Origin of the sequence: Paraburkholderia nodosa DSM 21604, assembly GCF_000519185.1 — a bacterium.
In the GTDB taxonomy this organism is placed as follows: domain Bacteria; phylum Pseudomonadota; class Gammaproteobacteria; order Burkholderiales; family Burkholderiaceae; genus Paraburkholderia; species Paraburkholderia nodosa.
In genome coordinates this window covers 114,175-171,442 of the sequence record NZ_JAFA01000006.1, presented here as the reverse complement: position 1 = coordinate 171,442, position 57,268 = coordinate 114,175, and the positions used below count along the sequence as shown (strand labels likewise).

Here is a 57,268-nt window from a genome sequence, read left to right as displayed (position 1 = left end):
CGCGCGCGTGACGCGCGCCTCCAGCGCCTGAGCATCAGTTTCGCCGCGCGCGCCCGCCGCGTCGACCATGCCGCGCACGATGGCGATCACGTCGAGCGCGGCGGTCTGCAGGTCGTCGATGGCAGGCGCGTCGGCGAGTCCGAACGCGCCAACGAGCGCCGCGTGGAGGCGCTCGCCCACGCGCGCGTCGCGCTCGTCGAGCGGCAGGCGCCGCTCCTCGAAATCGAGCAGTCGCGCCAGCTCCGGGCGTCGCATCTGATGTGCGACCGCCGCGCGAATCAGCCTGAACAACGCCGCCTCGCAGCTCGACGCCGCAGCGGCGGCCTCGACCTCGGCAAGCAGCGGCGCGCTCTCGCGCTCGATCAAGGCGGCGGTCAGCGCGTCGCGGTTCGGGAAATATTGATAGAGCGAGCCGACGCTCACGCCCGCGCGCGCCGCGATGGCGTTGGTGGTGTAGCCAGCGAGGCCCGCGCTTTCGAGGATGCGGGCAGCGGCTTCGAGTATCGCGTCAACCGTGGCGGCGGAACGGCGCTGCACGGGCCGCTTGCGCGCGTCTAGCGGCGCGGGGCGGCTGCGGGGCGTCTGGGTCATGGCGGGCATTGCGCAGCAGGCATCGAATGTGAGCAATGGCTCGTATTTTATCCGCCCCCGGCGCGCCCGCCGGAAATCGCCTTGAAGTGTTGCATTGAAGCGGCGCGCGTAACGCAACGTGCAGCCCTTACATCTCCACCCGTTGCGTTACGCCGGTCACACGCCGCTGACCTCCCCCCGTCTTCTGGCACGGAACAGAAACACCGCGCCTCAAATCTGCCGGCGCATTTCCGCCGCCGGCAGCTTCATCATCTGCCGATACTTCGTGACCGTGCGGCGCGCCACCTGCACGCCCTGCTTTTCGAGTTCCTGCGTGAGGATGACATCGGAAAGCGGGTCGCGCGGATCTTCGGCGTCGATCATTTCCTTGATGAGCGCACGCACCGCAGCCGCCGAGCACGTGCCGCCCGTGCGCGTCTCCAGCTCGCGCGGGAAGAAGCGCTTGAACTCGAAGATGCCGCGCGGCGTGGCCATGTACTTGTTGCCCGTGGCGCGCGAGACGGTCGACTCGTGCAGGCCCAGTTCGTCGGCGACGTCGCGCAGCAGCATGGGCCGCAGGGCGATTTCGCCGTACTGGAAAAACGCCTTCTGACGCGCGACGATGCACTCGCCCACGCGCAGGATCGTCTCGCAGCGCTTGTGCGCGTTGCGGATCAGCCAGCGCGCTTCCTGCAGCTGCTGGGCGAGCGGCGAGCGGCTCGTCTGATCCGAGCGCGCGAACATCTCCGCATAGAGTTTATGAATGCGCGCCCGCGGCTCGATAGCCGGGTTCACGCTCACCACCCATTTGCCGCGCACCTGCCGCACGATCACGTCCGGAATGACATAGCCGCCGTCCGCACGGCCATAGTGGTTGCCCGGCTTCGGATCGAGGCGGCGCACGAGCGCACTCGCGGCCTGCAGCGAGGCGGCGTCGCAGCCGAGCTGGCGCTGCAGCTCCCCGTGCTCGCGGCGCGCGAGGCGTTCGAGATGATGCGAGACGATCTGCATGGCCAGTTCGCGATGCGGGGTGTCGTCAGGCATCGCATTGAGCTGAAGCGCGAGGCATTCGGAGAGCGAACGCGCACCGATGCCAGGGCGATCGAGCGTCTGCACCACGCGCAGCGCCACACGCAGACGGTCCTCGTCGAGCGTGTCGCCCGCACCGTCTACGTCGGCGAGATCGGCGAGGTCCTGGCGCAGGTAGCCGTCGTCGTCGAGCGCCTCGATCACGATCTGCGTCGCAATCCGGTCAAGGTCGTCGAGCGGCGCGAGACGCAGCGCGTCATGCAACTGCTCGCGCAGCGTGAGCGGCACGCGCACCCAGTCGGAGGCCTCGGAATCGCCGTCCTCGCCGCCGCGATAGCTCGATGTGCGCAACGCGCCAGGCGTTGGCATCTCGGCGGTGTAGCCCGAACCTTCGTCGCTATAGCTGGCCTCGGCGTACGAGGTCTCGGCGTAGGGGGACGTTTCCTGCGCCATGCCGGCATCGAGGCCAGACTCGCCCGCGCCTTCCGTCGCCATGGCGGCGGCTTCGGCGGCGGGCGCCGCCGCGGAGCCGATGCCCGCCGCGCCGTCGGCCGCTTCGGCGGCCTCGCCGGTCTCCGAGGCCGGCGCAACATATTCGAGGAACGGATTGGTGTCGAGCGCCTCGCGCAGCTCCTGCTGGAATTCGAGCGACGACAGTTGCAGCAGCCTCACCGCCTGCTGAAGACGCGGCGTGAGCGCCAGATGCTGGCGCGCGTGTAACGCGATGGAAGGCATGGCAATCCCGTTTTGTTGAATTGAGTGGTAGCCCCCTCATGCAACAGCCATGCCAGTTTTTACAACGTCCTGTTTTGAAACGGGATCGGCGCTTGCAACATAGGCTATGCGAGTCTCTTTTCCGACCCCGCCGTGGAGATTTTTACAAAGGTGCGGAAAAATTGTTGCGCGGGCCGGTTGGGAAAACCGTGGCTGCGCGAAGCGGCCGCGATCCCGCATAGTGGGCGGTTACCGCCGCTTCCAGCAGGCTTTCAACGGCGCGCGAAGCGAGCACGGACGCGGCGAGGCACACACCTTGCGGAAGGAAGCGGCGACCACAACCAGAAAGGGAGTAGCCATGAAGCGCATGCTGATCCTCAAGACCGCGGCTGGTGCCGCCTGCATGACATTCGCACTGATGGCCGGTGCGCAGACCACGACGAACAGCTCCGCGCCCGCGGGCAGTTCGGAATCCATGGGCCAGCACGTTGACGACGCAACCATCACGACCAAGGTCAAGGCCGAACTGCTCGGCGCGAAGAACGTGAAGTCCGGGCACATCCACGTGAAGACGCGCAATGGCGTGGTCTCGCTCACCGGCTCCGTGCCGAGCGCCGAGGACCGCGACAACGCGAAGCAGGTCGTGGAAGGCGTTTCGGGCGTGAGCTCGGTGAAGAACCATCTGAAGGTCTCGGCGGCGAGCTGATCGATCCGCCGGGCCACCGGATCGAGCCAGTTTCGAGCCGGACCGCGCCGGCGGCTTCCACCGCCGGCGCTTCTCCTGCCAGCCTCATCCCTGCCTCATTCCTCTTCCTGCCGCGCCTGCCTGAGCTGCGCGCGCCGCTGCTCGCCCTGACGCGCGAGCATCCAGCCCGGATACTCCGCGGGCAACCCGCTCGCCTCGCCCAGTACGCCTAGCTCTTCGATACTGAGCTTCACTTTCGTCGCCGCGATGTTGTCGTCGAGCTGATCCACGCGTTTCGCGCCGATGATCACCGATGTCACCGCCTTCTGATGCAACAGCCACGCGAGCGCGATCTGCGCGACCGACACGCCTTTGGCCTGCGCGATCGGCCGCATCGCGTCCACGCAGTCCCATGCGCGCTCGCGGTTCACGGGCGGAAAATCGAAAGTCGTGCGGCGGCTGCCCGCCTCGCCTTGCTGGTCGCGCCCGTACTTGCCGCTCAGGAGCCCGCCCGCGAGCGGACTCCAGACCATCAGTCCGAGCCCCTCGCTTTCCAGCATCGGCACGAGTTCGCGTTCGAGATCGCGCCCTGCGATCGTGTAGTAGGCCTGCAGCGACTCGAAGCGTGCGAGCCCTTCGCGCTGCGCAATGCCGAGCGCCTTCACGATCTGCCAGGCCGCCCAGTTCGAAACGCCGGCGTAGCGCACGTGGCCCTGCTGCACGAGCGTATCGAGCGCGCGCACCGTTTCCTCGATCGGGGTGACGGGGTCGAAGGCGTGCATCTGATAGAGGTCGATGTGGTCGAGCTGCAGGCGCTTCAAGCTCGCCTTCACGCCGTCCATGATGTGATAGCGCGTGGCGCCGCGCTCGTTCGGCGACGAGCCCATTTCGCCGAACACCTTGGTCGCGATCACCACCTGCTCGCGCGGGATCTTGAGGTTCTTGAGCGCCTGCCCGGTGATCTGCTCGGAAACGCCTTGCGAGTAGACGTCGGCGGTATCGATGAAATTGACGCCTGCGTCCAGCGCGCGGCCAACGAGCCGTTCGGCGTCGGACTGCTGGAGATCGCCGATCTGGTTCCAGATGCCGGCGCCGCCGCCGAAGGTCATCGTGCCGAGGCAGAGTTCCGAAACGAACAGGCCGGTGCGGCCCAGAGGGTTGTAACGCATGGTGTGACTCCGTCGTGGTTCGAGGGAAAGTCCAACGCGGCGAGGATACTGCGTTCGCGCCGGGCCTGCCGAACGGCCGCCACGGCTTGAAACGCGGCAAGGCGGCCGTACATCGATGCTTACGCACTGCAACACCCGCAGCCCGCCCGCCCCGCGCCAGGCAGACGCGCACGAAAGCTGCGAGACTGGCAGGCGTGCAATGCCGCCTTCTCCGCTGCTTTTTCCGCCGCACACCGCCCGCATGACTACGCCTTCGCCCGTATCCGATCCGCACGCCCCGGAAGCCGCCGCCAATCAGGACGGCGAGCAAAGCGACGTGCTCGCGCGCTTCCATCCGGCCGTGGCCAGCTGGTTCCGGCGCAGCTTCGACGCACCCACTGCCGCGCAACGCGCCGCATGGCCGCTCATCGCGAGCCGGCGCGCGACCCTGGTGGCCGCCCCGACCGGCTCGGGCAAGACGCTCACCGCGTTTCTCGCCGCGCTCGACGAACTGGTGCGCGAAGGCCTCGCGAGGGGCGGCGCGTTGCCCGACACGACGCTCGTCGTCTACGTGTCGCCGCTCAAGGCGCTCTCCAACGACATCCGGCTCAATCTCGAACGGCCGCTCGAAGGCATCGGCGAGGAACTCGCGCGGCTTGGCTTGCCGCCGGTCGAAATCCGTACCGCGGTGCGCACCGGCGACACGCCGCAGCCCGAGCGCGCCGCGCTGCGAAAACGCGCACCGCACATTCTCGTCACGACGCCCGAATCGCTCTACGTGCTGCTCGGCTCCGAATCGGGCCGCCGCATGCTGGCGAGCGCACGCAGCGTGATCGTCGACGAGATTCACGCGCTCGCGGGCAACAAGCGCGGCGGCCATCTCGCGCTGAGCCTCGAGCGGCTCGACGCATTGTGCGGCTCGCGCCTGCTGCGCATCGGGCTGTCGGCCACGCAAAAACCGATCGAACGCGTCGCGCGCTTTCTGGTGGGCATGGGCGACGCCGTGCAGGATCCGAACGCCAGGCCGCCCGCGTGCGAGATCGTCGATGTGGGCCATGCGCGCACGCGCGACCTTGCGATAGAAATGCCGCCCGTGCCGCTCGAAGCCGTGATGGCGAACGACGTGTGGGAGCGCGTGTACGACCGCATGGCCGAACTCGTCGCCATGCACCGCACGACGCTCGTGTTCGTCAACACGCGCCGCATGGCCGAGCGCGTGGCGCGCCACCTCACCGACCGTCTGGGCACCGAAGCCGTGGCCGCGCACCATGGCAGCCTCGCGCGCGAGCATCGTTTTCTCGCCGAGCAGCGGCTCAAGAGCGGCGATCTGCGCGTGCTCGTGGCGACGGCGTCGCTCGAACTGGGCATCGATATCGGCGACGTCGATCTCGTGTGCCAGATCGGCTCGCCGCGCTCGATTGCGGCCTTCCTGCAGCGCGTCGGGCGCTCGGGCCACCAGGTCGGCGGCGTGCCAAAGGGACGGCTCTTCCCCACGTCGCGGGACGACCTGATCGAATGTGCGGCGCTGCTCGATAGCGTGCGGCGCGGCGAACTCGATCGCCTCGCACTGCCGCAAGCGCCGCTCGATGTGCTCGCACAGCAGATCGTTGCGGAAGTGGCCTGCGAGGCCTGGGAAGAAGACGCGCTCTACGCGCTCGTGCGGCGCGCCACGCCATGGGCGGCGCTCGAGCGCGCGCAGTTCGATGCTGTGCTGCGCATGCTCGCCGAGGGCTACACGAGCCGCCACGGGCCGCGCGCCGCCTACCTTCATCGCGACGTGGTGAGCCATACGCTGCGCGCGCGGCGCGGCGCGCGGCTCGTCGCGCTCACGTCGGGCGGCACGATTCCCGACAACGCCGACTACTCGGTGCTGCTCGAACCGCAGGGCGTGCAGATCGGCACCGTCAACGAGGACTTCGCTGTCGAAAGCCTCGCGGGCGATGTGTTCCAGCTCGGCAACGCCTCGTACCGGATCCTGCGCATCGAGGCGGGACGCGTGCGCGTGGAAGACGCCCAGGGGCAGCCGCCCAATATTCCGTTCTGGCTGGGCGAGGCGCCGGGCCGCAGCGACGAGCTTTCGTTCGCGATTTCGCGGCTGCGCAAGCAGGTGGAAGCCGCGCTGATCGACGCGAGCGCGAATGCTGGCGCAACGGATGACGCCACATCGCCCGCCGTGGTCGATCGGGCCACGGCGGCGCTCGCCGCTTCGCTCGAGATCGACGATGCCGCCGCGCGCCAGATCGTCGAATATCTCGCGCGCGCCCGCGCCGCGCTCACGGTGCTGCCCACCCAGGACACGCTCGTCATGGAGCGTTTTTTCGACGAGGCGGGCGGCACGCAGCTCGTGATCCACACGCCGTTCGGCAGCCGCCTGAACCGTGCGTGGGGTCTCGCGCTGCGCAAGCGTTTTTGCCGCCAGTTCAACTTCGAGTTGCAGGCCGCCGCGACCGAGGACGCCATCATCCTCTCGCTCACCGGTGCGCACAGCTTCGCGCTGGACGAGGTGTGGCGCTATCTCCATTCGAATTCCGCAGAGCATCTGCTCGTGCAGGCGCTGCTCGACGCACCGCTGTTCGGCGTGCGCTGGCGCTGGAATGCGACCACGTCGCTCGCGCTGCCGCGTCAGACCAGCGGACGCAAAACGCCGCCGCAGATCCAGCGCATGCGCAGCGAAGACCTGCTCGCAGCCGTGTTTCCCGACCAGGTGGCGTGCGTCGAAAACATCGCGGGCGAGCGAGAAGTGCCGCGCCATCCGCTCGTCGATCAGACGCTCGACGACTGCCTGCACGATGCTATGGATACCGAAGCATGGATTGCGCTGCTGCGGCGCATCGAGGCGGGCGACCTGAAGCTCGTGGTGCGCGAGTTGCCCGCGCCCTCGCCGCTCGCGGCCGAAATCCTCACCGCGCGCCCGTATGCGTTCCTCGACGATGCCCCGATCGAAGAACGCCGCACCCAGGCCGTGCTGTCGCGGCGCTGGAGCGACCCCGAATCCACCGACGATCTCGGCGCGCTGGACCCCGAAGCGATTGCGAGCGTGCGCGAAGAAGCCTGGCCGCAAGTGCGCGACGCCGACGAAATGCACGACGCGCTCACGAGCCTCGGCGCACTGGCCGAAAGCGAGGCGCAGCAGGCGCCGCAGTGGCTCGCATGGCTCGCCGGTCTGGCGGCGGCGGGCCGCGCAACGCGGCTGCCGGTCGCCGACCACGACGCGCTGTGGGTGGGCATCGAGCGGCTTGCGTGCGTCCAGGCCATCTACCCCCAGGCGCGATGCGAGCCGCCGCTCACGCCGCCGGCTGAATACGCGGAGACGTGGACCGAGGACGCGGCGCTCGTCGAGATCGTGCGCGCGCGCCTGTCGGGCTTCGGACCGCTCACGGTCGCGCAGGTGGCGCGGCCGCTCGCGCTGGAGGCGAGCGTGGCGGCGCTCGCGCTCACGCGCCTCGAAACCGAAGGCACCGTGATGCGCGGACGCTTTACGCCGCAAGCGATGAACGGCGGCCAGGAGGAATGGTGCGAACGCCATCTGCTCGCGCGCATCCACCGCTACACGGTGCGCAAGCTGCGGCGCGAAATCGAGCCGGTCGAGCGTCACGACTTCATGCGCTTCCTGTTCGAATGGCAACGCGTGGCGCCCGGCACGGGCGGCTCGGGCCGCGACGCGCTGGCCGCCGTGCTCGACCAGCTCGAAGGCTGGGAAGCCTCGGCGCTCGCGTGGGAGGACGACATCCTGCCGGCGCGCATCGACGATTACACGCCCATGCTGCTCGACGAGCTGTGCCGCTCGGGGCGCCTCGCCTGGGCACGGCTGCCCGCGCGCGCGGCGGCCGCTTCGACGGTACGCAGCACGCCGGTCGTGCTGCTCGCGCGCCGCGAACTGGCGCGCTGGATGGCGCTCGTCGAAACGACCGCCACGGCCTGCCTTTCAGCGCGCGCGCAGCGCGTCTACGAGGCGCTGCTGCGGCACGGCGCGATGTTCTTCGACGAAGTGGCCGCCGACGCGCACTTGCTCGGCGTCGAGCTGGAGAATGCGCTTGGCGAACTGGTCGCGGCGGGCCTCGTCAACGCAGACAGCTTTGCCGGGCTGCGTGCGCTCGTGAAGCCAGCGGCGCAGCGTAGCGCGCATCACGGCAGACGCCGCCCGCGCGGCTTCGGGCCGCTCGCGGGCGGCATGGCCGACGCGGGACGCTGGGCGACGCTGCGACGCGTTGAGCTGGCCAATGCGTTGGCCGATGCGTCGATCACTCCGCTTGCGGATCTGGACTCTGAAGCGGCGCTCGTCGCGACGGAATCGGCTGTATCAAATTCAGGCGCGGCAGCGGGCTCGCGCTCGCAGGCGCTTGCGCGTGCCAGGCAAACGACCGCCAGCGCCGCACGCCGCCCACCCGCCGACCCGAATCTGCTGGAGCACGTCGCCAACGTGCTGCTGCGCCGTTACGGCGTGGTCAGTTGGCATCTGCTCGGACGCGAGGCCGCGTGGCTGCCGCCCTCGCGCGATCTGCTGCGCGTGCTGCATCGCATGGAGGCGCGCGGTGAGGTGCGAGGCGGACGTTTCGTCACCGGGATTTCGGGCGAACAGTTCGCGCTGCCCGAAGCGGTGGCGCTGCTGCGCGACGTGCGGCGGCGCGCTGCGGCACAAGGCGAAGGCGGCGCGCTCGTTTGCGTGAGCGCCGCCGATCCGCTCAATCTCGTCGGCACGCTGCTGCCCGGCGAGAAAGTGCCCGCGCTCGCCGGCAACCGCATCGTGTTCCGCGACGGCGTGCCGGCCGCCACCCTGATTGCCGGCCGCTTCGGTTTTCTCGGCGAGTTCAACGAGAGCACGCGCGCCGAACTCCGCGCGCGGCTCGCCAAACCCTGGTGAGGCGCGCTGGGCGCGCGCGGGCGGGACTGGCTGTTAGTTGCGTTCTGCTGCGTGCGCGGAAGGCCTCGTCACGCTACGCGTGCCGTCGAAATGCCGGCGCACGCGCAGACCGTTCGCCACGACGAGCAGGCTCGCGCCCACGTCGGCGAACACGGCCATCCAGAGCGTGGCCTCGCCCGCCATCGCGAGTACGAGAAACACGGCCTTGATGCCGAGCGCAAGCGCGATGTTCTGCTTGAGCACACCCGCGGTCTTGCGCGAGAGGCCGATGAACGCGGCGACCTTGCGAGGATCGTCGTCCATGATCGCAACGTCGGCGGTTTCGAGCGCGGTCGCGGTGCCCGCCGCGCCCATCGCGAAGCCGATGTCGGCGCGCGCGAGCGCGGGCGCGTCGTTCACGCCGTCGCCGACCATTGCCGCCATGCCGTACTGCTTCGAGAGCGCGGCGATCGCGTCCTGCTTGTCCTGCGGCAACAGATTGCCGCGCGCGTCGTCGATGCCGAGTTGATCGGCGATCGCACGCGCGGTCGACGCGTTGTCGCCGGTCAGCATGACGGGCGTCACGCCGAGCGCGCGCAAGGCCCGCACGGCCGGTGCGCTTTCCGTACGCAGCGCGTCGGCCACGGCGAACACGGCGACGGCCTCCTGCGGCGCGCACAGCACGATCGCGGTCTTGCCGGCCCGTTCCAGCGCTGCCAGTTGCGCTTCGAGTTCGGACGAGCACAAACCGAGCTCCTCCACGAGACGATGATTGCCGAGGCTCCAGAGCGTGCCGTCGATACTGCCTTGCACGCCGCGACCGTTCAGCACCGCGAACTGATCGACCGCGAGCAGGCGCGCATCCGGCTGACGCGCCCGCCAGCCTTCAACCACCGCACGGGCGACGGGGTGCGTGCTTGCATCGTCCAGGCTCGCGGCGATGCGCAGTGCTTCTTGCGTCGAAAGCGGCGCTTCGCTGGACTCCCCTACGGTGGCGAGCGCCCGAACCGGCGCCGCGAGCGCATCGGTCAGGACAGGCTCGCCGCGCGTGAGCGTGCCGGTCTTGTCGAGCGCGACGGCCTTGAGCAGCCGGCCGCGTTCGAGCCACACGCCGCCCTTCACGAGCATGCCGTGGCGCGCGGCGGCGGCGAGGCCGCTCACGACCGTCACCGGCGTCGAGACGACCAGCGCGCACGGGCAGGCGATCACGAGCAGCACGAGCGCCTTGTAGAGCCACGCACTCCACGCGCCACCCAACACGAGCGGCCCGGCTAGCGCCAACACCACAGCGAGCACGACCACGGCCGGCGTGTAGTAGCGCGCGAACTGGTCGACGAAGCGCTGCGTGGGCGCGCGTTGCGCCTGCGCCTCCTGCACCGCCGCGGCGATGCGCGCGAGCGTGCTGTCCTTCGCGGCCGCGGTGACAAGCGCCTCGACCACGCCATCGACTACGATGCTGCCCGCGTAAAGCGCCGCGCCGGTCTCCTTGTCGACAGGCAGGCTTTCGCCCGTGATCGGCGCCTGATCGAGTGCGGCCCGGCCGGCGATCACGCGCGCGTCGAGCGGCACGCGCTGGCCGGTACGCACGCGAATCCGGCTGCCGACGGCCACTTCGCCCACCGCGCACTCGCGCCATTCGCCTTGCCCGGGTGCGCCGTCGCCGCCTTGCCAGACTTCGGCGGTTTCAGGCGCGAGCGCGGTGAGCGCGCGGATGGCCTGACGGGCGCGTTCGAGCGAAAGCGCCTCGATTTCCTCCGCGAGCGCGAACAGGAAGACCACCATTGCCGCTTCGGGCCACTTGCCGATCGCAACGGCGCCGATCAACGCAAGCGACATCAGGAAATAGATGTTGATCGTGAAATTGCGCAGTGCGATCCAGCCCTTGCGCAGCGTGGGCAAACCCGCGCACGCAATCGAGATGACTGCGCAGGCGAGCACCAGCAGGCTGGTTTCCCGGCCGGTGCTCCAGGCGAGCACCTCGGCGCCCGCGGCTGCCACGCCGCTCACCGCCAGCAGCAGTTTCTGGCCCAGCGCGAGACCGACAGACGCAGGCGGGACGGCTTGCGCGGACGCGCTGTCGTCTAGCGCACGCGGCGCCATGTCGAGTGCGCGCAGCGCGGCGACGACAGGCTGCGTATCGTCGAGCCGGTGATGCACGGTCAACTCGCGCGCGAGCAGGTCGAAGTCGAGGCGCACGACGCCCGGCATGGGCTCGAGCCGGTTGCGGATCAGGCGCTCCTCAGTCGGGCAATCCATGTTTTCGATGCGCCAGCGCGCGCGGAGCGTGCCTTCGGGCGCCGGGGCCGAGTTGCGCTGACTTTGCGGCGGCGTGCTGTGCGCCGCGCCGCCGTGACAGCAACTGTGAGCGTGCTCGTGGCTTTTCGACCCGGCTTGTCCATGGTCGTGATCGTGATCATGCTCGTGACCGTGGTCATGCTCGTGACCGTGGTCATGCTCGTGACCGAGGGCAGGATCATGGTCGTGTCCTTGTTCCAGGCCACGATCGTGCTCATGCTCGTGACCGCCGCACGCGCCACCCACGCCGCCAGACCCGTGAGCGCCGCCCATCTTCCGTTCCTCATCACGCGCGCGCAGGCGCTGCGCAATGCCGAGCCGCGACACGTAGCTCTGGTTCATAGCCGGTTTCTCCCAAAAGTGACACAATCATTGAACAGCCTGTAGCCACTACAGGGTCAAGTCATTTAGGAGAGCCGCGACTATGCGAATCGGTGAACTGGCGCGCTGCGCGCACTGCGATGTCGAAACGGTGCGCTTTTACGAGCGCGAAGGCCTGCTGGACGAGCCCGCGCGCGAAACCAACGGTTACCGCAGCTACACGGCCGTGCACGCCGCGCAGCTCAACTTCATCCGCCATTGCCGGTCGCTGGGTATCGGGCTCACCGACATCCGCATGCTGCGCCGCTTCCAGGCCGACCCGAGCCAGCCCTGCGACGAAGTGAACGATCTGATCGACAGCCAGATCGAGCGCATTCATCAGCAGATCGAAGCGATGCGCGTACTCGAGCAGCAATTACGCACGCTGCGCGAGAGCTGCCATGCCCATCAGAGCAGCAGCGCGGAGTGCGGGATCATGAAGAGCCTTGAACAGCCCATCGACGACGAAAGCTGCTCATGCCATGGCGACGGGCACGCCGCACAGGACGCGCCGCCCGCAGACGGCGCGCCCGTCCCTCACCGCCACTAGCCACTCAAGGACAACTCAAGGCGCGGCGGCGATCACTTCGGCCACCGTGGCCGTGAGCTTCTTCGCATAGGGAACATGCAGGAACTCGTTCGGGCCGTGCGCGTTGGACTTCGGGCCGAGCACGCCGCACACCATGAACTGCGACTTGGGAAACCCTGCCTGCAGCACGTTCATGAGCGGGATTGTGCCGCCCTGGCCGAGATAAGCGCAGTCCGCGCCGAAATGCGTGCGCGAGGCGGCGTTGAGCGCTTCGGTGAGCCACGGCGCGAGTTCCGGCGCGCTCCACCCGTTGGCCGCGCCGGCGTCCGGCTTGAAGGTGACCTTCGCGTTATACGGCGGATCGAGTTCGAGCAGCGCCTTCAGTTCGGCTACGGCCTTCGAACCCTCGACTAGCGGCGGCAAGCGCAACGAGAGCTTGAACGCCGTGCGCGGCCGCAGCACGTTACCGGCGTCGGCGAGTGCGGGCAGGCCCGCCGCGCCCGTGACCGAAAGCGAGGGCCGCCATGTGGAATCGAGCAGCGCCTGCTGCGGATCCGTGGTGGTGGGCAGCACGCGCCGGCCGTCCTGGCCACATGCCCAAGGCATGCTCTTCCAGACGTTTTCGCCAAGGATCTTCGCCGTGGCCTCGGCTTCGCTCAGGCGCTGCGAGGGAATCGCGCAATGGAAACCCTTGGGCAGCAGCGTGCCGCTCGCGGCGTCTTCGAGACGCTCGAAGAGCTGCCGCATCACGCGGAAGCTGGACGGCGCAATGCCTCCATAAGAGCCCGAGTGAATGCCCTCCTCGAGCACTTCGACTTCGAGGTCGCCCGCCACGAGCCCGCGCAGCGACGTGGTCAGCCACAGCTGGTCGTAATTGCCCGCACCCGAGTCGAGGCAAACGACGAGACCGACGTTGCCGAGCCGCTCGCGCAGCGCATCGACATAAGGCAGCAGGTCGTAGCTGCCCGACTCCTCGCAGGTTTCGATGAGACCCACGCAGCGCGGACGCTCGATGCCTTGCGCGTCGAGCGCGGCGAGCGCCGTGACGCTCGCGTAGATCGCGTAGCCGTCGTCAGCGCCGCCGCGACCGTAGAGGCGGCCGTCTTCGAGCTTCGGCGTCCAGGGGCCGAGGTCGTTGCGCCAGCCCGCGAATTCCGGCTGCTTGTCGAGGTGGCCGTAGAGCACGACCGTCTCACTGCTACCCGAGCGCGTGGCGGGCACCTCGAAGAAAATCACCGGCGTGCGATTGGGCAGGCGCACGATCTCCAGCTTCAGGCCACGCACCGGCTGCTGCTCCGCCCACTTCGCGGCGTCCTGCACGACGCGCTCGAGATAGCCGTGCTGCGCCCACTGCGGGTCGAATGCCGGACTCTTGGCGGGCACCGCGATGTAGTCGGTCAACGCAGGCACGATCTCGTCATGCCATTTACGTTCGACGAAGGCGCGCAATTCGTCATGGTCGAGTTGGCGGGTGGCCTCGGACGGGTCGGAGATCATGGTGTGGGTTCCCAGCGATGAAAAACCCGATGATAGACCCGAACCCCCGCCCGCCGACACCCCTCACGCCCGTTGCTGGCCGTTCGGCCAGGGCGTGGCGTGCGCTCTGGGCCAATCCGCGCGACAATGATGGATCGGGCATATCCGCCCTTTTTTCTGGAGAATGGAAATATGGTGAGCCGTTCCGTCTTCGAGATCGTCGTTCTCGCAGCGGTGGTCGCGCTCTACTTTCTCCCAGCGCTGATCGCCGACAGGCGCCAGCGTCACGACCTGCTGGTCATCGCGCTCTTCAATGCCGTGCTCGGCTGGACGCTGCTCGGCTGGCTGCTGGCGTTCTTCTGGGCGCTGCAACCGAATCCGCCGAAGGATCTCGGCGGCCAGACCCGGGTCCGCAACCGCCGGCTGGGTATGCTGCTCTTCTCGCGACGGCTCGACGATCGGGTCCAGGCGCGCGAAACCCGCGCCGCGGAGAGCAAGCGCTCCCCGCATTGAGGCCGTCGCAGCTTATCCGTTTGGCCAACGTTGCAGGCCATGGCGCGCACGCGCGGCCCTCGCATGAAATAATCGCCGGGAATCAAGCTGCGTTGGCCGCGCCGTTTTGATCGCGCAGTATGAGGCGCATGCGTACAGGTCTGCGCCCACCGCCCAGGTCACCCTCACACCTAAACAGCAACCCTTCAACACGGAGCCTCGTCATGCCACACGCCGCCCCGCTGCTCGCCTTTGCCGCCGTTGCACTCGGCATGGCGCTCACGCCCGGACCCAACATGATCTATCTGATCTCGCGCTCGATCTGCCAGGGCCGCAAGGCGGGTCTGATTTCCCTGGGCGGGGTCGCGCTCGGCTTCGTGTTCTACATGCTGTGCGCCGCCTTCGGCATTACCGCGTTGCTCATGGCCGTACCGTTCGCCTACGACGCGCTGCGCCTGGGCGGCGCGCTCTACCTGTTCTGGCTCGCATGGCAAGCGCTGAAGCCCGGCGGCCGCTCGCCGTTCCAGGTGCGCGAGTTGCCCGCCGACCGCCCGCGCAAGCTCTTTCTGATGGGGTTCGTCACGAACCTGCTGAATCCGAAAATCGCCATTCTGTATTTGTCGCTGCTGCCGCAGTTCATCGACCCGCATCACGGCAGCGTGCTCGCGCAGTCCGTCGTGCTCGGCAGCGTGCAGATCGCGCTTTCGATCAGCGTGAATGCCGCCGTTGCGATGACGGCGGGCACGATCGCCACGTTTCTCGGCGACCGGCCGGGCTGGCTCAAGCTTCAGCGCTGGCTCATGGGTACGGTACTGGCCGGACTCGCCGTGCGTATCGCCGCCGAAGGCCAGCGATAAAGCAGACGGCCGGGCGCATCTGGCCCGGCCGCTAGTTCGTTCGATCTTCGTCCTTGTCTGGCACGCCTGCGACGCGTGTGCGCGTGCGCAGGTCTGTCCGGCTCTACTTCAGAACCCGCGGATGGCCCTTCCGCCAGCCGGGCTACGCATCTTGACGAATGCCGCGGGAATCGAGCGCGGTTCGATCTGCACCATGTCCTGAGCGAACATGTCCTGGCGCAGTTCGCCGTGCTCGTCGAACCACTGGCAGATCAGCCAGTGACCGCTGGCAAAGCCAACCGGGCCGGCATACATGACGGTCATGCGCGGACCGCCCGATTTCAGGGTGACAACGTCGCCAATTCCGGCCATGGCAGCGAGCGGCTTTTCGGCTACGTCGATGGTCGTATCAAGCATGATGTTCCCCGTTAAAAAAGTCGCACAGAGAAAAAAACCGGGCGGGTTAGCACCCCCGGCTCCCTACCGCCCTTTCGATAATGAGAATGGGGCGGTCATTAATAAGTTTGGCAAGACTAACAACTCGAATTAATGCGTGCAAGTGGTTTCCATTAAACCTGCTGAAAACCCTGTTATTCGACGCACGGCGAAAGCACCGTTTAATCCCGTCCCGCACAATTTACGCGGAAAGCCGTACATGGCTGGCAAAAGCTACCGGGCAAGGTTTCTCCACGAAACAGTCATATTATTTCGAATCCGCGACCAGAAAATACCGCAATGCAGCGTCAATAAACATGGCACACGGCGACTGCATTAACGATTTGATCCGGAAACCGTAAGCCCAGCCAGAGCGAGTGGAAACGTTTTCCGCACCAATAAACCGTCCGTTCGATTAATTCGCTCGCGCCGTACGTGAACTTTTCGTCTGCGGGCAAATCCTCATGTTTTACCGGATGGCCTCAAAATTTATGCAGTTGAAATACGGCTGTCACTTAATTGGAATTGCAGTGCGGTGCAAAAAAAACCCCATCCGGCAAGACCGGATGGGGCGGCGCGTGTGCAGGGCGCGGTCAGGCCGCGCTTATTCGGCAAACGGCAAGGTCGTCTGGCCTTCGGCACGCATGCCGAAGACGTTGAGCGTCATTGCGACGAGCGCGTAGTAGCCAAGCAACCCGACCAGGTTGATCGTGGTTTCGTGGCCAAAGCGCTCGACGGCACGCGCGTAGGTCGCATCGGAAACACGCTTCGTGTCGTACAGTTCGGCCGTGAATGCGTAGATCAGCGCGTCGTCAGGCTCGTCAAACTGGGGCGTGGCGCCCGTGCGGATCTGCTCGGCCAGCGCCTCGGGCACGCCCGCCTTCAGCGCGATGGGATAGTGGATGTACCACTCGGCCTGCGCCTGCCAGCGCGCGGCCGTGACGAGGATCGCCAGTTCGGAGAGGCGCAGCGACAGGCCCGTCTGGTAGCGGCAAAACGCGCCAAGGCGCTGCGCATGCTGCGCCAGTTCCGGGCTGTGGATCCAGCCGAGGAACGGGCCGTTGAGGTTGCCGCGCGGACCGGAAAGGATCTCGTCCAGCACCGCCTTCTGTTCCGGCGAAGCCTGGGCGGCGTCGAATGCGGGAAGCCGCGAGGTCGGGTTTTGCGTCATCGATGGACTCCGTTGGAGGTCATGGCCGGTCGCGTGCGACCGCTTGCGGTCGCCGCGATTTCGGCCGCCGCTAGCGGCGGACAGTTAGTTGCACTTCAATCCGTACGGCGAAGCTTACGCCGGGCGCGCCACGCCCGTTGCGTCGAGCGCCCCGTCGACCGCGGCGGCAAGCCGCTCGACGATCGTGTCGATGTTCTGCTCCGTGCAAATGAAAGGCGGCGCGAGCAACACATGATCGCCGTTGCGCCCGTCCACAGTGCCGCCCATCGGATAGACCATCAGGCCGCGCGCGAACGCCTCGCGCTTGATCGCCGCGTGCAGCTTGAGCGCCGGGTCGAAGGTCGCCTTCGTGGCGCAGTCCTTCACCAGTTCGACGCCCACGAACAGGCCGCGGCCGCGCACGTCGCCCACGTACGGATGGTCCGCATACCGCTCGCGCAGACGCGCGCGCAGTTGTTCGCCGCGGGCGAGCACGTTGTCGAGCAGCTTCTCTTCGGCGATCACGCGCTGCACTTCGAGCGCCGCCGCGCAGGCCGTGGCGTGGCCGATATAAGTGTGGCCGTGCTGGAAGTAGCCGCTGCCGCCCACGATCGTCTCGTAGATGCGCTGGCTCACGAGCGTCGCGCCGATCGGCTGGTAGCCCGCGCCGAGGCCCTTCGCGATCGTCAGCAGGTCCGGCGCAACGCCGTCCTCCTCGCAGGCGAACAGATACCCGGTACGGCCCATGCCCGACATGATCTCGTCGAGGATCAGCAGCACGCCGTAGCGGTCGCACACCGCGCGGATCTTGCGGAAGTACTCGCGCACGGGCGGCACGGCGCCGGCCGTTGCGCCCACCACGGTCTCGGCGACGAAAGCCGCGACCGTCTGCGGGCCGAGTTCGAGAATCTTCTGCTCGAGTTCGTCGGCAAGGCGCTGCGCGTAGGCCTCGTCGGTTTCGCCCTCGTGGCGCTCGCGGTACGCGTAGCACGGGCTCACATGATGCGATTCGATCAGGATCGGCAGGAACGGCTCGCGGCGCCACGCGTTGCCGCCGATCGCGAGCGCGCCGAGCGTGTTGCCGTGATAGCTCTGGCGGCGCGCGATGAAGTGGCGGCGCGCAAGTTCGCCCTTCTCCACGAAGTACTGGCGCGTGAGCTTGAGCGCGGCTTCGATCGCCTCCGAACCGCCCGACACGAAGTACACATGGTCGAGCCCCTTGGGCGCAGCGGCGATGAGGTGATCGGCCAGTTGCTCCGAGGCCTCGGTCGTGAAGAACGAGGTATGCGCGTACGGCAGTTGTTGCGCCTGACGCTTGATCGCGTCGATCACGCGCTGGTTGCTGTGGCCGATGCATGAGACAGCGGCGCCGCCGCTTGCGTCGATATAGCGCTTGCCGGTGGAATCGATGATTTCGATGCCTTCGCCTGCCACCGCGACGGGCAAGGTTTGCTTCGGCATCCGGTGAAACACCTTGGTCATATGTGTCCTCGATGAAGTCCGTGAATGATTAGCGGGTCGCGCCGTTTGCATGGCGCGCGTTCGAATCGATAAAGCGGCCGAGCACGCGCTCGCCGCCCTGCCAGACGTCGAACGCCACGCCGCGCGGCTCGACGCGCATGCAGGCGGTGGCGAGTGTGTTCTCGTCGTCGGGGTCGTGCGGGTCGTCGCGGAAGATCGGCAGGCCGGCGCCCGCGCGATCCTGCAGCACCTGCACGAAGGCCGCGCCGTCGAGCTGCGCGCCAAGCGCGGGCAACAGTTCGGCGAGACGGGTCTGGCGATCGCGCGACGAATCGGTGACGATCTGCGCCTCACGCTCGCAGCCCGTGTGGATGAGGTGATTCGCGTGGCCCGAGGGCGCGCTCACTTCGCGCGCCGAAGCGCGCTGCGCGGTCGCTTCGACGCTAACCACACGCACCTCGCCCGCCTCGTCGGTCCCGCCGATCGTGTGGTGGAAGCCGCTCGCGCGCGGCGTGTCGCGCAGCAGCGCGAGGGCTTCTCCCAGCGTCGCGCAATCGAGCACGGCGCGCGCCAGAATCATGCGCGGCACACCCACGCGCGGCTCGCGGATGCGCACGTTGTTGATCGCTTGCGCAACTCCCGCGCGCGTGGCCGCGAAGGTATGCCCCGGCAGCGAGCCCGGATAGTAGAAGCTCACGAAACCGGGCCTTCCTTCGGGTTCGACCTCGACCACGCTGCAGCGGCCATGCAGCCAGGGGTCGCCGTCTTCGTTGTGCGCAATGAGGCCTGCGCCAGCCGTACGCACCGCGAGCGTCGTACAGCCGTCCGGCGCGTTGTGGATCAGTTCGCCGCGGCAATTCCAGAGGAACAGGTCGTCCGCGGACCAGTCGAGTGCCTGCGCCATGGCGTCGATTTCCGCGACATAGGCCGGGAAGTGCTGCACGGCTGCGGCGCGCAACTGCTGCGCGAACGCACTGCCGCGCCAGCGGCTCACCGCCTGCCAAGCGCTGCTTTGCGCCATGTAGTCGGCAAAGATCGGCTTCACGTGTGTGCCTAGCTGCCTGCCGATCGCCTCGGGCGAGCCGGCTACACGGATAGTCTTGAGTTCCTGCATCTGTTTTCTCGCTTCGCTACCGGTATGGGTCTACCTCTTCCTATAGTGCGCTTTATACGCCTCAACAACATCTGTTGTCAATTGCAATATCGATTACAACAAATGAGATAGGTACGGATGATGCAAAACCCGATGCCGCCTCACAACGGCATCCGGCTGCGGAAAAACAAGCGGGAAATGGCGCGGAAAGGCCGGGGCGGCGCTCAGGGCATGTAAGCGCCGCGTGCGTTCAGGGACCGCTCGGCCTGTTCGAGCTGCGCGATCGCGCCCGAGCCTTCGAGCGCCAGCAGATGGGCGACGAGCGACTCGGCCAAGGCCGTCGCGGCGACGAGCGAAGGGAAAAACGACGGGCTTTCGTGCGTGAAGATCAGCGCCTTGTCGGCGTTCAGTGCGATGGGCGAGACGGCGCTGTCGGTAATGGCGATCAGGTGGCTGCCTTTGGCGAGCGCGGCCTCGGCCACGCGCACCGCCTCGACCGAATACGGTGCGAAGCTGACAACAATCGTTGCGCTGTCGCGCTCGATGCCGAGCAACTGCATCTCCAGCGTCCCCGCCTCGCCGCCCAGCAAGGAAACCGAAGGCCGGAACAGCCGGTAACCGTAGACGAGCCCGAACGCCACCGCATAGCACGAGCGAAAGCCCGCCACGTGCACATGCTTCGCGCGGCGCAAAACGCGCGCCGCCTCGACCATCGAACGTGTGTTGTGCGCGGCGCTCGCCTCCAGATTGTGCTGTTGCGCCACGAGCAGGTCGCGCGCAAGGCCGTCCTTCGCATTGCCGGCCACGAGTGAGCGAGCGCGCGAGGAAAGCGGCTCCGGCCGTGTGCGCACACGCGCGACGAACAGGTCCCGCAGCTCGTTCCAGCCCGGAAAGCCCAGTTGCTGGGAAAGCCGCACGAGCGAAGCGGGCTGCACGCGGGCGCGCTCCGCCACTTTGCGCATGGACGAGACGGCCACTTCGTCGGGATGGTCGAGCAGGAAGGCAGCGCCGGTCTGGAACTGCGGGCTCAAGTCGGAGAAACGCGCGCGGATCAGCGCGGCGAGGTGGTCGAAACTGTCTGGCATGCGTCGCTCGGGCAGTGGGTGACAACAAATGTTACCACCGGTGTTGCCGGATGTTGCAAGTCGGGACAGATTGTTGGTGATTGGCAAACGAAACCTGTTCTGTGGCAAAAACGAGATTTACGTAGCGTGCCAACTGTCCAGATGCTCGCCGATTGATTTCAGCCTGGCCCGGTCCACTTTGCCTAACGAATTGCGCGACAACTTGTCGACGACGATGAGCCGCTCCGGCATCTTGTAGCTCGCAACCCGGGTGGACAGGTCGAGCAATACTTCCTCGACCTGCGTCGCGGCTTCGGTCAGTTCAACAAAACCGATTACGCGCTGACCGAGGACGGCATCCGGCACACCGACTATCGCTGCCTCGCGCACGCCGCGATGGACAAGCAGCGCGTCCTCGACTTCGACTGGCGAGATATTCGACCCGCCACGGACGATCAGGTTTTTCTTTCTGGCGACGTACCAGAAATCGCCGGCTTCGTCCTGCCTCAGCACATCGCCCGTGGCCCACCAGCCATCCTTGCGTGTGTCGTCGATGTGTCCGGGCCCATGCCAGTAGCCGACGAACATGTTCGGACCGCGCAGCAACAGCTCGCCCGCTTCGCCGCGTTTGACGGTGTTGCCTTCTGGGTCGACGAGGCGGACCCGGTTCATGTCGACCGCACGGCACACGGGCCCGATATCGAATCCGTAGGTGAACGTGCCCACGCTTTCGCTCATCGCAAGCACGTTGCGCATCCTGACGCCGAACACCCGCAAGAACTCTTCCTGCAGATTTCGCGGCGTCGTGTCGCCTGCGACGAGGCAGGTGCCCAGTGACGTGACGTTGCGTGGCTGCGCAATCTGCACGGCGATCGCCGCCGCATACATGAACGGCAACCATATCAGCAGCGTGCAACGGTGCCGCTCTATCAGGTCAAGCGCGGCCGCCGGATCGAATCGGTCCAACAGGACGCAGATGCCATTTATGGCTAGCGTCGCCAGCACAGTAACGAGCCCCGCCCCATGCATCATGGGCGTGGCAATCAGCGCGACGTCGTACGGCCTCGACGCAACGGCCTGGCATGCTTGCGTGATCGCGCACACTGTGCGCTGGGTGTGGGTGACGAACTTCGGTTCCCCTGTAGTGCCGGACGTTGACAACAGAAGCGCAGGTTCATCGACGTGCGCCGGCGCACGTCGCACCTCGTCTTCCTGGTGCTCAATCAACTCGCTCCATGCCTTTGCGCCCGTGCCCTGGGACAAGCCGTCGACAAGAAAGCGCCTGCCGGCATCGAGAATCGAACCATCCACGCCGGCAATTGCGCCGTACAGATCACTCTGGCCCAGATACAACGAAACCTGCAGCCGTCGCAATTGCGGCTCGAGTTCCGCGCGTGTGAGCCGGTTATTCAGCGGCACCGCAATTACGCCTGTCAACATGCACGCGTAATACGCGATGACGGTTTCCGGTTTGTTCGTCAAGTGCAGTGCGATGCGATCGCCTGGTTTCAGACCCTGCGCGCGCGGGCCTTGTGAAAGCCTTCTGACGTGCCGTGCCAGACGACCGTAGGTCCATATGTCATCGCCGGCGATCAGCGCAACCGCATCAGGGCGGGCTTCCGCGGACTCGAACAGGCGCTCGTGCAACGTAATGAGTCGCTGCGTCTGCACGGGATGGGGGCGTGTTTCGGGACAAGACATGGCGGTTGCTCCAAAGGGGCGTTTGGCCCTCGATGACAGGGCTATCCTGACAACACTCGACGCTCGCTATCTATTCCGGCGCTTGCGCTGCGGCCGCGTCGCGAACGAGATCATCTGCGGGGGTCGGACAGTTTGATAATCTTGAGGATTACTGAGCAGTTCGGTGAACGCGCTCACTGTGCGACTGGCTGCTCAACCCTGGACAAGGGGCTTGTCATCTGACTGCTCCTGTAAGGGCGTCATCATAGGCATCACGCGGCCCGTGAAAAAGCTGGGAGCGGAATGGCATGGAGGACGCCTCTCGAGTCGAAGCGGGTTTTGATCCGGGACAGCCTCAACGCATTGGGGCCGTAGGCGTGGGCTATCCGGTCCGATGCGCGGTCGGGCAGGAGGTTGGCGTATCCCCCCGGCAACGAGGTGGGCGCGAGTTCCGCGTCCAGGGACGCCGCCCAGATCCGATGCAGCTCCGCGTCGGCCAGCGGAGGCTCCCACGCTGCATAGATCAGCGCAGTGAAGTGCGGATCTCTCATGCCAAACACGGTCGCGTCGGCCGCAACCTGTGTAGCGGCCCCATGGCAATGGTGGACGATGATCGAGGCCAAGGGCGACGTGCGTGCCTCGAACGCGGCAAGGAGGACGTCGATCGTCGCGCCCGTGAGGGCGCTGAACCACCGCGTCGCGACCTCGTAGCCGAGACCTTCGGCGAGCTTTCCGTCGGTCAGGGAGAGAAGGCCGCTCGCAACCGTCGGTTCGGCCCTGACGACAATGGGATGACCGGCTGCCGCCACTTCGCCGATGATTGACTCGCCGGCGGCCTGCTCTCCTGTCCAGACAAGCGAGATCACGATCGCAGGCTTACCGCCTGGTCCGGTTGCCAGGACGGCGGCGCCGAACAGCTCGTCCGGCGCCCGGAGCATCAACCCGGCAAAGTGCGCAAGGGCAGCACGCCCGTCAGTCCAGGGGAACACGATGGTACCGACCAGCGCGTCATCCAGCGTGTGGAGACGCAGGCTCATCGACGTGACGACCCCGAAGTTCCCACCGCCGCCGCGCAGCGCCCAGAACAGATCAGGCTCGCGTTCTCCGTCGCAGGTCACGATGCTTCCATCGAGCAGCACGACCTCGGCCGACAGGAGGTTATCGCACGCCAATCCGAAGCGAGTCATGAGCGGTCCATAGCCGCCGCCGAGCGTGAGGCCGGCCATGCTCACCGCGCCGTCGTTGCCGATCACCGCGGCAAGACCTCGCTCGCCCGCAGCGCGATTGAGCTGGGCGCTCGTCACGCCCGCGCCGATCGTCGCTTCGCTGCGCCCGGTGTCGATCTCAATGGTCCGCAAGTCGCAAAGGTCTAGCAGCAGACTGCCGTCGCGCATAGACCGGCCGGTCCAGTCCTGCCCGCCGTTGTAGACGGCGAGCGGAGCGTCAAAGCCGCTCGCGGCGCGCATCACACTTGAGACCTGAGCAACGGTGCTGCATCGGACCAGCATTTTCGGACGGGGATCCAATGCGCCGTTTCAATGCGCAATTTTCCCGCCAGCTGCGGGCATCATCAGCACCTGGCAGCCGGCCTCGATGAGCCTGCCCTTCAACGCCGCCCAGTCAGTGTGATCGATGTTTGCGACTACGTTTTCGCCGTCCATTCCACTCACTCCATCCGTACGAGACCGCGTTGTATTCGGGATCAACGCAGGCCGCCGCTGGCAACAATGTGTTCGCCCGTCAAGCGTCGTGCGTCGTCCGATGCAAGAAAGACTGCAATCGACGCGATGTCATCCGGTTGGCCCAGACCGCCGAGCGGCGTCTGGCTAACGACCAACTGTTCAACCTCAGGCGTGACCCACCCTGCTGTGCGCAAACCCTCGGTCATCACCACGCCTGGATTGATGGCGTTCACGCGAATCTTGCGTGGACCAAGTTCGCGCGCAAGCACGCCCGTGATTGCATCGACGGCACTTTTCGTACCGGTATAAACGGCCGTCATCGGCGGCGTGATGCGGCTCACGTACGAACCGATGTTGATGGAGATGGCAGTCGTGCCCCTCAGGCGTTTGTGCCGCCGTCGACGGTGAGGCTTGCGCCAGTGATGTAGCCGGCCTCGGGGCCGGCTACGAACGCCACCATCGCGGCAACGTCGTCGACGTGGCCGAACCGCTTCAGCGCCGTGATCGCGATCTGTGGCGGCGCCCAGTCGCCGGCCGCGGGGTTGTTATCGGTGTCGATCGGCCCCGGCTGGATGTTGTTGACCGTGATGCCGCGGGAGGCGACCTCGCGAGACAGGCTCTGGGTGAACATCTTCACAGCGCCCTTGGTCGCGGCGTAGGTCGTCAGGACCGGCATCATGTTCCGCTCGCCGACGCAGGAGCCGACCGTGATGATGCGGCCGCCCGCCTTAAGGTGCTTGAGCGCGGCCTGGGTGGCGACGAACACGCCACGTAGATTGGTGCCGATCACGCGGTCCATCTCCTCCAGCGTGGTCTCCTCGAATGGCTTGGGGATGAGTATGCCGGCGTTGTTCACCAGGATGTCGAGCCGGCCGAACGTGGAGACGGTCTGTTCGACCGCGGTCGTGACGGCCTTCGCGTCGGCCGCGTCCGCCTGGATCGCGATCGCCTCGCCTCCGGCGCTTTCGATCTCCTTCACCACTCGGGCGGCGGCGTCCGCTCCGCTGATGTAGGTGATCGCCACCCTGGCGCCGTCGGCGGCCAGCCGCCTGGCGATCGCGGCGCCGATGCCGCGCGAACCGCCGGTGACGAGGGGAGTCTTGTTGGTCAGTTTTGCCATGGGACACTCTCCTAAAAATATAGCTTCCGTGACTCTATGCACGTGTGCGTCCATGCCCTGAGACCTCGTACATAACCGGTCTCTAACGGAGAACAGTCGGATTGGACAATCTATTCCGGATTTGCCGCGATCAGGACGAGGGTTACTGTCCCTGACTATCTGGCACCGTATTATGTTGAAGCTAGTCGAGTTTTTTCTGGCATTCCATAGATGCTCAGCGTTTCACGCTACGACGCGTCAAAATAAGATAAATCATTTGGATTCCTGATCATATCGGGTCGACTCAAGGTAAAAATCAAACCGGTTATTAACGCCTGACACTGCCCTGCAGGATCGGATTTCGTCAGCTGGCGTAGATCCAAACGCAAGCTGGAAACTTCCGTCTGCTGATGAATGACGGATGTAGAGTATTGGCTGCCTGCGGGGATGATAATCAGCAGGTCTTTCATAAGGCTCATTCACGAAGAGAATCGATCGCTGGATAGAAGTGACCGAACTACACGTTGAGCTCGAAGATTGGCTTACGTGGCTGGGTCGGAGCTTCGACCGTCGAGCGGCGAATGAACGGCTGTGGATGTTTGCGTTCGCGACATGACTCACGGCAATCAGGTATTGCCCCGGGCGCTATTCCGCTACGGTTTGAAGTGGTCCAATCGCTTGCTCTTGAAGGCGCTAACGACGAAATCGACAAAAACACGTGTCTTGGCCGAAATGAGCGTTCGCGATGCGTAGTAAAGCGAAATTGTGCCAGCGTCCGCGTACCAGTCCGGCAGCAGCCGAATCAGATCTCCGCGCTCCAGGTCGGGCAGCACATCGACCAACGCGATCAACGACATGCCCAGGCCAAGACGCGCGGCCTCGCGCATCGCCGCGGGATCATTCACGACGATGGTTTCCGTGAACGTTCCCGGCACCTCAATACCGTTCGCATTCCGGAACATCTAGCGGCGAATTCGCCCCGTTTGCGGCGAGCGCATGGCGATGCCGTTGTAAGCAGCGAGGCCCGACGGATCGGCCGGCAGCGACCGGCCGGACATATAGGCCGGCGAGGCCACGGCGACGATATGCACCGGGGCCAGCGCGCGTGATACGAGACCGGGGGCGATATTGAAGGCACCGCCGATGGCGGCGTCGTAGTTCTCGGCGATCAGGTCCACGGGCCGGTTCTCGAAGTGCCATTCCGGCTTGATTCGCGGGTACCTTGCAAGGAAAGGCGGCAGCAAAGGCAGGATATGCGTGACGCCAAACGTTGGACTCAAGCTGACTTTCAAGACGCCTGACGGCTCGCTGCTGTGGGCTGCGGCCTCGGCAATGGCGGCCTGGAGCGCATCAAGATTACCGTCGATCGAAACCAGGAACCGCTCGCCGGCTTCCGTGAGCGTGAGTTTGCGGGTCGAGCGTTGAAACAACCGTACGCCCAGGTTGCGTTCGAGCATCGCCACGTTTCGGCTGACCGCCGCAGCGGTCAGCCCCAGCCTGCGCCCCGCCTCTGAAAAGCTGCCGCCTTCCGCCGCCCGTACGAAGGATTCGAGGTTTGCCAACGTTTCCATATGGGTCGACGATCTTCAACGGTTGCTTGAAGCGGAAACAAAAGAATACCCACTAATCGCGGCGCAACAAAGGGCCTATCTTCGCTCCACACCCTCTCAACCTGGAGTGAAAGCATGAAAGGCATCGTTCTCACCGCGTTCGGCGACCCAGCGAAAGTCCTCGAACTGAGGACCCTTCCCGATCCGACGCCGCCGGGACCCGGTGAGGTCGTGGTCCGCGTGACCAGGCGCAGCATCCATCCCGGCAACCTGGCGATGGTCCGCGGGCGCTTCAACATCCCGCTTCCGGCAGACGGCTTCGTGGTGCCGGGAGGCGATGGCGTAGGCGTCGTCGAAGCCGTGGGCGAAGCTGTGGGCCCCGCACAGGGCGTGGAGCCGGGTGCACGAGTGATCTTCTATCCCAGCCCGGGCGCCTGGGCAGAGCGTCTCAAGACGCGCGTCGAACTGGTGACGCCCATCCCGGACGACCTGTCGGACGCCATCGCTGCCCAGTTGCTCCCGAACACGGTGATCGCCCTCATGCTGCTGCGTGCCGCAAAACAGGCAGTGCCGGACGCAGGGTGCGAGACGCCGATCTTGCTGACCGCTGCCGGGTCCTCCGTGGCGCGCATCCTCGCGGTTGCCGCCCGCCGGCGTGGCTTGAAGGTCGTAAGCGCGGTACGCAGCAGAAACGGCGCGAACGCCCTGTCCGAGCGGTTTCCGGATTTGACCGTGGTTTCGACGGCCGATACGGACTGGGCCGACCAGGTCCGCCGGGCCGCAGGTGGGCGGCCGCTTCAGGTCGTCATGGATCCGATAGGAGGCGCGATGGTGAGCGATCTTGTCCGGCTGCTCGGCGACGGCGGGGCCCTGCTGTTTTACGGCGGACTCGTGCCCGAGCCCATTGCACTCCCGTCCGTCCAGCTGGCGCATCACGAGATCATGTTCAAGGGCGTTTCGAGCTCGCGATGGCTGCAGACCACGTCGGCCGGGCAGCGCCGCGAGGATGTGGCAGAGGCGATCGAGATCGGCCGCGCGTCGCCCGAACAATTCGAGCTGGAGGCCGACTACGATCTGTCCCGGTTCATCGAGGCGATCGCGCACATCGAGCGGGCGGATCGCAGTGGAGCGGTCCTGATCAGCTCGGATTCGTGAGGTGGAATTGCTGGAATCGACGGACTGAGCACAAGCATCCCTGAGCACGACCACCGCACCCAAGGCGATCGCCGCGTTACCGGCCTGGACTCCGGCCACAAACAAATGGCTTTGTGCGCAAGACATCCTCGAAGGCAGCAAGTGCGGCAGCAGCGTTCCCTGAGTCGATGGATGACAGCTCTGAGCGCTTCTGTGTTTGTCCGTTCCCCCTGCAAAGAACACCCACACGCCGGGCTATATCGCCGCTATACAATCGTCTATATCGGTGCTATATTGGCGGTATGGATACACGGACCACCCTGCTTGCTGCGGCGCTGAAAGTTCTCGAAGAAGAAGGCGAGGCGCAGTTTTCGACTCGCGCGGTCTGCTCCCTGGCGGGAGTCACCGCGCCGACGCTTTATCACCACTACGGCAGCGCCGACGGTCTGCTAAGCGCCGCGATGGCGGAGGCGTTCGCGCAGTTTCTGGAAAGCAAAAATGCAGCCGCGCAATCGCCCGATCCCGTGACCGTCCTGCGCGATGGCTGGGACGATTACGTGCGCTTCGCGGCCGCACGGCCCAGACTCTACGCGGCGATGTTGGGACGTGTTCTGCAGGGGGCGCAGATACCGGCCGCCCAGCAAGCTTTCGCACTCCTCATCGAGCGCGTTTCTGCCATCGCCGCCGAGGGGCGGCTTGCGCTCGCGGTGGAAGTGGCGGCGGATGTGATGTGGGCGTCGGCTAACGCAGCTTCTCTGCTCTATGTCACGGCGCAACTGCGCCATGCGGCGGCACCCACGTCCGCCGTTCTCGAGGACATCCGCGAGAACGCCATGCGCGCCATTCTGACAACAGACACAACGGATACGAAAGGCTGAACGACCATGAAAATCCTTGTCACTGGAGGCTCCGGCCTGCTCGGCAGCCGCTTGCTCCCCGCACTCGCAGCGGCAGGCCATCAGGTCTTTGCGCTTGCGCGCTCGGCGTCGTCCCGTGAAAGGGTGCAGGAACTGGGCGCTCAGCCTGTCGATGGCGATCTGGAAAACCGCGCGCCTCTGGTACTGCCCGCGCTTGATGCCGTAGTTCACGCGGCGGCCATGTTTCGCTTCTCCGGACCGCGCGCGCCGTTCTTTCACGCCAATGTGGATGGCACCGCGACACTGCTGGCAGCGGCAGAGCAAGCTGGCGTGGCGAGTTTCGTTCATATCAGCGCGGCAGGCGTCATCATGGACGAATCCGGTTCGCCCATCCGTCATGCAGACGAGAGCGCGCCTACTTTTGCGCAGCACTTTTCGGCCTATCTGGCGAGCAAGGCGCAGGCCGAGCAGATCGTGCTGGCTGCCAACAAGCCGGGTTTTCGCACCATCGCATTGCGCCCGCCGGCACTCTGGGGGCCGGGTGATCCGTTCAGCCGCGAACTCCCCCGTGCGATCAAGTCAGGCCAGTTCGCTTTCATCGACGGTGGTGACTATGCGTTCTCCACTTGCCACGTGGATAACGTCGTCGAAGCCGTCCAGTGCGCGCTGACACGCGGCGAAGGTGGTCGCGCCTTTTTCATCACTGATCAGCAGACGCAAACGTTCCGCGAGTTCATCGCTTTAATTGCAGGCGTGCAGGGTCTTTCCGTCAGGCAACTGCGTTCGATGCCCTACTGGCTGGCCTCAGCCTCAGGGCGGTTGATGGATGCCGTCTGGGCCATTCTGCGGAAAAACAGCGACCCGCCCCTGTCGCGTTCAATGGTGCGCATGATCGGGCAGGAATTCAGTGTGAGCGATGCTGCGGCACGTCGCGAACTGGGCTATGTCGGAATGACCTCGCGTGACGATGGCTTGCGCAGCTATGAGGTCGCGCATTCTCCTGGAGCGTGATCCTCGGAAACACGCTCGCTGGAAATCCCACACCGTCTCTGTTATCCGACTCGTCCCTTGACTTGCATTTACAGGTCGTTCGCGGCAGTTCCTGTGATGGTGTAACGGCAGGCATACGGGGCGGCTACGGAAGTCCGGCATTGGCGCGGGTTCGCCCGGTTGAAGGCGCAACATTCGTCGCGGCCCCTTCGACCAGGAATGGTTCTTCGACTCTACGCGGATAGTCACTCGAACGTCGCTTCCTCATCCCGTAGCAGACTTTCAGGTGATCCGTTAGTTGTGCTAATTGATGCCATTCGTCGAGCTCAACGTGTAGTTCGGTCACTTCTATCCAGCGATCGATTCTCTTCGGGAATGAGCCTTATGAAAGACCTGCTGATTATCATTCCCGCAGGCAGCCAATACTCTACATCCGTCATTCATCAGCAGACGGAAGTCTCCAGCCTGCGTTTGGGTCTACGCCAGCTGAGGTAACGTGCGCCAAACCGAGGTTGACCAATGACGCTCTGGAGCGTCACTGTCGCAGCCGCGGTAAGGGCTGCAAGTGCGATCGGTTTAATAGTGAGCAGCCATCGTCGTGATCGCAGCAAAAAAATGGAACAAATTGTCCGATCCGGCTGTTCTTCGTTGGAGACCCGCTATGCACGAAGTTTTCGGACATAGATGCACACGTGCATAGAGTCACGGAATCCATATTTTTAGGAGAGTGAATATGAAAGCCGGTGCAAAAGTGGCCCTCGTCACCGGAGGGAACCGTGGAATCGGGTTCGAAACTGTAAGGCAACTCGCGGAAAAGGGTCTAACGGTGCTGCTCGCAGCCCGAAATCTGGAGGAGGCGGAACAGGCTGCAGCAATCCTCGAAGACGAAGGCTTGACGACGGTCTCTCCGGTCAAGCTGGACATCACGAACTCTGCGGACCGCGTTGCGGTGTCGCAGCTCATTGCGCACCGGTTCGGTCAACTTGACGTTCTTGTCAACAACGCCGGAGTGGCAACACCGGAGGGCACCGGGACCGCGTTTGATCCTCTCACGAGTGGCGCTTCGCTGGAGGAGTTCAGGCTCGTGTTTGAAACCAATGTCTTTGCAGTGCTCCTGCTCACCGGCCAACTGCTTCCCCTCCTTCGCAAGAGTCCTGGTGCACGGATCGTGAACGTGTCCAGCCACCTCGGTTCGTTGACGCTACACGCGCGAAACGATCAGACCGTCGCTTACACCAAACGCTACGCTTACAACGCCTCTAAGGCTGCTTTAAACCTTTTTTCGATTCAACTTGCCCAGGAACTTGAGGGAACGAACATCAAGGTGAATTCGATTCATCCTGGATGGGTCAAAACCCGCCTGGGTTCTGACGCTGCGCCACTGCAACTTTCTCAAGGAGCACAGACAAGTGTGAAAGCGGCGCTCTTGGGCGAAGACGGTCCCACAGGCGCCTTCTTTCATCTTGATCAGACCGTCCCCTGGTAACCGCCGCATCGGTTGAGTTCGCAGTCGCTTCGTTTCCCGATCGTTGTTCTTCACCTTGCGATCCCGGACATCCAGACTGCACGGCCTCGCGATGATGGCGCTCGGCCCCGGCCTGGTGCTGGAGCTGTACCGCTACGAACGCCCGCTGATGCCGCGGCAAAACCGCCGCGCAACCGCGACGCGGGCGCAAACCATAGCAGACGCAGTCACGCAGACAATGTGGGGGCAGACATGCAGGACAAGGCAGACGTTATTGTCGTGGGCAGCGGGATAAACTCGCTCGTATGCGCGGCGGTGCTGGCGCGGCGCGGCCAACGCGTGTTCGTGATCGAGCGCAACGACGAGCTGGGCGGGTGCATTCGCAGCGAAACGCTGTTTTCGGGCTACACGCACGACATCATGTCATCGTGGTATCCGCTCTTCGTTGGCAGTCCTGCGTACGCGGAAATGAAGAACGATCTGCACGCGGCCGGTCTTGAATTCGTGCAGACCGGCTACACCACGGGCGTGGTCACGCCGAATGGCCGCTCGCTCGCGTTTCGCCAGGATATCGCTGACACCGCCGTGCGTCTTGACACCATCAGCCCAGGCGATGGCGCCGCCTTCGCGGCCGCCGCCGGGCACCTGTTCGGCGCTGATGCGGCGCTCACGTTCGGCCTGCTCGGCGAGAATCCGTACGGCTGGAACATGGTCAAGCTGCTGTGGGACGAATGGCGCAAGCGCGGCCTCGACGGTCTCGTGGAGTTCGGCGGCGCCTCACTGGAAAGCTTCAGGCGCTGGAGCACGCGGACCTTTTCCTCCGACCTCGTACGTGCGGCGATCGCGCCGTGGGTGCTGCACACGGGCCTCGGTCCCGACGACGCCGGCTCGGCCATGTTCGGCAAGCTGGCTTTCGCGGCCGTGGTGGCCGGTGGCATGCCGCTCGTCAAGGGCGGCAGCAGCAATATCGTCAAAGCGTTTCGCAGCGTGATCGAACGGCATGGGGGCCGCTTCGCGACCGGCGTCGATGTCCAGCGGGTTCTGGTGAAGGATGGCCGCGCGGTCGGTGTGGAAGCGAATGGCCAGTGCTGGCAGGCCGATCGCGCCGTGGTGTGCAACGTCACGCCGCGCCAGCTGTATGAGCGCCTGCTGCCGGACGTACCCCCACCCTGGCATGAGCGCGCACGCACTTATCACTTCGGACGCGGCGACATGCAGATTCACTTTGCGCTATCGTCGCCACCTGCGTGGTGCGACCCCGAACTCGCGAAAGTGCCGCTCGTGCATCTGACCGAGAGCCTGGAAGCGGTGTGCATGGCCGTCGCACAGGCGAACAATGGCCTGATTCCCGCCTGCCCGACGATCGCAATCGGGCAGCCCACTGCCGTTGATCCGAGCCGCGCCCCAGACGGCGCAGCGATCCTGTGGCTGCAGATGCAGGACATGCCGTCACGCCTCTCGGGGGACGCCGCGGGCGAGATTGAGGTCCCGCAGGACGGCCGCTGGACCGAGGCCGTGCGCGAGCAGGTGGCCGACCGCATCCAGCGGCGCCTCGAAACGGTGATGCCGGGGCTCGCCACCAGGATCGTCGGCCGGCGCGCCTATTCACCCGCGGACCTCGAACGCCTGAACTGCAATCTCGTGGGCGGCGACCCCTATTCGGGGGTATGCTCGCCGGACCAGTTCTTCTGGCTGCGCCCGTTCGCGGGCGTCTCAGGGAAGCGCGGGCATAGCGCGCCGTATGCGAACCTGTACCACATCGGCGCATCGACCCATCCTGGTCCCGGGCTCGGCGGCGGTTCGGGTTGGATGGTAGCGAACCAGCTCAGTTGACGAGGCATCGACATGGTTACGGACCTTGCACGCTCGTGGTTGACCTGCAGCGCTCCTGTGGCTGCCGCACAGGCCGCCGGCCGGCCGCTCGTGGCGCTGGAATCGAGCATCATTGCCCACGGCATGCCCTATCCGGAGAACATTCGCACTGCTCATGAAGTGGAGTCCTTGATCCGAGACGCGGGCGCTGAGCCCGCGACTATCGCGCTGATCGGTGGGCGAATCCACATCGGCCTGACGGACGTCGAACTGGAACTGATCGGCCGCTCGGACCGGGTACATAAGGTCAGCCGCCGTGACCTGCCGGCCACACTGGCCGGCGGCGGGCTCGGCGCCACGACGGTGGCTGGCACGATGATATGTGCCGCGTTGGCCGGCATTGAGGTCTTCGTCACCGGAGGCATTGGCGGCGTACACCGGGGTGCGCAGGAGACCTTTGACATCTCGGCCGACCTGCAGGAACTGGCGAAGACCTCGGTGGCGGTAATCTGTGCCGGTGCGAAGTCCATCCTGGACATCGGGCTCACACTGGAATACCTGGAAACCCATGGCGTGCCGGTACTCAGTTGCGAACAGGACAATTTCGCGGCGTACTACACGCGTGACAGCGGCTTTCGCGCGGACTTCAGGCTGGACGAGCCGACGGAGCAGGCGCGCTTCATCCGCACCAAGTGGGACCTCGGCCTCAAGGGCGGTGTGGTGTTGAGCACTCCGGTCCCGGTCGCGTCAGCGATGACGTTCGAAGAGATTGACGCGCTGACTCAGCAGGCGCTCGACGAGGCCGCTGCGAAAGGAATCATCGGTAAGGCCGTGACCCCCTTCCTGCTGGCGCGCATCACGGCGTTGACAGGTGGACGCAGCCTCGCGACAAACATCGCGATCGTGAAACACAATGCCGAGGTCGGGGTACGGCTGGCGCTGGCGTTGGCACACGTAGAGCGCGGGACAAGCGCGGCGTAGCCACCGGAACGTCGGGTTGCGACCAGACTTCGCGGCAGCTTCCAACGACAGCCCCTGGCGTGCGCCGTGCAAAGGCGGCGCTTTGCGGTATGCAAGTCCCGCCCGGCAACCGCCAACAGTTTGCTAGCCAATTGATTCCGTTCCGCATGCGACGGCTCATAGCCTGATGGCATTCAGCGCGTATCTCGCGCCCAATTCGTTTCGTTTCGACAGCACACCTGGGTCGTCGAACAGCCTATCGCGCGCGCCCGGGCGTTCGCACGCAGCGAACCCCGCACGGATCCCCCCGTGCGTAAAGGCGGCTACCTGGAACCGGGCGCGCCGGTTCGGTGCACGAGCGACAGCCCGTGCCGGCTCGCCTCCCTAACCCTCTGCCTTTGAAAGCGCATTCATCTCCGCTCTCCATCATTTGATGGAGGCAAATCACAACCCGAGACAATATAGTTGACATGCGGCGGCAGTGACTGTTGCCTCTCCTTTGTGGTAATCGGAAACCCTCTCGCCGATGCCCATAAATAGAACGATTTTGGTAAAACGACAATCACGCTTTGCTCACGCGGTATCTCGTCGCACCATCGGCCGCGAATCAGCTTAATAATAAGAAACGCACTGATTTCAGCGTTTATATGAATAGACATCCGGTATCAAGTCGGCGTCCCGTTCGCTTTGTCATCTGTTATTTCGCTTCTGCAGTTCCGCATCTCCTCCCGGGAAAACATAACACCTTCCTTTATCCTACGTAGTCCTTGAAAATGGAGGATTCACATGCTTACCATCACCTATATACTCGCGCACTGGAGATTGCCTTTCCGAAAACTGTCGGCAATGCACCACTACCTGGCCTGCCCTATCCTGATTGCAATACTGTTTGGGTTAGGTGCAGTAACGACCAGCCCGCCCTTGAATGCGCAGGAGCTTTTCATCGGTGATGCTGGCAACAACACCATCCAGGAGTTCAATGGCTCGAGTGGTGCTTATCGTGGCACCTTTGTGACGACGGGAGCCGCAGGGCTGACCGGTCCCGCCGGCATGATTTATACGAATGGCGAACTCGTGGTTGTCAACCAGAACGTGAACCTTCCGCTATCGGGGGAGATTTTTCGGTTTGACGGAAAGACCGGGTTGTTTCTCGGAAAACTCGTCTCAGCAAGTGACGTCAACGCCCCTTACGCACCTCGCGGCATCGTGCGCGGAGGGCCGGACAACGTCTTCTATGTCGCCGACGTCGGTAGCGATTGCTCCAGCCAAGGCGACATCAAGCTATACAACGACGCAGGAGCATTTCTTGGTAATCTCAACCGGTCCAGATTTACTGGCGGGTTTTTCCCACGTGGTCTGGTGTTCGGACCAGATGGTCTGCTGTACGTTTCCGTATTTGGATGCCCCTACACGGAGAGCCCGAATACACTTGTCGGCTACGTTTTGCGATTCAATCCAACCACGAAAGCTTTTGTTGATGTATTCGCATCCAATCAAACCGTTCCTGACTTGCACCGTCCAGAAGGACTGGTCTTTGACAAGGAAGGCAACCTTTGGGTTACAGGCTTCCGCGCGACTACCAGCGACAACGACAAGGTTCTGAAACTTAACGGCAAAACCGGCGCTCTTCTCGATGAACTTGTGCTGTCTACACCGCCCGCACCACGAGCCTATGCGCAGGCAATACTCTTTGGGCCGGGGGACAGACTATACATCCCGATTACCGGTGGGGACGCAACGACGGCGGGGGAACTGCGCCGCTGCAACGTCAAGACAAAGGTCTGTGACATTGCAGCACCGGCCGGCAATCCGCTTCAGAGCCCCTTCTACTTAATCTTCAAAAATTCCAATCCAGCAACGCTCAGCTATGGTGACGGCAACTGAACAAAGCTAGCTTTGCCGAGTAACGAGTTCGATGTCAAATAGGAACGGTATACGTGCAGGACGCCCCGTGGTAGGGCCGCGGACCAAGCATGTCTGGTCGTGCTGCGGGGCTGAGCGCCTGCGCCGTCCTGGAAATCGCACCGTAGACTTCCAGCTTCTCGGCATGCACAAAGGTCTCCTCCAAAGTCATGGGCACCTTAGTATCCCTTACCGCAGTTGAACGGCCATCAGGTCATTGGCGAACGCGGTCCTCTCAAGGACCGATTGGGAGAGTACGTAGCGTCGCTTATATCAATCTTAAACAGCGCAACCAGAACGAAACTTTTGTCCGGGCGGCGATTCAGAAGCGCGCGCTGCTGCGACGACCGCTGTATTCATGTGGGGTGTATACCCGGGAACGGGAGACGATAAATAGGCCAACCTACACGCAGCGAAAGCCTGCAGTCCCACAAGGTATACCCGACGCGACGCCCTAAGCATTTGACCATTACGTAGGTCTCAGCTATCGTCAAACACCCATCAAGTTAGGTGACAATCGTGCCGACAGCAGAGTACGAGACAACGCATCCCGTGAGCCTTGAAATTGATGGCCATCGCCACGAAGGGAAGTATCGAGTTATGACCGGAACCGTCATTGTCTATTTCGATGGCGACATAAAGTTTGCATCGCATGGAAATGACAGACCGGAAGTTGTCGCGCGGTGGCTGTTGAAAGACCTTTGCCTTAAGCACGGAAAGAACAGCAGCAACGCCCGAAAAGAAAAAGCCCGCAATCGCACGGGCTGAATACAAATCCAGGGCGAATGGCGGAACCGCGGCTCACTCCCCCGAATCTTCGCGCGATCTTATGGTCGGAACCGACGAAGTGCTGCGGCTAATCTGGTCCAGATATGTTTCTCCTGCAGCGCCGCTCCACGCTTTGGTTCTACGTTTTGCCAAAGCGCTCTCGCCGGCACCATTGGCATCCGCAAACCTTGCCATCGCGCGCTGCAGGCGCTACATGGCATAGGCCCTTCGTTGCTGGGTTGTGACGGCGGCACAGTTGACTAACGATTCAAGCAGCAGTCCCACCTGACCGTCGAAGTTCGATACTGCTGTGCGCCTGTGAGTCAGCAAATTTCAGACACGGAAGCCCCAAGGTGCCCCGGGGCGGGTAGCCGAACCGCCGCCTTCTTCCTGTCCGAAGCAGGCGGGCAAACGCTCCACGCACCATCGTCGTGCAGAAAGAAGAACAGTGCTCGGGCCCCGTCTGCGGTCGCAACGTACACATAGCGACTACCGCCCCATCGTGTACGACCGAACTCAATCACGTGAACCGGTAGTGCTGGTACCGGAGCTAGCCATTTTTCGACCTGACAGCGTAGAGATTTTTCATCCGTACTTTTCATGTTCCCCTCCGGCAAGTCCGAGGGCCGACGACGCTGGGGAGAGCGTATCCACTCCCCCCAGTTCGTGCCTTGTCTAACGTCGGCGAAGGCGTTACTGGCCGATTTGCCGGCTTACGTGATTCTCCTGCTGGTTTAGCACGTAGTCCTCTCGCCGGGCGATATGGCCGCTGTTCTGGGTTGCCATGTCGCGCTCCTCCTGCCGAATCTGACGGTCATCGCTATGGAGTCTCGCCGCCTCGGCGTGCGACATTTCCCCTTCGCGCACCTCCTGGTGAATGCGTCGGTCCTGATTCGCCAGGCGGTGATTCACCTCTGCGCGACGTGGGTGCGTTGCATCCCAGCTGGTCTGCGCTGACGCGGTGCCTGCGAATGACAGAGCAAGTACAGCAACAGCCGCGATTCTGAAAGTAACGTTGTGCATGTTCGTCTCCGATTCCGTTGAGGGGACGGCATCTCGCCGTTCACCTCCTCAACGTCACGGACGACCACGATGTTGACTGACGAGTTGTGAGTTCTGAAACCGATTATTTCGCGTGAGACGGGATGTCCGAACTGGTTCGCGGACCGGTCAGATGTTTCAAATTACACGTCTCGTTACACACAAACACATCAGTAATTTGCGCTCCAAATATATTGCCTTCACTACCGACAAGTGAGGAACGTATGAAGCGAATTTTTGCCCTGGTGCTGATGGCTGTTTGTCTCGCAACCGCGTTGAGCGGCTGCATCGTCGTGCCTGCAGGTGGCTACTACCACCGCTATTAACTTGTCCAACTTTCTGCAACGTGCATGAAGGAGGAGGACGTCGCTCCTCGCCCCGCTCACCTGGGGAAAAAGTAACGAGATGCGATGCGTGGCGAGAGAGGAGCCCGTTCGGCCCCCTCCTCCGCGCGCTAGACGTCGTACTGCCTTTGCCACGCCAGCTTTCGCTTCTTTTGTCAGTGCTTCACCGGCTGAGGTGGGTCACAGTTATCGGATGTCGCGACTGCGGCACCTACTATGCCATTGGCGGCTAGTGCGGATGCCACAAAGCCGTTCTGTAGCGCATCCACCACGAAATTAGCGGTTGCAATGCTCACCGGAGCGACGACTCTCGCGGTGCCATTCATCTCAAGTCTCGCTGGCCTGCTCGCTGCGTTCTCAGTCGCGCTTGCCGGGATTGTCGCCCGCTTAGATGCATCCGAAACGGCGCATCAAGTTTTCACCTTCAACTTCAACGGACTTCTCGTGATAGTACCTGCGATTCTTGTTCTCAAGGCGCTGTGCAAACCCAACGCAACCCTATTTGAGTACTTGTTTCGCCCCGCCTCGGACACTTTCGATTGCAAGCCACCAGATGACGATGTAGCGCATGCCGATCGAAGCGGGCTCCAACGAGGAGCCCGCGTGCCTCATGAATCGAGGAGCCGGCTCAAGTCTGTTTGCCCCACAGATCGTCGATCGCGCGGATCGCCAGCAGGTATCCGTTTGCCCCCGCCCCGCAAATTACCGCCGTGGCGGCCACCGAAATCGTCGAGTGACGATATTCCTCCGAGCGTTGGTGGATGTTGGTGATATGCAATTCCACCACCGGCCGGCGGATGAGCTTGACTGCGTCGAGCACCGGAATCCGACCGAATGAAAAGCCGGCCGGATTGATGATCAGCGCGGCGTCCTGCAGGAACGCTTCCTGAATCCAGTCGACCAACTCGCTTTCGCTGTTCGTTTGACGAAATACGCAGTCGAACTTGAGAGCATCGGCCAGCGTGAGGCAATTCTGTTCGATGTCCTTCAGCGTAGTGCTGCCATAAAGATGAGGCTCCCTCGCGCCCAGCATGTTCAGGTTGGAACCATTGAGGATGTAGAGTTTGCGAGTCATAGTGTCAATGTGTTGAAGAGCGTTCCAGGGCCGTGCCCCTGGTTTCGCGGGATATTGCGATCGTCAGGAAGGAGATCAGGTTCAGCGAGCCGCAAACCGCTACGATGGCCCACGGGGAGCCGTTAAAGGCATTGAGCAGCGCCACGGCGACAATGGGCATCGGGCCGCCGGTGAGCAGGTTGGCTCCCGAGTACGACAGCGCGGACCCGGTGTAGCGCGCCTCGGTCGGGAATGACTCGGCGAACCAGACCGGCTGGATGCCGCTCTGGAACTGCGTGAAGCCGAGGAAGGCGCCCATCACTGCCATCGTCATGGCGATCGAGTTGTGGTTGAGGATCGGGAAGTAAATCAGGCAGCAGATCAGTGTGCAGGACGAACCGATCATCAGCGCACGTTTGCGTCCGATCCGATCGCTCAGATAGCCGCCCGCCAGCGCGCCCACGATGGCGCAGACATTCGCCACCATCAGCAGCATGAAGCCGGTCTGCCTCGGTACGCCGAGGTGTTTCGTCAGGTAGCTGAGCGAGAAGACCACGATCAGATAAAACAGCGCGGCCGGGCCGCAGAAGAACAGCGTCAGGCGGAGCGCGGTGCGCCAGTGATATTTGAAGACGGTGCCGAGCGGATTGGCGGCGCGTGTGGATGCGCCAGTCCTCTTGAGCGCCTCGAAGGCCGGTGTCTCGCTAACCTTCCTGCGGATATAGATGCCCAGCAGCACCAGAACAAAGCTCGCGAGAAACGGGACTCGCCAGCCCCAACTATCGAAGTCGTCCGACGAAAGCAACGCGGCCAGCGTAAAGAGCGAGAAATTGGCGAGAATCTGGCTGAGCGGCGAACAAATGCCAAGCAGACCTGAATACCAGCCACGGCGGTTAGCAGACGCATGCTCCACCGCCATCAGTTGCGCACCCGTCGATTCGCCGCCAAGCGCGAAACCCTGAATGATGCGAAGCGACACCAGCAACGTCGGCGCGAGGATGCCAACCTGGTGGTAAGTGGGCAGCAAGCCCATCAGGAACGACGACGCGCCCATCACCGACACGGTGATCAGCATCAGTTTGCGGCGTCCCCAACGGTCCCCGAGCATCCCGCAAATCACCGCGCCAAGCGGGCGTGCGGCCAACCCTGCCCAGAAACTTGCGAGAGACGCGAGCAGCGAGGCGGTCGGGTCGAGCGACGGGAAAAACAGCTTGGGAAAGATCGTGGCCGCGACCACGCCATAGAGCGCGAAGTCGAACCATTCGAGCGCGGTACCGACAGTTGCCCCTGCTACTGCCCGACGCGCCATCAAGTGAGCCTGCGCAGACCGTCCTTCCGCGGCAAGGTCCGAATCAGCAAAAAAAGACATGTTGTCTCCTGAATTCTCGATATGTCGATGCGTTCGTTTCTGGCGACGAACAGGTGCTATTGTTTGCGCTGGACAGGCGGGGCGTTCCGTACCGGAACTGCATCTCATAATATGGAAACCAGCGAAAGATGTCGCTTAGAAACGGCCTAAGAATTCTCGATCTGCTGGCGTCGCAGGGCGAAGGTGCAGGCCTCGTGGCCATTGCCGATGCCTTGTCTCTGCCGCGCAGCACCTGCCACCGCCTGCTCGCCGAACTCGTTGAAGGCGGGTATGTCAGGCAACGGGTCGATCACAGCCGCTACATCCTGACAATGCGCATGACGTCGAACGGACTCGAATTCCTGAGTCTCACGGGCATCGCAGATATCGCCCAGCCGATCATCGAACGCGTCGCTGCGCAGACTGGCGAACTCGCGCGACTGTCGCTGGTGGATGGCGAAGCGATCATCTGGGTCGGGAAGGCGGACGGACACCGCACCGGCTTCCGCTACGACCCCGACATGGGCCAGGCCGCACGACTTTCATGCACGTCGACCGGACACGCATGGCTCATGACGATGACCGACGAACAGGCGGCCTTGCTAGTCTTGAAACAAGGCTTCGGACAGCCGAATGAGTTCGGACCCAATGCGCCGACGACACTAAAAGCGCTGCTCGGTTTCGTGCATGCGGCGCGCGTGCGTGGCTACGCGATGATCGACGAGGTGTTTGCCCCGCGCATGTCGGCAGTGGCGACGCCCGTGGTGAGCGGCTCACGCTGCGTCGGCGTCATCAGCCTGGCGGGTCCTCGGGTGCGACTAACGACCGAGAAGATTCACGAGTACTCGGGACTGCTACGCGAGGCGGCCAATGAGCTGGCCCAGTTGAGCAATATGGCGGGATTCTCACATCGGCCGCCGCTCGGAAAGGGATGAGGGCGCAGAATTCAGTCAATATTTAAAAAATGCGAACGGAAATCTGGATCTAGCTGCCGCCGACAACTTCCTTAGCGCCGGTGCGGCAGCAGCGACGGCTTTCTGGAAAAACCTCAGTCGATGAATTGGCGTTTGCCGCAGTAGCGTCGCGAGCGCCGCCTCAGGCACCCGATCCTGCATTTGCCGGAAAAGTCCTGAAGCAATGGCGGCTCGGAAATGGAAAGCGTAGGCATCCCGTGCCGAGGCCGGTCAAGTCGCCGAGTAAGCCCGAAGCTCCTTCTCGGTTCGGGCTGAATCAGGATCGTCGATAGAGTCAACCGCCTCGATAGCTCGCACGTAGTCTTCAGGCAAATTCGCCTCCCTCGCGCCCACCAATACGTGCTGCTTGTACCAGTGGTAGGGCTGAAGACCAGGCTGCTTCTTCGTAGCGACGTAGGTCAGCGCATACACTCCGCCAGTCGCGGTCTCAACCCGGACACTCAAAGGCGCGTAACCCTTACCCGCTCCTTCGAATGTGTCGAGCGCCTCCCGTTCGCCAGGCACGACCGAAAAAATGACGCCATAGACTCTGTCACCGACGTTTCCCGTGTGCTCACAATCGCATTTTCCCGAGCCGTCCTTCTTGCTCAATTTGTCGAACGCGAGTTTGTAGCCAGTCACGAACCCTGTGGTGACAACCCTCGCTGACGGCAGCCTCGCGATGAGGCGTCGTATCGACATGTTGGAGCCGTACGCGAAATAGGTAAATTCGCTGCTCGAGTGCATAGCTGTGATTGCCCTCGTGACAACTGCAGTGGGACATAACGCGCGGCAAGCCACCTGCAACACCTTCCCACACGGCGGCACGGTATTAGCGTCAATACGTGTTCAAGGAAAGTGGAATCGGAACATGAATGTAGCCACCTTCCACGTCGCCGTAAGCATATGTGCGCCCTTCAACCAGGTATCTCGCGGTCAGCGCACACAGCGCGCCATCGAAGTCGTCAATCGATTTCAAGCCAGAGGCGTCGATCATAGCGCTTTCCAGCACTTCAGGCCGTTGCCGGCGCTTCTCCTTCGCAGACGTCCCCTCCTTGCCGCGCAGAGCACAGGTCACGGCATGGGGAAACGTTTCGAAGCTAACACGCCCACCCTGGAAATCGCGAGATGACAGCAGCGGATAGTCGGAAGAAAAGACCTGGTAAATGACTTCTCCGTTGAACATCCACCGGTAGAAGCGCCCCGGGTTCTCATCGGCACGCTTTCGGGTTGGCGTGGCGAAGGAAAAGATGCGTTGACGCGCAAGTTCCCTTTCCGCACGCCGGCCTTCGCCTTCGACACCCCATTGGCAAGGCGCGTCGATCCCAACGGCCTGGACGCCGTACTCAAGGCACGCTTGCAGCATCTCCTGCGGGGTTTTCGTATCGGCAGGCCGGAAAGCACGGCTGCCTTCCAGAATGACCAGATGGCAGCCCTTCTTGTCACCGCCCACGTCGATGCCAGCAACCGTCCGTGTATTCACGCGGTCCCCGCCACGAGTAACAAGCGCTGAACCGGGCTGGAAGCAGGCTTCCGGAGCCCGGTGTGTGCCACTCAGGCCGCAGCGGCCGTGCTCACAACTTCAGTGGCCGCCGCAGGCGCGGCAACCTCGACGGGCGCCGTCGATTTCACCACAAGCTTCGGCGCACGGGCTTTTCGGACGACAGGTGATTTCGCCGCTGCGCCGTTCTTCGGTGCAGCTTTGCGTGCCGGCGATGCCGCCGCCTTCACAGATACCTTCTTGACAGCAGCCTTTTTCGTTGCCGCGTTCTTTTTGACAGCAGCCCTTTTCGTTGCAGCGTTCTTTTTTACAGCAGCCTTCTTCGCTGCCGGCGCCTTGGCCGTCTTCGCTGCAGGCTCAGCCTTTTCAATCAAAAACTTCGACCGGTCCTTCGCGCCTGCGAGCCATGCCGGTGCGATGCCACGACCGGACCACGTCGCGCCGGTTTTCGGGTCACGATATTTCGGCGGCTGCGGTCCGCGCACGTAGTTACCTGCCTTAGGCGCTTTCACAGCAGCGGCCGATTTCGGCGCCGCGCCTGCAATCAGGAACTTGCTTCGGTCCTTTGCATTTGCAATCCACGCGGGAGCACGGCCATGGCCGGTCCAGGTCGCGCCGGTTTTGGGATCGCGATATTTCGCTGCCGACGAAGCCTGCTTCGCAGCAACGGTCGCGCCCGGCTTGCGGCCGCGCCGCTTGCCGACAAATGCCTCAATGTCAGCAACCGTCACGGCATGCTTGTCCATCAGGCCGCGAATCTTCTCGAGTACCACCGACGATTTCGTTGTCGCCAGCGATTCTGCTTGAGCCTGCAGCTTTGCGATTCTTGCCTGAATCGATTGGAGCGTAGCCATTCGTGGTTTTCCTTTGAAAAGTTAATTTTTTCCACTATGCCACATCGGACGACGAATACAACATTTGGTGTCGAATTAGTTTGCGCCAGGCAGTGAGAAACATTACTTACTATTTCCAGATCGACAAGTCGTCTGACTATCGGTGCGGAAGTGCCGCCGCGCTTTTCGCCCGTTCACTTCAATTCAGCGTGCTGTTACTCGTTATGCGAAGGCTGGTGGGTACACGAATTGACCATAGGAATACCAATAGGCTCTCGCGCGAGACCTCATACTCCTGGCGAACCACCGAAGATTGATCGGGCAACCCGTTTCGTGCCGCGGACGACGCAAATCCCGTTGGCACGACACAGCAGGTCCTTTCTACGCCGAAGGAAGTTAGCGGAACAGCCGCGAGCATGCGGCAGGACCCTGTGCAAGCATACAGTGCTTTGAGTGACGTCAAGTCCGCGTAGAATTGCTTACGCTTTCTGATAGCGAGGGGCCCGCTTCGTCTTCACGCCAATCAAACCTCATCGTCAGGCAGCTGGCAAACCTGATGGTAAAAGGTCTGGATATCGGCGAAGTAAAATGGCCGGAACGCCCCGTAGACGTTTTTCCAGTCCGGCATGTAGCTCAAGAGATGTTCCCGAAATGTTGTCGCGAGGTCCGCACTGAGATCCTTGCGCACGATCAGGACGGCGGGTACGCAAGTATCATATTCGCCGATGACCTTCGTCGCCTCTACGTTCGCGGGTGTCATCTTCCATACGTCTTCCAGAATCATCGTTGCGCGAATGGACTTCGCGACAACAGCGTCGACCCGGTCCTGCCATCCCGCAACCTGCTTGAGTTCGAAGAAGGTTTCAAGCTTCTTTCCTTTCTCATTCAACATGATGGCAGGCGGAAAGAAACTGGAAGAACAGGACCTGTTCAGGTATCCGTACGTCGATCCTTCAAGGTCGTCGAGCGTATTTGCCTGATCGTCGTGACGAACCACAAGGAGCGTGCGTTGGGCGGGTTGCCCGGAGAACTTCGATGTTGCGATGACAAGTCCGCGATAGTACGGATTACCCTTTCGCATCATCACGCAGAATCCCGCCCCTGGAACATATGCCATATTCGGACTGCCCGCCTCGAGCAGCCGGTTCATCTCCGGAATGTCCGTCGTCACCTCGGCGTTCACGCCTGCCTCTGACAGCAGGCTTGTCCAGGGTTCAGCGGTGACGGGAAAATCCAGATTCCTGTTCAGAAGAAACGTCAGATTCTGCTTTGCCATGGCTACCACCTTTCCTATGCGAAGACATGAGGCCGAAGTCATTCTATGTGGATCGGCAAAGTAGCGATGACCAAAACACTATGCTTTTTATCGAAATGCACGTTTCCCAGCTATCTGGAAACGTACGCATTGAAAGCGCTTACGAGGTTGCGGATTGCCTGCCCGAGGTCGTCTTCGGTGATTCCGGCCGGTTGAGCCGCCGGTAACTGCCAGGTGGTCCGGGAGGCCAGCCCGTGCAGTAGCTGTACGGTCATCGCATCGTAGCCGTCTGCCCTTTGGCGATCAAATGCGCCGGGCTCTCCTTCCCGCAGGACCTCGAGCACCGCGGCAGCACCGCAAACCGAGCGCAGGGCCACGATGACGTCCCGCAGGTGCTCGAGCCACGCTGATCGCCAACGCCCCTCCAGCAGCATGCGCTCCCGTGCAGCTTCCAGACGAGTGCTCGAGAGTCCGGCATCTCGTTGCAGGTTATCAAGCGTGGTTGCCGAGCCGGCGTCGAGGCGAAGCGCGGCTGACGCGAAGCGCATGTTGGCAGAAATCGCCGTGGAAACTGCTGCGGCAAGCGTGTCGCTGCTCCGCTCGGGCCACAGGAGGAAGCTGGCCGCCACGCCCACGAAGGCGCCAATGATTTCATTGAAAAAGCGTGCAGCAATCAAACCGCCAGTCGGGTGAATGAAGTTGGAAACCAGCATGAACATGGGACAGAGAAAGACCACGAACAAGCCGTAGCTCACCAGCCTGGAGGCAATGGCCGCAGCGGCAAGCGGCAGGATGGCGAGGAGCACGGCACCCGGACTCGGCAACGTCGCCAGAAGTGCCGCGGCAATCAGTCCGCCAATGAGGCTGCCGATCGCTCTCTCCAGAACGCGCAGCCAGGTGTTGGAGGAAATCGGTTGTGTCACGATGATTGCCGCGAGCGCGCCCCAATAGGCGAGCGCGACGTTTAGCCAGGTGCCGATGACAAAGGCGACCACGGTTGCCATCGCAACTCTCAGGGCGTGGCGCCAAACCAGCGAGTCCACGATCTGGCGGGAACGCGCTTCGGCGACCGGGGACGCCTTGCTGCCGGCGACTGAGGCGAAGCCGCCCTCGGCGAGGCGGACAATGGCACTCGCCGCAAACGTCACGGAACGTGCTGCCATATCGTCCTGACCGCCAACCTGGCGCACAAGCGCGTTCGACTGCATGACCAGCGCATCGGGCAGAGGACGATCCAGCAGGGCATGGGCGCTCAACCCCTGTAGTACCTCCTGCAGTCCTTGCAGCAGGTGCCGCGATTTCGCGCTGAGGGGCGCCTGGGAAATGCGCCGGGAATGACCAATGGCAATCAGCGCAGAAAATATTCTGGCTGCCGTATCGATATAGGCGCCGAGCCGCGACCCATTGCTGGTGTCGAGCGCCGCCAATGCCCTCCCCCGTTCGATCGACATGCGTACGCCCCGGCGGTGCACGGTATCGAACTCCTCCCAACCGGTGACATTCGTACCTGTGAGGGGGTCCAGCGCCAGCAAAAAGCCGGCCATGAGCTCCAGTCTTCCGAAAATCGTCGACAGCATCAGATTGGCGGATTGCCGGAATGGAATCGGCCAGAGGAAGACGCAGAACAGCATGGTCCAGACGGAACCAAGAAAGAAATATCCGGCCAGCTCGAGCGCGCCGGCCAAAGGTCTGCCCAACGCAACCCCAATGACGACAGCGAGAGAGGCAACGAGGCCTGCCTGCGTGGGCATCGGGCCAAGAGCCGGCTTGTAGGATCGCGCCAGTCCGCACAGGAAGACCAGGACGAACAAGGTGACGAGGCTCGCGATATAGCCCCAGCTCGCCGCGTAGGCAGCGAGCGGCAGGACGATGCCCCCCAGGATGGTGAACGTGCCCATCGCTTTGAGGCGTGCAGCTTTCTCACCCTGGGGATCGCACAGGCAATTCCAGAAAGCCGCGACGGCGCCCAGCGCAACCTCGGGTCGTGCCAGCAGCATTGCCGCGGCCAGCATCGGCGCCATCGCGAGAGCGGCACGCACGCCCTCAGCAATCGCGACTCGCTCGGGCGTGACGGCAAAGACATGGCCTTCCGCCCTGAAAGTCCGGCGACTGACTATCGACACCAGCCTGGCAAGGTTGTCCATGACGCCTTCGCTTTATGCAGACGTTGAACTGGATGGCACAACACCTTCGAAGCGAAGCGCAGACTTTGCGCGCATCGTCGCCAGCGTAGCACGGAAAGACGGGCGATCCGCGTGCGCTGGCAGTGCCAGGCGGCGCGTGGATCCTGCAGACTTTACCCGCCACAGGAGTCTATTGATGCGCAACGTACGGCTTGACCATTTTCCTGGGATCGACAATCTGGTCGAATTGCGCTTCAGTCACATAGCCGAGTTTCAAGGCTGCCTGCTTGAGCGTGAGATCGTTATCGTATGCATAGTGTGCGATCTTCGACGATTTGTCATAGCCGATAACCGGCGAAAGCGCCGTCACGAGCATCAGCGAGCGGTCGACATCTTCCTGGATCTTCGTCAGGTTCGGCTTCGTCCCTTCCACCAGGAACTTCCGGAAGTTCGTGCATGAATCGCTCACGATAGCGATGGAATGCATGATGTCGAAGATGATCAGCGGCTTGTAGACGTTCATCTCGAGATAGCCGCTTGCGCCCCCGATCCCCGTTGCCACATCGTCGCCGATCACTTGCGTGGCGACCATCGCGAGCGCCTCGGCCTGCGTAGGGTTGACCTTGCCCGGCATGATCGACGAGCCCGGCTCGTTTTCGGGAATGATCAGTTCTGCGAATCCGGCGCGCGGCCCGCACGACATCAGCCGGATATCGTTGGCGATCTTGTAGAGGGAGCACGCGAGCGTGCGCATCGTGCCCGACAGATGGATGAGCGCATCGTGCGCGCCTTGCACGGTGAACTTGTTCGGGGCCGTGACGAACGGAAGATTCGTCAGGCGGGCAATCTCGGCAGCGGCTGCGCCCGCGAATTCCGGCGTGGAATTCAGGCCCGTGCCAACCGCCGTGCCGCCGAGCGCAAGGCGATAGACGCCCTTTAGCGCATCGTCGAGCCGCTCCAGGTTGTCGGTGAGCATGCCCTCGTAGCCCGACCACTCCTGACCCAGCGTGATCGGAGTCGCGTCCTGCATATGAGTCCGCCCAATCTTGACGATGTCCTTCCAGGCAACCGCATCGAAAAGCATCCAGCATGCGCTGCCGCGATCAGCTCTTCAGGATTCGTGCCGATGCCATTTTCAAAGCGCGTCGAGAACGAATACTGTGTGTCCTTGAGTACGCCGCTATCCGTGGAGATCGAGCCATTTCCGTCTCTCAGCCCTCCCTCCCAGACCGCCGATGCCTTGCGCTTCATTCTGTCCTCCTGTCATGTCGGCTTCGAAACGATTTCGCCGGCCAACGTTAATTCAATTCGGCTGATCCGTGCCGCGACGCGTGCGTGTACGTAAACCGTTCGATAGCGATATCGACGGATCGGAACCGTCCCCACCACGCGCGGACACGTTCTGGATAACTACGCTACACTGAGGTGTCCGCCGCGCCTGAACCTTCGCCATGATGTCGTCGGTTGCCCATCTTGTTTCATGGTCCACCCGTCACCGGATCAGCGTGATCGCGCTATCGCTCGTCCTCGTGCTGCTGAGCGGTTATTACGTCTCCCATCACTTCAAGATCAACACGGCCACAGACCGGCTATTGACTGTCGACAAGCGGTGGGACGCCTTGTCCAGGTCGCTGGATCGCGCCTTTCCGCAACGAGGGGGCTCCATTCTCGTCGTAGTGGAATCGAATGCGCCGGAATTCGCCGACACCGCCGCCAGCGAGCTTGCCAGTGCACTGCGAAAGGACACGCACCGGTTCGTTGCGGTGACGCAGCCGGGTGCCGGTCCTTTCTTCGAACACAATGGGTTGCTTTTTCTCTCGTTGCGCGACGTACAGTCAACGACGTCGCAGTTGACGCAAGCGCGCCCGTTGCTCAATGCGCTCGCCCATGACCCCAGTCTGACCGGTCTCGCCAACCTGTTGACGACGACCTTGCTTTTGCCGCTGCAATTCGGGCAAATCAAGCTCGGTCAGATCGCTCCCCTTCTCGATCAAAGCGCGGACGTCATGGACCGCGTGCTAGCGAACCAGGACGCCGCGTTTTCATGGCGTTCGTTGACCGACTCCCATGCGAAGTCGCCTGCGCGCGCATTCGTACTCGTGCAGCCCGTGCTGAATTACGCATCGCTGAGGGCAGGCGGCAACGCAACGGCATTGATACGCGACACGGCGGCCTCGTTGCATCTCGATACGAGATTTGGCGCACACGTGCGCCTTACCGGCGAACAGCCGCTCGCCGACGACGAATTCGCATCGGTTCAGGACGGTGCGGCATTCAACGGCGCCGTGACACTTCTCGTCGTACTTGGCATTCTCTGGGTTGCGCTGCGGTCCGCCAAACTGGTACTTGCCGTTTCCATCTGCCTCGTCGTCGGGTTGCTCACCACTGCAGCATTGGGGCTGGTGATGGTGAACGCATTCAACATGATCTCAGTCGCGTTCATGGTGCTATTCGTCGGCTTGGGCGTCGACTTCGGCGTGCAGTTCACCGTGAGGTATCGGGAAGAGCACTACAAGGACGATCGTATCCCCGCCTCATTGGCGAGTACGGCAAATGCGCTAGGCAGCCGCCTGTCCCTCGCCGCGATTGCAGTCGCCGTTAGCTTCTTTTCGTTTATTCCGACTGCTTATCGCGGCGTGTCGGAACTGGGCAAGATCGCCGGGGTGGGAATGATCGTCGCCTGGCTCACCAGTGTGACGCTCTTGCCCGCGCTCATCAGCGTGTTGCAGCCAGGAGACGAAAAAGCGTCGCCGGGCTTCAGGCAGCTTGCCGGAGCCGACGACTTCCTCGACAGGCATCGCAAAGCCATGTTGGCCGTGGCAGCAGTTGTCATTCTCGGCGCGTCGCCCTTGTTGCTACATCTGCGCTTCGATTTCAATCCATTGCATCTCAAGGATCCACGCACGGAATCGATGGCAACCCTGCTCGCACTGAAAGACTCGCCCGAAATCGGCATCAACAATGTGCGCGTCATGGCGAATTCCTTGACCGAAGCCGATGCGATCGCCGCTCACTTGTCAAAGCTGCCTCAGGTGGGTAGAACGGTCACGCTAACCACTTTCATCCCGGCAGACCAGGCAGAAAAACTCGCCGTGATTGCAGACGCTGCCCGGGTATTGCACCCCGTCCTGGCGCAGCCGCCCGCGCAGCCGGCAAGCGACGCCGTTCGCGTCGACGCCTTGCGTCGGGCGGCGAACCAGCTGTCGCTTGCGGCAGAGGATCATCCCGGGCCCGGCGCCGCCGAGGCGAAGCGACTCTCACGCACGCTGACCCGCCTCGCCGACGCCTCGAGCACGACACGCGATCGCGCCGACCATGCGATGACGGCACCGTTGAAGATCGCGCTCGCGCAGTTGGTCGCGCTTCTCGATCCTGCCGGGATAACCCGCGCCAATTTGCCCACCGGGATCGCAAGAGACTGGGTCGCCGCGGACGGCAAGGCAATCGTGGAAATCTCTCCCCGCGTCCCAAGCGGTATCGACCCAAATAATGACGCGATGTTGAGAAGCTTCGCTAACGCAGTGAGCGCTGCAGAGCCAGATGCGATCGGCGGTCCGATCTCGATCCTGTACTCGGCTAATCTCGTCATCAAGGCATTCCTTCAGGCGAGCGGATACGCCCTGGTAGCGATCGTCGCCATCTTGTGGATTGCGTTGCGCCGGGTCGACGATATCCTTCGAACGGTTGTGCCGTTGCTCGTTTCCGCGCTTTTGACGCTCGAATTAACCGTAGCGCTGGGTCTGCAACTGAACTTCGCGAACATCATCGCGCTGCCGCTCATGCTTGGCGTCGGCGTCGCGTTCAAGATCTACTATGTGATCGCGTGGCGAGGCGGCGCAACACGGCTACTGGAATCCAGTCTGACTTATGCGGTTGTATTCAGCGCAGCGACAACGGGCGCAGCGTTCGGTAGCTTGTGGTTTTCACACCATCCCGGAACATCGAGTCTGGGCGCGTTGCTTGCGCTCTCGCTGGTGTCTACGCTGATTGGCGCGGTGGTATTTCAGCCCGTGTTGATGGGACGGCCTCGCGCCGCACAGTTCAAAACGATGGCGTCAGCTGACTGATGAGGAATGTGTAAAACCGGACAGCGCTACGATCACTAGCGTTTCGCTGCATCCCGCAAAGCTTCGAGCAAGCTTCGGGCGTCGTGTTCTCCGCCGTAGAGATGGCCATTGATAAACAGTGTGGGAGTTCCGTGCACCCCACTCCGTATGCCACTCGCGAAATCGCTCTGAATGCGCTCGTCGTAACGGCCGCTGAACGCAGCGGTCAAACTGTGAGGAGGGAGACCCAGCTCGGCGGCGTACTGCGCGAGGCTCTGATCCCCCAGGGACCGCTGGTTCTCGTACAACATAGTGTGTGCTTCCCAAAACTTGCCGACGGCTGCAGCGGCTTCCGAAAACTGCGCCGCATGCAGGGCATGGGCGTGCATTTCGGTCAAAGGGAAGTGCCGGAAGACAAATCGCAAATTTTCTCCCATCGCGTGCTGGACTGCCGTGATGACACCGTGCATTGCCCCGCAATACGGGCATTCGAAATCACTGTACTCGACGAGCGTGACGGGCGCGTCGATCGCGCCTTGCGAGTGGTCGAGCGGTCCAACGGATGGCGAAAGCTTGCTCATGGACGGTCCTGTTGCGGGCTGCAATCGGCTGCTTCGCGCCAGTCAGTGCTGGCGGCACCTCGTTCAGGTAGCTTAGGTCGATTCACGCTACCCGAACAGCTATCTGCTCGGTTAATCGAAGCGCTCACGAGACGCTGCGGACTAAACCTTTGTATAGTGAGACCAGGCTCCCCGGTCAAACATAGAGCATGGCAAGCGTGGTCCGGGTTGCAACGGCGCGATTGATCGCATCGCCCAGCAAATGGCGCAGCACCCGCCGCCCGCACATTCGCCCCGAAACCTGCCAGACAGATCCCGCCATCGCGCGCGCAATTCAATACGTATGTTCAGCAACCACACGGGCCACCGTCTCCAGCGACCGCTCGAGCGTGGCCAGATCGACGGAACCGATTGCGAGGCGAATGGCGTGAGGCACATGGGGCGAAGTCGAAAACGGCAGCGCGGTCGTCACGGAAATCCGTTCGCGCATCAACGCCATCGCGATCGCGTCGGCGCGGACCTCGGGTTCGAGTGGCATCCAGATGAAGTACGACGCTGGGTGCCCTATTCTCTTGAGCGGCCCCAGAACCTCGGCGGCGAGGCGCTGACGTATCGCGGCATCGCGCCGCTTCTCGTCTTCGAGCCTCGCCGCCGTGCCGTCTTCCATCCAGCCGCAGGCGATGGCCGTCATGGTCGCCGGCGTGTTCCACGTCGTCGCCCGGATCGCCCGCTCGAGCCTCGGCACCCAATCGCGCGGTGCGTGGATGAAACCGATGCGCAGACCCGTCGCAACACTCTTCGACAAGCTCGACACATAGACCGTCGTCTCCGGCGCGAGCGATGCCAACGGCGGCGGCGCATCGCCGGCCAGGAACGCATAGGCGGCGTCCTCGATCAGAATCAGCCCATGTCGTCGTGCGATGGCGACAAGCTCGCGGCGCCGCGTCGCGCTCATCACCCAGCCGAGCGGATTGTGCAGGGTCGGCATCGTGTAGACGGCACGCACTTTTCGTCGCTTGCACAGGGCCGCCAATGCGTCCAGATCCGGGCCGCGTCCAGCGGCCGGGATCGGTGCGAGTTCCAGTCGGCTGGCCTCGGCGGCCAGCTTGAACCCCGGGTAGGTCAGCGCGTCCACCGCCACCACGTCGCCGGGTTCGAATAGCGCCATCGCCGTCGTCGTCAGTCCATGCTGCGCGCCGCTCACGAACAGCGTGGTTTCGGCGCTGGCTTCCAGGCCCCGGCGGGCCAGGTGTCGCGCCGCCGTCGCCCTTTCGTGTTCGCGCCCGCCGTGGGGCTGGTAGCGGAGCAGCGACTCCAGGTCGCCGGCCGCCGCGAGCTGGCGCAGCGCTGCCCTGAGCAGGTCGGTCTGATCGGGCGACGACGGATAGTTGAAGCTCAGGTCCACGGCGTCCGCGCTCCACGCATGCAGATCGACGCCTTGTCCGCGGGGCAGCGGCTCCTTGACGAACGTGCCGCGGCCGGTTTCGCCGCTGACGAGCCCCATCGCCTGCAGCTCCGCATAGACACGCGTTGCCGTGACCAGTGCCAGGCCCTCGCGCGCAGCCAGTTCGCGGTGCGTGGGCAGACGCGTGCCGGGACGCAGACGGCCCGCACGGATTTCGGCGGCGATCCGATCGACCAGCGGTTTGTAGCGGGGTTCCGGCATGGCCCAATGTATCCATGACAATAATTTGATTGTATTGATTGTCGGCCCTACCATGGCTCGACACAACCTCTTCTACCGTATGAGGGCGCCATGCACATCGCCATCCTGACCTTCGAAGGCTTCAACGAACTCGACTCGCTGATCGCATTCAACCTCCTCAACCGGGTCCGGCAACCCGACTGGCGAGTTTCGATTGCCAGCCCGGCGTCCACTGTGCGTTCAATGAATGGCCTCGTGCTGGAGGCGCAAGTGTCGCTGAACGACGCATGCGAAGCCGACGCGGTGTTGGTCGGCAGTGGAATACGCACGCGCGACGTCGCCGCCGATCCCGCGCTGATGTCGCAACTCAGGCTCGACCCAACGCGCCAGTTGCTTGGTGCGCAGTGCTCCGGCACGCTGATACTTGCGAAGCTGGGCCTGCTGCAGGGCGTTCCCGCATGCACGGACCTGACCACCACGCCGTGGGTCGAAGAGGCGGGTGTGCCCGTGCTCGATCAGCCGTTCGTGGCCAGTGGGAATGTCGCGACGGCGGGCGGGTGTCTCGCATCGCACTATCTCGCGGCCTGGATGATCGCGCGCCTCGCCGGCATCGAGGCTGCGCGCAGCGTGATTCACCATGCAGCGCCAGTGGGAGAGAAGGAAACTTACGTGACGCGCGCGATCGAGAACATTTCGCCATTCCTTTAACCGGAAGCCGCTGAACGTCTACGCTCCCCTTCGAAAGGGTCGATCAGCGCATGATATAATTCGCACGCGAACTAAATCGCACAATTTTATCTGCGCGGATATGAAACATCGCCTCGTCTATCTATTGAATGTCGGACAGCGCCGGCTGCAACGGTGGTCGCAAACACGCGCAGCCGGCGGCGGCGTCACGGCTGCCCAGGCGGGGCTGCTGTTTTTTTTGGGTGATCGCAACGGCGCACTCATGAGCGAAGCCGCTGCTGCGCTGGATTTGGGCGCACCAGGCATGAGCGGTCTCGCTGACCGGACAGAAAAGGCGGGGTTAATCGAACGTCGGGCTGACGAGACCGATGGCCGGGTGTCGCGTCTGTGGTTGACGGAGGCAGGACGTACCGCGCGCCAAAAGGCGAAGCTTCGCATGAAAGACCTGAACACCAGATTGACCGAAGGATTCACGGAAGCGGAGATCGACGTCGTGGCGCGGTGGCTGACCAGCCTGCAGACCAGGTTTCCGCTCGCCGAAGACGGCGACGCGTAACCTCGACCGTAGCCGGTCAGCAAGGCACTGGCTAGTGCTGGGCAACCCTCGCGAAGTCCGGCTTGCGTTTCTCGGCAAAGGCCGCGAATGCCTCCCTCGCCTCGGCGCTCGTCAGCCGCTCCTGAAACTTCGCGCTCTCGCTGTCCATTTGCGCAACCAGCGTTTCGGCTTCGCGCATCAGCTTTTTCATGGCGCTCAGTGAACCGGCCGGCTTGGCAGCGATTCTTTCGGCCATCCTGCGCGCATCGTCGCGTAGTTGATCCTTTGCGCAGACCTTGTTGGCAAGGCCCCACGCGACAGCGGTTTGCGCGTCGAGCGGCTCGCCCAGCGCAAACATCTCGAAGGCCCGCACGTGGCCGACGCGCAGTGGAAGCAGGTAGCTGGACGCCGCCTCGGGGACGAGCGCGAGATTGACGAACGGAGTGATCAGTTCTGCGTCTGGCGCGAGCAGAACGTAGTCGCAGTGCAGTAGAAGCGTGGTGCCGATACCGACCGCCTTGCCCTGGACCGCCGCGATGATGGGCACGCTCGACTTCGCCAGGGCATGCAAAAAGCGATGCACATGTCGCTCACTGGGCCCCTTACCCGATGCAATGGCTGCGAACTCGCCCACATCGTTGCCCGCGGTAAACATGTCTCCGTCCCCTTGCATCAGCAATACGCGGACATGGCTGTCGTGCTCCGCGTTCTCGATGATGTCTGCCAGCGTGCCATACATCTCGTTCGTCAGTGCATTCTTCTTGTCCGGTCGGGCAAGCGTAATCGTCAGAATGCCGTCGGCTTGATCGACGTGAATTTCCGCGCTCATGGTGCTCTCCTGAAATTTAGTTTGCATGCGAAGTATATAGGTAGTTCGCATGCAAAGTAAACCTGAGGGTCGATGCCATGCGATTCGCGGCCTGCTCGCGAACCCTCGCCCCTGATGACGTCTGAAGCCTGAATTTGGTAGCGAACCGGAATTCGACCAGGTACTCCATTCGCGACGTCGCGCCACTCCTCGCGCGCACGCATGCTCCGTAGCATTGAGGCATTACGAAACAGGCAAGCAACCGGAGGACTGAACATGCTTATTCTCACGGCCGTTATCGTGATCGCCGCCGTGGCGATCTGGAGCGTCTACCGGCGTTATCAACCGCGCCAGGACTGACATCATGAGAGGCTGTTTCAAGGCCTCGTCGCAGCAGCCCGCCACACCGGCGGGCTTTTTTTTGGATTCCGCAGTCAGAGCGGCGGCGTCCGCGGAAGAGACGTTTGCGAACCCTCGCACTCAAAAAATATCTCCGAATCAGATGCAGCATCCTGACAAAGTTACTGTATAAATGTACAGTTCCAGGAATATCCGTAAAACGCAATGTGTCGTTGCCCCGCTGCTCCTCCCGGAATACCGCTGACGAGTAGCGTGTCGGTCGTGCGGAGTCATCGAACGCTATTTTTGAGTACCAAGGCATGCCAGATGATCGGCGCATAGCCCACATCGACATGGACGCATTCTTTGCGTCGTGTGAACTTTCGCAGTATCCCGAACTACGAGGCGAGGCCATGGTGGTTGCCGGTCGTCGCTCGGATGCGCCACGAACGAAGCCGGACGGCACACGCGAGTTCTCTCGGCTACGCGACTATGTGGGCAGAGGTGTCCTCACGACCGCGACCTACGAGGCTCGCGCACTCGGCGTTCATTCCGGAATGCCCGCCATGAAGGCCGCCCGGTTAGCGCCGGATGCAATTCTCCTTCCAGTGAATTTTGATCTCTACCGAACGTACTCGCGACTGTTCAAGGATGCCGTCCGGTCAATCAGTTCGAGCATGGAAGACGTCGGCATCGACGAGGTCTACGCAGATGTTTCACTCACGGATGGCGATTCAGAGGTCATCGCGCGCAAGTTGAAGTCCGCCGTCTTCGAAGCCACCAATCTCACATGCTCCGTCGGCATCGCGCCAAACAAGCTGCTTGCGAAGCTGTGCTCCGATATGCAAAAGCCGGACGGCATCACAATCGTGACGCTAGCGGACGTGCAATCGAGGATTTGGCCAATGGCCGCGAACAAGATCAACGGTGTCGGCCCCAAGGCGGCCGCCAAGCTTGCGTCTTTTGGCATAACGACCATCGGTGAGATCGCTGCGCGCGACGAGCGCTGGCTCGTCGAGCACTTTGGACGAAGCTACGGGGCGTGGCTTCGCAGAGTCTCAAATGGACTGGATGACAGGCCGGTGGTGACGTATAGCGAGCCCGTCTCGATGAGTCGCGAGACCACATTCGAGCGCGATCTACACGCGGTACGGCACCGACAGGAACTGGGCGCAGCGTTTACCCGCCTATGCGAACAGGTGGCGCTCGACCTCCAGCGCAAGGGTTATTTGGCCAGGAAGATCGGCATCAAGCTGCGCTTCAACGACTTCAAGACAGTCACGCGTGACGTCACGCTTCCTGAGCCTATTGATGACGCGAAAGCGTTGCGGCGCGCGGCGACTGAGTGCCTGAAAAGAGTCGAACTTGTCAAATCCATCCGGCTGCTAGGAGTCAAGGCCGGCAACCTCCAACATGCCGGAGAAGCCTCCAGTAACGAGTCGCCTCAATTCACGCTCGATTTTTAGTCCGTGAGCCATTGACCGCGCTCCTTGTCGCAGCGATTGGACGCCAGGCGCGTTCCCGGGAGACTCATCGACCGCGAAAGTCCGGTGAACGTCGCTGCGCGAATGCCTCCAGCCCTTCCCTCATGTCGTCGCCGGCGCACGCCGCCCTGCGAAGCTCCGCGATTCTCTCCATCGCATCGACAGGCACCGGCACGACGTCTTCGAGAATTCGCAATTGCTCCTTGACCGCAGCAATTGCCAACGGCGCTTTGGTCGCAATCTCCCTCGCCATCTGCAGGGCAACCGCCTCGACGTCGGCTGGCTGAACCAAGCGATTGAGCACGCCGTGGCGCTCGGCTTCCTCGGCTTCGAGCGGTCGTGCGCAGAAGAACATCTCCTTGAGGATATGGATCGGCAGGTTGTTGATGAAACGGAGCAAACCGCTCGTGCTGTACGGCAGACCGATGTTCGCCGGCGTCATGGCAAAGCGCACCGTCGTGTCGGCGACGACGAGGTCGCAGCTCATCACGAGGTCGACTGCCCCGCCCCATACCGAACCCGACACCATTGCCATGACCACGCCCGGATACGCGCGCACCTGCCGTAGCACGCGCTCCAGCGGCTTACCCCAGGCAATCGGGTCGTGGTCTGCCTCGAGTTCACCGAGGTCGTGAC

General features: G+C 63.1%; 47 protein-coding genes and 3 pseudogenes (2 of these 50 running past the window's edge). 19 read left to right on the top strand and 31 right to left on the bottom strand.

What is annotated here, in order from left to right; translation table 11 throughout:
- A protein-coding gene (locus tag A3CW_RS0110805) for a TetR/AcrR family transcriptional regulator (RefSeq protein WP_081771600.1) crosses the window boundary here: on the bottom strand, nt 1–600 show its 5' portion. Its footprint begins 39 nt before the window's first position; 600 of the gene's 639 nt are visible here — the first part of the coding sequence; its start codon is at nt 598–600; the stop codon falls past the left edge of the window.
- Between the two features lie 201 nt (nt 601–801).
- Nucleotides 802–2,334: an RNA polymerase factor sigma-54 gene (locus A3CW_RS0110800; protein WP_028203577.1), complete on the bottom strand. Its 1,533-nt coding sequence runs from the start codon at nt 2,332–2,334 to the stop codon at nt 802–804.
- 337 nt (nt 2,335–2,671) lie between these two features.
- On the opposite strand from A3CW_RS0110800, the gene A3CW_RS0110795 reads away from it, so the two are divergent.
- Nucleotides 2,672–3,019 (top strand): BON domain-containing protein, encoded by a 348-nt coding sequence (locus tag A3CW_RS0110795; protein ID WP_028203576.1) that lies wholly within the window; start codon nt 2,672–2,674, stop codon nt 3,017–3,019.
- Nucleotides 3,020–3,114: 95 nt separating this feature from the next.
- Here the strand turns inward: A3CW_RS0110795 and A3CW_RS0110790 are convergent, their stop codons facing one another.
- On the bottom strand, nt 3,115–4,167 hold the full coding sequence (locus A3CW_RS0110790; RefSeq protein ID WP_028203575.1) for an aldo/keto reductase: 1,053 nt from the start codon (nt 4,165–4,167) through the stop codon (nt 3,115–3,117).
- Between the two features lie 241 nt (nt 4,168–4,408).
- On the opposite strand from A3CW_RS0110790, the gene A3CW_RS0110785 reads away from it, so the two are divergent.
- The gene (locus A3CW_RS0110785) at nt 4,409–9,007 is read left to right on the top strand and encodes a DEAD/DEAH box helicase (protein ID WP_028203574.1); all 4,599 of its coding nucleotides are present in this window, start codon (nt 4,409–4,411) and stop codon (nt 9,005–9,007) included.
- A gap of 33 nt (nt 9,008–9,040) precedes the next feature.
- Here A3CW_RS0110785 and A3CW_RS45910 read toward each other — a convergent pair whose 3' ends face one another.
- Entirely contained in the window at nt 9,041–11,242 is a 2,202-nt protein-coding gene (locus A3CW_RS45910) for a heavy metal translocating P-type ATPase (RefSeq protein ID WP_245623598.1), read from the bottom strand.
- Between the two features lie 117 nt (nt 11,243–11,359).
- Between A3CW_RS45910 and A3CW_RS53815 the strand changes: the two genes are divergently transcribed.
- Together A3CW_RS53815 and A3CW_RS0110775 are read left to right on the top strand one after the other, a co-directional pair.
- Nucleotides 11,360–11,668, top strand: coding sequence for a hypothetical protein (locus tag A3CW_RS53815; RefSeq protein WP_245623597.1), 309 nt, complete (start codon nt 11,360–11,362; stop codon nt 11,666–11,668).
- A gap of 37 nt (nt 11,669–11,705) precedes the next feature.
- Nucleotides 11,706–12,191, top strand: a complete 486-nt coding sequence (locus A3CW_RS0110775) for a Cd(II)/Pb(II)-responsive transcriptional regulator (protein ID WP_028203573.1) — start codon at nt 11,706–11,708, stop codon at nt 12,189–12,191.
- Nucleotides 12,192–12,206: 15 nt separating this feature from the next.
- On the opposite strand, the gene A3CW_RS0110770 is transcribed toward A3CW_RS0110775, so the two are convergent.
- On the bottom strand, nt 12,207–13,667 hold the full coding sequence (locus A3CW_RS0110770; protein WP_028203572.1) for a M20 family metallopeptidase: 1,461 nt from the start codon (nt 13,665–13,667) through the stop codon (nt 12,207–12,209).
- Nucleotides 13,668–13,838: 171 nt separating this feature from the next.
- Between A3CW_RS0110770 and A3CW_RS0110765 the strand changes: the two genes are divergently transcribed.
- Together A3CW_RS0110765 and A3CW_RS0110760 are read left to right on the top strand one after the other, a co-directional pair.
- Nucleotides 13,839–14,159 carry a superinfection immunity protein gene (locus tag A3CW_RS0110765; protein WP_028203571.1) on the top strand — a complete coding sequence of 107 codons (321 nt, stop codon included), beginning with the start codon at nt 13,839–13,841 and terminating at the stop codon, nt 14,157–14,159.
- Nucleotides 14,160–14,362: 203 nt separating this feature from the next.
- A complete protein-coding gene (locus tag A3CW_RS0110760; protein WP_028203570.1) occupies nt 14,363–14,995 on the top strand; it encodes a LysE family translocator in 633 nt (210 codons plus the stop codon).
- A 108-nt stretch (nt 14,996–15,103) separates the two neighbouring features.
- Here A3CW_RS0110760 and A3CW_RS0110755 read toward each other — a convergent pair whose 3' ends face one another.
- From A3CW_RS0110755 to A3CW_RS45890, 12 genes and pseudogenes are all read right to left on the bottom strand, one after another.
- Nucleotides 15,104–15,391 carry a YodC family protein gene (locus tag A3CW_RS0110755; RefSeq protein ID WP_051481374.1) on the bottom strand — a complete coding sequence of 96 codons (288 nt, stop codon included), beginning with the start codon at nt 15,389–15,391 and terminating at the stop codon, nt 15,104–15,106.
- 622 nt (nt 15,392–16,013) lie between these two features.
- On the bottom strand, nt 16,014–16,580 hold the full coding sequence (locus tag A3CW_RS0110750) for a carboxymuconolactone decarboxylase family protein (protein ID WP_028203568.1): 567 nt from the start codon (nt 16,578–16,580) through the stop codon (nt 16,014–16,016).
- A 114-nt stretch (nt 16,581–16,694) separates the two neighbouring features.
- Nucleotides 16,695–18,041 (bottom strand): aspartate aminotransferase family protein, encoded by a 1,347-nt coding sequence (locus tag A3CW_RS0110745; RefSeq protein ID WP_028203567.1) that lies wholly within the window; start codon nt 18,039–18,041, stop codon nt 16,695–16,697.
- 28 nt (nt 18,042–18,069) lie between these two features.
- Nucleotides 18,070–19,134, bottom strand: a complete 1,065-nt coding sequence (locus A3CW_RS0110740; RefSeq protein ID WP_028203566.1) for a C45 family autoproteolytic acyltransferase/hydolase — start codon at nt 19,132–19,134, stop codon at nt 18,070–18,072.
- A 203-nt stretch (nt 19,135–19,337) separates the two neighbouring features.
- Entirely contained in the window at nt 19,338–20,198 is an 861-nt protein-coding gene (locus A3CW_RS0110735; protein WP_028203565.1) for a MurR/RpiR family transcriptional regulator, read from the bottom strand.
- 117 nt (nt 20,199–20,315) lie between these two features.
- Entirely contained in the window at nt 20,316–21,878 is a 1,563-nt protein-coding gene (locus A3CW_RS0110730) for a class I adenylate-forming enzyme family protein (RefSeq protein WP_081771599.1), read from the bottom strand.
- 251 nt (nt 21,879–22,129) lie between these two features.
- Complete coding sequence (locus A3CW_RS45900) at nt 22,130–23,383, bottom strand: FAD-binding oxidoreductase (protein ID WP_154677901.1); 1,254 nt, start codon at nt 23,381–23,383, stop codon at nt 22,130–22,132.
- A gap of 9 nt (nt 23,384–23,392) precedes the next feature.
- Nucleotides 23,393–23,518, bottom strand: a complete 126-nt coding sequence (locus A3CW_RS54275; RefSeq protein ID WP_281175095.1) for a hypothetical protein — start codon at nt 23,516–23,518, stop codon at nt 23,393–23,395.
- A 41-nt stretch (nt 23,519–23,559) separates the two neighbouring features.
- Nucleotides 23,560–23,916: pseudogene (locus A3CW_RS45895) on the bottom strand (SDR family NAD(P)-dependent oxidoreductase); the annotation flags it as partial.
- Nucleotides 23,917–23,918: 2 nt separating this feature from the next.
- A complete protein-coding gene (locus A3CW_RS0110715) occupies nt 23,919–24,659 on the bottom strand; it encodes a 3-oxoacyl-ACP reductase family protein (protein WP_028203563.1) in 741 nt (246 codons plus the stop codon).
- A gap of 227 nt (nt 24,660–24,886) precedes the next feature.
- Nucleotides 24,887–25,108 (bottom strand): hypothetical protein, encoded by a 222-nt coding sequence (locus A3CW_RS52290; RefSeq protein ID WP_154677900.1) that lies wholly within the window; start codon nt 25,106–25,108, stop codon nt 24,887–24,889.
- 183 nt (nt 25,109–25,291) lie between these two features.
- Nucleotides 25,292–26,209: pseudogene (locus A3CW_RS45890) on the bottom strand (LysR family transcriptional regulator).
- 114 nt (nt 26,210–26,323) lie between these two features.
- Between A3CW_RS45890 and A3CW_RS0110705 the strand changes: the two are divergent.
- The 8 genes from A3CW_RS0110705 to A3CW_RS50835 all read left to right on the top strand — a co-directional run bounded on the left by A3CW_RS0110705 (nt 26,324) and on the right by A3CW_RS50835 (nt 36,076).
- Nucleotides 26,324–27,343 (top strand): zinc-binding dehydrogenase, encoded by a 1,020-nt coding sequence (locus A3CW_RS0110705; RefSeq protein ID WP_028203562.1) that lies wholly within the window; start codon nt 26,324–26,326, stop codon nt 27,341–27,343.
- A gap of 281 nt (nt 27,344–27,624) precedes the next feature.
- Nucleotides 27,625–28,200 carry a TetR/AcrR family transcriptional regulator gene (locus tag A3CW_RS0110700; protein ID WP_028203561.1) on the top strand — a complete coding sequence of 192 codons (576 nt, stop codon included), beginning with the start codon at nt 27,625–27,627 and terminating at the stop codon, nt 28,198–28,200.
- A 6-nt stretch (nt 28,201–28,206) separates the two neighbouring features.
- A complete protein-coding gene (locus A3CW_RS0110695) occupies nt 28,207–29,190 on the top strand; it encodes an NAD-dependent epimerase/dehydratase family protein (RefSeq protein ID WP_028203560.1) in 984 nt (327 codons plus the stop codon).
- A gap of 712 nt (nt 29,191–29,902) precedes the next feature.
- Nucleotides 29,903–30,655 (top strand): SDR family NAD(P)-dependent oxidoreductase, encoded by a 753-nt coding sequence (locus tag A3CW_RS0110690; RefSeq protein WP_028203559.1) that lies wholly within the window; start codon nt 29,903–29,905, stop codon nt 30,653–30,655.
- Between the two features lie 231 nt (nt 30,656–30,886).
- The gene (locus A3CW_RS0110685) at nt 30,887–32,467 is read left to right on the top strand and encodes a phytoene desaturase family protein (protein WP_028203558.1); all 1,581 of its coding nucleotides are present in this window, start codon (nt 30,887–30,889) and stop codon (nt 32,465–32,467) included.
- Between the two features lie 12 nt (nt 32,468–32,479).
- Nucleotides 32,480–33,427 (top strand): pseudouridine-5'-phosphate glycosidase, encoded by a 948-nt coding sequence (locus A3CW_RS0110680; RefSeq protein WP_028203557.1) that lies wholly within the window; start codon nt 32,480–32,482, stop codon nt 33,425–33,427.
- Between the two features lie 765 nt (nt 33,428–34,192).
- Nucleotides 34,193–35,290 (top strand): NHL repeat-containing protein, encoded by a 1,098-nt coding sequence (locus A3CW_RS0110675; protein ID WP_028203556.1) that lies wholly within the window; start codon nt 34,193–34,195, stop codon nt 35,288–35,290.
- Nucleotides 35,291–35,860: 570 nt separating this feature from the next.
- Nucleotides 35,861–36,076, top strand: a complete 216-nt coding sequence (locus tag A3CW_RS50835) for a hypothetical protein (protein ID WP_245623596.1) — start codon at nt 35,861–35,863, stop codon at nt 36,074–36,076.
- Between the two features lie 693 nt (nt 36,077–36,769).
- On the opposite strand, the gene A3CW_RS0110670 is transcribed toward A3CW_RS50835, so the two are convergent.
- From A3CW_RS0110670 to A3CW_RS0110660, 3 genes are all read right to left on the bottom strand, one after another.
- Entirely contained in the window at nt 36,770–37,099 is a 330-nt protein-coding gene (locus A3CW_RS0110670; protein ID WP_028203555.1) for a hypothetical protein, read from the bottom strand.
- Nucleotides 37,100–38,089: 990 nt separating this feature from the next.
- Nucleotides 38,090–38,536, bottom strand: a complete 447-nt coding sequence (locus A3CW_RS0110665) for a type II 3-dehydroquinate dehydratase (protein ID WP_028203554.1) — start codon at nt 38,534–38,536, stop codon at nt 38,090–38,092.
- Nucleotides 38,537–38,540: 4 nt separating this feature from the next.
- A complete protein-coding gene (locus A3CW_RS0110660) occupies nt 38,541–39,824 on the bottom strand; it encodes an MFS transporter (protein WP_028203553.1) in 1,284 nt (427 codons plus the stop codon).
- A gap of 188 nt (nt 39,825–40,012) precedes the next feature.
- On the opposite strand from A3CW_RS0110660, the gene A3CW_RS0110655 reads away from it, so the two are divergent.
- A complete protein-coding gene (locus A3CW_RS0110655) occupies nt 40,013–40,798 on the top strand; it encodes an IclR family transcriptional regulator (protein WP_028203552.1) in 786 nt (261 codons plus the stop codon).
- Nucleotides 40,799–41,047: 249 nt separating this feature from the next.
- Here A3CW_RS0110655 and A3CW_RS0110650 read toward each other — a convergent pair whose 3' ends face one another.
- The 7 genes and pseudogenes from A3CW_RS0110650 to A3CW_RS50825 form a co-directional block, all read right to left on the bottom strand.
- A complete protein-coding gene (locus tag A3CW_RS0110650) occupies nt 41,048–41,563 on the bottom strand; it encodes a gamma-glutamylcyclotransferase family protein (protein WP_028203551.1) in 516 nt (171 codons plus the stop codon).
- Nucleotides 41,564–41,654: 91 nt separating this feature from the next.
- Nucleotides 41,655–42,299, bottom strand: a complete 645-nt coding sequence (locus tag A3CW_RS0110645) for a DUF429 domain-containing protein (protein ID WP_028203550.1) — start codon at nt 42,297–42,299, stop codon at nt 41,655–41,657.
- Nucleotides 42,300–42,370: 71 nt separating this feature from the next.
- On the bottom strand, nt 42,371–43,171 hold the full coding sequence (locus A3CW_RS0110640) for an H-NS family nucleoid-associated regulatory protein (RefSeq protein WP_028203549.1): 801 nt from the start codon (nt 43,169–43,171) through the stop codon (nt 42,371–42,373).
- A 502-nt stretch (nt 43,172–43,673) separates the two neighbouring features.
- Entirely contained in the window at nt 43,674–44,426 is a 753-nt protein-coding gene (locus A3CW_RS0110635; RefSeq protein ID WP_035512758.1) for a phosphate/phosphite/phosphonate ABC transporter substrate-binding protein, read from the bottom strand.
- A 110-nt stretch (nt 44,427–44,536) separates the two neighbouring features.
- Complete coding sequence (locus A3CW_RS0110630; RefSeq protein WP_028203547.1) at nt 44,537–46,549, bottom strand: FUSC family protein; 2,013 nt, start codon at nt 46,547–46,549, stop codon at nt 44,537–44,539.
- Between the two features lie 169 nt (nt 46,550–46,718).
- The gene (locus A3CW_RS45885; RefSeq protein ID WP_245623594.1) at nt 46,719–47,558 is read right to left on the bottom strand and encodes a lyase family protein; all 840 of its coding nucleotides are present in this window, start codon (nt 47,556–47,558) and stop codon (nt 46,719–46,721) included.
- Between the two features lie 35 nt (nt 47,559–47,593).
- Nucleotides 47,594–47,779, bottom strand: a pseudogene (locus A3CW_RS50825) (OsmC family peroxiredoxin); the annotation flags it as partial.
- Nucleotides 47,780–47,979: 200 nt separating this feature from the next.
- On the opposite strand from A3CW_RS50825, the gene hpnN reads away from it, so the two are divergent.
- Nucleotides 47,980–50,595 carry a hopanoid transporter HpnN gene (gene hpnN, locus A3CW_RS0110620; protein WP_028203546.1) on the top strand — a complete coding sequence of 872 codons (2,616 nt, stop codon included), beginning with the start codon at nt 47,980–47,982 and terminating at the stop codon, nt 50,593–50,595.
- A 35-nt stretch (nt 50,596–50,630) separates the two neighbouring features.
- Here the strand turns inward: hpnN and A3CW_RS0110615 are convergent, their stop codons facing one another.
- Together A3CW_RS0110615 and A3CW_RS0110610 are read right to left on the bottom strand one after the other, a co-directional pair.
- Entirely contained in the window at nt 50,631–51,155 is a 525-nt protein-coding gene (locus tag A3CW_RS0110615; RefSeq protein ID WP_028203545.1) for a DsbA family protein, read from the bottom strand.
- Nucleotides 51,156–51,468: 313 nt separating this feature from the next.
- Nucleotides 51,469–52,800, bottom strand: a complete 1,332-nt coding sequence (locus tag A3CW_RS0110610; protein ID WP_028203544.1) for an aminotransferase-like domain-containing protein — start codon at nt 52,798–52,800, stop codon at nt 51,469–51,471.
- Nucleotides 52,801–52,890: 90 nt separating this feature from the next.
- Between A3CW_RS0110610 and A3CW_RS0110605 the strand changes: the two genes are divergently transcribed.
- Both A3CW_RS0110605 and A3CW_RS0110600 read left to right on the top strand, forming a co-directional pair.
- Nucleotides 52,891–53,487 (top strand): DJ-1/PfpI family protein, encoded by a 597-nt coding sequence (locus A3CW_RS0110605; protein WP_028203543.1) that lies wholly within the window; start codon nt 52,891–52,893, stop codon nt 53,485–53,487.
- 100 nt (nt 53,488–53,587) lie between these two features.
- Nucleotides 53,588–54,022 carry a MarR family winged helix-turn-helix transcriptional regulator gene (locus A3CW_RS0110600; protein ID WP_028203542.1) on the top strand — a complete coding sequence of 145 codons (435 nt, stop codon included), beginning with the start codon at nt 53,588–53,590 and terminating at the stop codon, nt 54,020–54,022.
- 31 nt (nt 54,023–54,053) lie between these two features.
- Here the strand turns inward: A3CW_RS0110600 and A3CW_RS0110595 are convergent, their stop codons facing one another.
- Nucleotides 54,054–54,830, bottom strand: coding sequence for an enoyl-CoA hydratase-related protein (locus A3CW_RS0110595; protein WP_028203541.1), 777 nt, complete (start codon nt 54,828–54,830; stop codon nt 54,054–54,056).
- Nucleotides 54,831–55,468: 638 nt separating this feature from the next.
- Here A3CW_RS0110595 and dinB point away from each other — a divergent pair.
- Complete coding sequence (gene dinB / locus A3CW_RS0110580; protein ID WP_028203540.1) at nt 55,469–56,614, top strand: DNA polymerase IV; 1,146 nt, start codon at nt 55,469–55,471, stop codon at nt 56,612–56,614.
- A gap of 64 nt (nt 56,615–56,678) precedes the next feature.
- Here dinB and scpB read toward each other — a convergent pair whose 3' ends face one another.
- Nucleotides 56,679–57,268 carry the 3' portion of a methylmalonyl-CoA decarboxylase gene (gene scpB, locus A3CW_RS0110575; protein WP_028203539.1) on the bottom strand. It continues 214 nt past the right edge of the window, so only the last 590 of its 804 coding nucleotides appear in the window; the start codon falls outside the window, past its right edge; the stop codon is at nt 56,679–56,681.

Coding starts and splice junctions, on each gene's coding strand:
- A3CW_RS0110775 (WP_028203573.1), top strand. CDS start 11,706: ATGCGAATCGGTGAACTGGCGCGCTGCGCGCACTGCGATGTCGAAACG.
- A3CW_RS0110760 (WP_028203570.1), top strand. CDS start 14,363: ATGCCACACGCCGCCCCGCTGCTCGCCTTTGCCGCCGTTGCACTCGGC.
- A3CW_RS0110660 (WP_028203553.1), bottom strand. CDS start 39,824: ATGGCGCGTCGGGCAGTAGCAGGGGCAACTGTCGGTACCGCGCTCGAA.
- A3CW_RS0110640 (WP_028203549.1), bottom strand. CDS start 43,171: ATGGCTACGCTCCAATCGATTCAGGCAAGAATCGCAAAGCTGCAGGCT.
- A3CW_RS0110615 (WP_028203545.1), bottom strand. CDS start 51,155: ATGAGCAAGCTTTCGCCATCCGTTGGACCGCTCGACCACTCGCAAGGC.
- A3CW_RS0110745 (WP_028203567.1), bottom strand. CDS start 18,041: ATGACCAAGGTGTTTCACCGGATGCCGAAGCAAACCTTGCCCGTCGCG.
- A3CW_RS0110685 (WP_028203558.1), top strand. CDS start 30,887: ATGCAGGACAAGGCAGACGTTATTGTCGTGGGCAGCGGGATAAACTCG.
- A3CW_RS0110650 (WP_028203551.1), bottom strand. CDS start 41,563: ATGCACTCGAGCAGCGAATTTACCTATTTCGCGTACGGCTCCAACATG.
- A3CW_RS0110630 (WP_028203547.1), bottom strand. CDS start 46,549: ATGGACAACCTTGCCAGGCTGGTGTCGATAGTCAGTCGCCGGACTTTC.
- A3CW_RS0110655 (WP_028203552.1), top strand. CDS start 40,013: ATGTCGCTTAGAAACGGCCTAAGAATTCTCGATCTGCTGGCGTCGCAG.
- A3CW_RS0110715 (WP_028203563.1), bottom strand. CDS start 24,659: ATGGCAAAACTGACCAACAAGACTCCCCTCGTCACCGGCGGTTCGCGC.
- A3CW_RS0110675 (WP_028203556.1), top strand. CDS start 34,193: ATGCTTACCATCACCTATATACTCGCGCACTGGAGATTGCCTTTCCGA.
- A3CW_RS0110695 (WP_028203560.1), top strand. CDS start 28,207: ATGAAAATCCTTGTCACTGGAGGCTCCGGCCTGCTCGGCAGCCGCTTG.
- A3CW_RS0110700 (WP_028203561.1), top strand. CDS start 27,625: ATGGATACACGGACCACCCTGCTTGCTGCGGCGCTGAAAGTTCTCGAA.
- A3CW_RS0110680 (WP_028203557.1), top strand. CDS start 32,480: ATGGTTACGGACCTTGCACGCTCGTGGTTGACCTGCAGCGCTCCTGTG.
- A3CW_RS54275 (WP_281175095.1), bottom strand. CDS start 23,518: ATGGACGGCGAAAACGTAGTCGCAAACATCGATCACACTGACTGGGCG.
- A3CW_RS45910 (WP_245623598.1), bottom strand. CDS start 11,242: ATGGATTGCCCGACTGAGGAGCGCCTGATCCGCAACCGGCTCGAGCCC.
- A3CW_RS45885 (WP_245623594.1), bottom strand. CDS start 47,558: ATGCAGGACGCGACTCCGATCACGCTGGGTCAGGAGTGGTCGGGCTAC.
- A3CW_RS0110670 (WP_028203555.1), bottom strand. CDS start 37,099: ATGCACAACGTTACTTTCAGAATCGCGGCTGTTGCTGTACTTGCTCTG.
- A3CW_RS0110690 (WP_028203559.1), top strand. CDS start 29,903: ATGAAAGCCGGTGCAAAAGTGGCCCTCGTCACCGGAGGGAACCGTGGA.
- A3CW_RS0110600 (WP_028203542.1), top strand. CDS start 53,588: ATGAAACATCGCCTCGTCTATCTATTGAATGTCGGACAGCGCCGGCTG.
- A3CW_RS0110665 (WP_028203554.1), bottom strand. CDS start 38,536: ATGACTCGCAAACTCTACATCCTCAATGGTTCCAACCTGAACATGCTG.
- A3CW_RS0110765 (WP_028203571.1), top strand. CDS start 13,839: ATGGTGAGCCGTTCCGTCTTCGAGATCGTCGTTCTCGCAGCGGTGGTC.
- A3CW_RS0110730 (WP_081771599.1), bottom strand. CDS start 21,878: ATGTCTTGTCCCGAAACACGCCCCCATCCCGTGCAGACGCAGCGACTC.
- A3CW_RS0110795 (WP_028203576.1), top strand. CDS start 2,672: ATGAAGCGCATGCTGATCCTCAAGACCGCGGCTGGTGCCGCCTGCATG.
- A3CW_RS0110735 (WP_028203565.1), bottom strand. CDS start 20,198: ATGCCAGACAGTTTCGACCACCTCGCCGCGCTGATCCGCGCGCGTTTC.
- A3CW_RS0110610 (WP_028203544.1), bottom strand. CDS start 52,800: ATGCCGGAACCCCGCTACAAACCGCTGGTCGATCGGATCGCCGCCGAA.
- A3CW_RS0110635 (WP_035512758.1), bottom strand. CDS start 44,426: ATGGCAAAGCAGAATCTGACGTTTCTTCTGAACAGGAATCTGGATTTT.
- A3CW_RS0110605 (WP_028203543.1), top strand. CDS start 52,891: ATGCACATCGCCATCCTGACCTTCGAAGGCTTCAACGAACTCGACTCG.
- A3CW_RS52290 (WP_154677900.1), bottom strand. CDS start 25,108: ATGAAAGACCTGCTGATTATCATCCCCGCAGGCAGCCAATACTCTACA.
- A3CW_RS0110750 (WP_028203568.1), bottom strand. CDS start 16,580: ATGACGCAAAACCCGACCTCGCGGCTTCCCGCATTCGACGCCGCCCAG.
- A3CW_RS0110800 (WP_028203577.1), bottom strand. CDS start 2,334: ATGCCTTCCATCGCGTTACACGCGCGCCAGCATCTGGCGCTCACGCCG.
- A3CW_RS0110770 (WP_028203572.1), bottom strand. CDS start 13,667: ATGATCTCCGACCCGTCCGAGGCCACCCGCCAACTCGACCATGACGAA.
- A3CW_RS0110790 (WP_028203575.1), bottom strand. CDS start 4,167: ATGCGTTACAACCCTCTGGGCCGCACCGGCCTGTTCGTTTCGGAACTC.
- A3CW_RS0110740 (WP_028203566.1), bottom strand. CDS start 19,134: ATGCAGGAACTCAAGACTATCCGTGTAGCCGGCTCGCCCGAGGCGATC.
- A3CW_RS0110785 (WP_028203574.1), top strand. CDS start 4,409: ATGACTACGCCTTCGCCCGTATCCGATCCGCACGCCCCGGAAGCCGCC.
- A3CW_RS0110755 (WP_051481374.1), bottom strand. CDS start 15,391: ATGCTTGATACGACCATCGACGTAGCCGAAAAGCCGCTCGCTGCCATG.
- hpnN (WP_028203546.1), top strand. CDS start 47,980: ATGATGTCGTCGGTTGCCCATCTTGTTTCATGGTCCACCCGTCACCGG.
- A3CW_RS0110595 (WP_028203541.1), bottom strand. CDS start 54,830: ATGAGCGCGGAAATTCACGTCGATCAAGCCGACGGCATTCTGACGATT.
- A3CW_RS0110705 (WP_028203562.1), top strand. CDS start 26,324: ATGAAAGGCATCGTTCTCACCGCGTTCGGCGACCCAGCGAAAGTCCTC.
- dinB (WP_028203540.1), top strand. CDS start 55,469: ATGCCAGATGATCGGCGCATAGCCCACATCGACATGGACGCATTCTTT.